Raw genomic sequence first — 57,671 nt, forward strand, 5'->3', positions numbered from 1 at the left:
GGCGACCATCCCGGTCGGTTTCCACGCCCACGACGAGCCCGTCGACCCCGCCCGCGTTCCCGGCCTGCGCAGCTCCGGCTGGGACACCTTCTGGGCCGGATTCGACGACCTGGCCGAGGCCGTCCACCCCCGCAGCGAGCGCGCCCGCCGTCAGATGGGCACCCTGGGCGGCGGCAACCACTTCCTCGAAGTGTGTCTGGACGACGACCAGACCGTGTGGCTGGTCCTGCACTCGGGGTCGCGCAACATCGGCAAGGAACTCGCCGACCACCACATCGGCCGGGCCCAGACACTGCCGCACAACCAGGACCTGCCCGACCGGGACCTGGCGGTGTTCCTGTCCGGGACCCCGGAGATGGACGCCTACCGGCGCGACCTGTTCTGGGCCCAGGACTACGCGCGTCGGAACCGCGACGTCATGATGGGCCTGGCCTGCCGGGTCCTGGCCGACCAGGTCCCCGGCACCACCTTCGAGCAGTGGATCTCCTGCCACCACAACTACGTGGCCGAGGAGACCTACGACGGGGTGGACGTGCTCGTCACCCGAAAGGGCGCCATCCGCGCCGGTTCGGGCGAGTTCGGCATCATCCCGGGCAGCATGGCGACCGGGACCTACATCGTGAAGGGGCTGGGCAACCCGGCCTCGTTCAACTCCGCCTCCCACGGGGCGGGGCGTCGGATGAGCCGCAACAAGGCGCGCAAGACCTTCACCGAGGCCGACCTGGCCGAACAGACCAAGGGCGTGGAGTGCCGCAAGGACCGGGGCGTCGTGGACGAGATCCCCGCCGCCTACAAGGACCTCGAATCGGTGATCGAGGCCCAGACCGACCTCGTCCAGGTGGCCGCCCACCTGCGCCAGGTCGTCTGCGTCAAGGGCTGAACCGTAGGGCATGCTGGGGACGTGAGCGAGTACCTGGACGCGGTGATCCTGGCCGGGGGAGCGGCGACCCGCATGGGCGGGCTCGACAAACCCGGCCTGACCATCGCCGGACGCACCCTGTTGGAACACGTCGCCGCCACCGTGCGCGCGCACGACCCCGACGCCGGCGTCACCGTGGTCGGACCCGAACGGGACCGGCCACGGGCCGCCTACGTCCGCGAGGACCCGCCGGGCGCCGGCCCGGTGCCCGCCCTGCGTGCCGGTCTGTCTACCGTGCGCGCCCCCTGGTGCGCGCTGCTCGCCGCGGACCTGCCCTACCTGCGCCCCGACCACCTCGCCGCCCTGGCGCGTGCCGCGACCTCCACGAACGGTGCCGTGCTGGTGGACGCCTCGGGACGCGAACAGTGGCTCACCGGCCTGTGGCGCACCGACGTCCTGCGCGAGGCCCTGGCCGCCTACACACGGCGATCGCTCTATGGACTGCTCGGTCCCCTGGAACCCGCGCACGTTCCGCTGCCCGGAGCCCCGGACGCCTTCGACGTGGACACACCCGAGGCCCTCACCCGAGCACGCGCGGACCTGGAGAAGCCCACCGAGGGCTGAACCCGGTCCCGGCGCCGCGAAACCTCCTTGCGACCGGTGTCGTGGCACTGCCAAGGTGATCGCCATGCCCGAGGACATCCCCGAGAACGGCCCCGCCCGGCGTCTCCTGGCCGACGTCGTTCCCCTCACCGGGAGCGAGCGCATGCGTCGGCTCGCTCTCTACGCCCGGCAACACCGACACGGTCCACTGTTGGCCGAGACCGTGTCCGGTCTCGACGCTCTGGACGAGCCGGCTCTGGGCGCGCACCTGGCCTTGGCCGCGCGCGACCCCGCCCTCATCACGCGCTACCTGAACGGTGCGGACCAAGACCTGCGCCGCTCCGTACTGTGCCGGACACCGGGGATGGCTCTGCCGGATCAGACCTTCGAGGCACTGCTGGACGACGCCTCCCACCGGCTGCGCCGCACTCTCTACGTCGTCCTGTACCGGGACCACCGGACCACGGTCGCCGACCGGATCCTGCCCTTGGTCCGAGAACGCCACGGTGAGCGCGAGGCCGCCTCGCTGCTACCCGCCTGTTCCACCCCGACGGTGGACGCGCACCTGGACGAACTGGCCCACCGGGTCGAAGGCTGGTCCCGGTTCGCCCGACGCCATCCGGACCCGTTGCTGAGACGACTGGAACGTGAGAAGGACACGTCCCCGATCACGGGACTGATCTGGGCCCACCCCTGGTACCGCGTGGCCGAAGCCCTCGCCAAGACGAGCCCCGAACTCCTCGTTCCGTTCCTGCGCGAGCGCCTCGAACCGAACGCCCCCTCCACCCACTACGTCCAGGCCCACCGGCTCCTGCACGCGGAAGGTGACGCGCTGCACTACCCGGCCCGTTACCCGGCGTACGCGCGTGACCGTCGCGACGTGGGCGGTCTGATCAAGACCATGCACGACGCCGGCCCCCGGGCCCTGCCGATCCTGCGGGTCATGCGTTACGTGGACCGGGCGCCGATCATCGACCGGTTCGTCGCCGAGGGCGGCGGGGAACGCGCCACCCTGCTCCCCTACCTCGGCCTGTTGCCGGCGGACCGGACGGTGACCGAGGCCAGGCGGATCCTGGATTACCTGGAGAGCTTCCGGGCCGTGCACCCCGACCACACCCACCGGGACGTGGAAGCCCTCGCCCACCTGCCCTTCGAGGAGGCCGAACCCGCCCTGTCCCAGGCGGCCGGAGATCCGGACCCGGACCGCCGCGAACACGCCCTGTACTGGCTGGTCGTGGCCGCCGGACGCGATGGGGCCGGCGCCTTGGCCCGGGTGCTCACCACCCGAACGGCGCGGTCCGCCGCCGACCGCGACCAGGTACGACGCTCCCTGCCCCTGGCGCTGGGGGTGCTGCCCCCGACCGTGATGGCCCCCGAAACCCTGCCCGACCTGTACCGCCTGCTCGACGACGACCTCGCCGCGCCCGACACCACCCACGCCACCCGCTGGGCCTTGGGCCACCTTGCGCTGCGGGTCCTGCGCCACCCCCTGGCCCGGGACCGGACCGATCTGACCGAATGGGCGCTCACCGTCCTCGCGCGGCTGATCGAACGCCACGGCGGGGACGGTGTCACCGGGTACGGAAGAGGCGCCTACGAGCGCTGGCATCGTCGGCCCACGTTGGGTCGGAGGTGGACCCTCGCCGAGGTGCTCACCCCTGATCGGGCGCGGGACCTGTACGACCGGCTCGCGCCCGCGCTGGACCGTGCTCGGGCCCGGGGAGACCATGACGGCACCCTGGTCCTGGCCCGCGCCCTGGGGCATCACCTGTACGGGATCCCACCGTTGCTCGACCACGACCTGCGCGAGGTCGTGGTCGCGGACCCACCCGTCGCCAGGGCGTATGAGGCGGCGGTGCTCCACCTGCGCGGCACCCGTCCGGGAGAGCGCGCCGAACGGCTGTTCCGTGCCGCTCCCGCCACCGTCCTGATCGAGCCGGTCTGGGAACGCCTGGCCCGGCTGCGTTCCGACCTGGTGGTCGAGGCACTGAGGGAGGCCGCTCGCCTGAGGACGGGCGGTGGACGGCCGCCCCACCGGATCGTCGAGATCCACCGTGACCTGATCCGGACCTGGACGTCGGTCGAACACGCCCACGCGGCCGAGTACCTGCGGGGCGTGGTCGAGGACATGGTGGACCACGACCTGATCCCCGCGCGGGCGCTCGACGGACTGAGCGCCTTGCCCGGCGCCATGGACCACCTGCTGCCCTGGGTCGAGGCGGGCGCATGGACGAAGGAGCCCGCGCTGATCCGGACGGCGCGTTCCGATGACCCCGAACGCGCGCTCGGGGTGCTGTTGGAGCACGTCGACGAGGGCACCTCCTCCCGTGCGGTCGTGGCGGTGCTCGGCTCCTGCGCTCGGCGGGTCCGGTCCTCCACCCTGGTGGCGAGCCTGGGCGAGGTCCTGGCCCGACCGGGCAAGGTGAGCGTGCGCAAGACCGCCGCTCGGATCCTGGGCCTGGTGCGGCCGACCGGTGGCCTGGAACTCCTCGTGGACCTGCTCGATCAGGAGAATCCGCACCGTGACGTGCGCGCGGCCGTACTGGAGGCGCTCATCGCCGGAAGCGACCACCCGGGGGTCCTGCCCGCACTGGAGGAACGCGTCGCTACCTTCGACGACCCCGTGGCCAGGTCCACCCTGCTGGCGCACCCGCCCTTGGACGTACGTCCGGACCTGCGCGCCAGGGTGGCCCGGTTCATGGTGTCCCTTCCCGAGAGCGGCGACCCCGCCATCGACGAGAGCGTCGACGTGTGCGCCCGGATCTCGGGTTGGGCGCTGTGGGACGAGGCCCTCGCCGAGACCCTCATCGAGGACCTGAAGGACCTCTCCCGGTCCGACCAACGTGTGCTGCGCCTCTTCGAGGGGCTGCTCCGGGAAGACCGTTACCGGAAGCGGCTGCCCGCCGTCGTGGCGGAACTGGCGGACCTGTGCCCGCCTGTCGGCCGGGAGGTCCCCGTCCGAGGACCGGAGACCGATCGTCGCCCCTCCCTGCCGCACAGGGCGGTCGCCACCGCCCGGATACTCGCCGAGCGGATCCGGGGACGGGACGACCCGTACACCGCCGTACCCGGCCTGGACCACGCCGTGGAGCGGCTGGCCGCGCACCCGGGACTGCGCGCCGAGGCGCTGCTGCTACGCCTGGCCGACCTGCCCACCCTGACCTGGAACCGGAACCGGATCCTGCCAGCGGAGGTGTTCGAGGCCCGGGTCCGAGCCTGGGCCGACCTGGCCGCCCGCCACCCCGGTGACCGGTCGGCCACACCGGAGGCGGCGGTCGCGGACCTGCTCCCGAGCGGGATCGTCCACGGGGTGGGTCCCCGACACCTCGCCGTGCTGCTGCGTCACCTCGTCGCCCCGGCTCAGCGGGACCGTGGCGAGGCGGGCCGTCTGGTAGGTCTGGTCGCCGTCGCGCTCGCCGAACGGGAGGGCCGACGGCAGGACTGGAGCGATCCGTGGGCGCGGCTCATCGCCGACCTGGGCGCTTCACCTCACGAGGACGTCCGGGTGGCGGCTTGGCGGGCCGCGTCGTTGTGACACCCTCGCGCCGTGGCCGGCCCCGTGACCTGCGGGGCTTGCCTCGGCCCGGGGGAGTGGCCCATGATGTCCGCCATGACGATCAGGAAGGGCGGATGCCGCCCGGGCCGTTGAGCCCCACCACGCCGACGTTCGGGTCGGCCATCGAACTCCTTCACCACCTGAGCCCTCTCTCCAGGCCCGACCGCATGGCCCGGCTGGCCCGGTACGCCCTGGGACACTCGGGTACGCCCCACCTCACCGCGCTCCAGCGCGAGCTCGACGAACACGGGCACGGCCGCCTCGCCCTGCACATGGCCACGGCCGCCCGAGACCTCGACCTCATCGCCCCTCACCTCGCCGGACCCGACCCGGAACTGCGCCGTGCCGCCCTGCGTGCCGTGCGCACCCTCCCGGTCCCCGACGAGGCCGTCCGACCACTGCTCACCGACGCCTCGGCCGGACTCCGCCGAGCCCTGTACCGCACCCTGTTCACCGCCCGCCGGACCACCTTGGCCGACTCCCTCCTGGACCGGGTCCGCGCGGAGTTCGGTGACCAGGACGCGGCGGCGCTCCTACCGGCGTGTACCCCCGACACGGTCACCCGACGACTGCCCGACCTCGCCCACGCGGTCTCCTCCTGGCGTCGCCTGGCCCGGCGCCACCCCGACACCCTGGCCGACCATCTCGCCGAACGGATCACCGACGAGTTCACCTGGTGGCCCCACCGAAGGGCCTTGGCCGCGCTGGACGAGATCCGCCCCGGCCGGGTCCTGGGCATGCTGGAGAACTCGTCGCTGCGGAACCGGAACCTGCGGGTGCCACGCGCCCGCCGGTTGGATCGGACCGACACCCTCGACCCGCACCACGGCGCACCCCTGGGCCCACGGCTGAACCGGGAGCTGTGGCGCGCGATGCGCCGCAACCCCGGGACGGCCCGATGCGTGCTGCGGTCACTGCCCCCGGAACGGGCCGCGGAACGCATCGAACGGGCCATCGAACGCTTGGGCGATCGATCCCCCGAACCCCTGTTCCCGTTCCTGGACCTGCTGCCACCGGCCCGGGCCGAAGAGATCGCCCGCAACGCCCTGCGCCGCTTCGCGGTTTTCCAGCGCACCAACAGCCGGTGCCTGGACGCCCATCGGGACCTGGACGCGATCGTCCACCTGCCCTACGCGGAAGCGGCCCCGCTCCTGTCCGAGGCCGCCTCCGCCGGTGACCCGGAGCGAAGGGCGCGAGGGCTGGCCCGCCTGATGGAGGCCACCGCACGCACCGGTGACCCCGAACTGCTCGCCACCGTCCTGGGTGAGCGGGTCGACCGCCACGGCGCCGACCGTGATCCGGTGCGACGGGCCCTGCTGCGCTCCCTGGTCCCGATGGAACCGACCCTGTTGTCGCCGTGCCTGGACGCCTTGCATCGATTGGTCCGGGACACGCTCCGCTCACGCGACACCTCGGCGACCACCCGTCGGGCGTTGCGTGACCTGGTCGCCCGCCTGCTGCGTCACCCCCGGACCCGCCTCGATCCGGCCGTCCAGGACTGGGGAGTGGAGACCTACGCCCGGCTCGTCGAACGGTTCGGCGCGAGGGGATGGGGGGACCCCGATCGGGCGCGCCACAATCGTCCGTGGTGGGCACGGAACCCGCGGAGCGTCTGGTGGCGCGGGACCGAACCCGCCGGCCACCACCATGGTCCCGAACCGCGTCTGGACCAGATCCTGCCGCCCGGCGCGGAGACGATGCTCCTGGAGCGACTCGCTCCGGGCCTGCGAGCGCTCCGACGCCGTGACCCCGAAGCGCTCATCGCCCTGGCCGGTGAGCTCGGCCGTCGGGGCCGGGCCCTGGCACCGCACCTGCGGGAGATCGTGCTGGACGACCCCGCCCACGGCACCGCGGCGAGGGCCGCCGCCCTGTACCTGTCCGGACCTGAGCGGGCCGACCGGGCACTGGGATTGTTCGAGGGGGATCCGCGCACCGCTCGTGTCCCGCGGGTCTGGGAGACGCTGACCCTGCACCACGGCCCGGACACACTCGACCGGGCTCTGGACGCCGTCCTCGGCCACCCGGATTCCGAGGAACCCACCGATGGACCACGATCCGCCGACGGTTCTTCCTCGCACGAGTGGGAGAACCGGTGGCGCACCGCCGGGGACGACCCGGTATGGGTGCCGCGCGTGGAACGGGTCCTGGCACGGGACTGGCCCGAATCCCTCCGCGCACGTCTGACCACCCACCTGCGGGCGGTGGTCGTCGACCCCGTATCGACCGTCGAGGAGCGCGAGGCCGCGCTGCGTTCGCTGTGCGCGCTCCCCGGCGGCGAGGCGCACCTGGCCGTCCACCTGGCCGGCGACGACGTCCTGCTGCGCGAGGCCACGATGTCGGCCCTGGGCCGCTCCGCCGACCCCGCGGGCACCCTGGAACGGGTCATATCGAACGCCGATGGTCCGCGGTCCAGGGCCGCCGGGCCGGTGATGTCCCGCTGCGCCCGCTGGACACCGCCCTCCCGACTGGGGTCGTCGCTGGCGCGGGCGCTCGAAGGGCCGGTCAAGGTGACCGTCCGTAAGAGTGCGGCCCGGCTCCTGGCCGCCCACCGGCCCGAGGAGGCCGTGCCCTCCCTGACCCGGGTGCTGCGCCGCGAAGCCGAACATCGTGACGTGACGGCCGCCGTGGCCGCCGCGCTCCTACGGTGCGCCGACGACCCCCGTGCCTTGAGTGCCCTGGCCGAACGCGTGCCCGCCCTCGCCTCGGAGGAGATCCAGGTCGCTTTGCTGGGGGTCGACCCGGACCTGCTGGCCCCCGCCGTTCGCGCGCCGGCCGCTCGGATCTTGAACACCCTCCCCGCCCCCGAACGAGGTCATTGGCGAATGGCCGGCTGGTGGGCCCGGTGGGACCTATGGGGTGAGCAGACGATCGACGACGTCGTCGACGCCCTCTGCGACCTCGATCGTCCCTTAACGCGGTCGATGGCCGCGTTGCGCCGCCACCTGGACACGGGGCGCGGTGTGGACCGGATCGCGGAAGCCCTGGGACGCCTCCTGGACCAGGTTCCGCCGGCGGCACGGGGGATCCCACCGCGCCGGACCGGCCCGGAACGGTGGGAGAGCGCCCACCGGCGCGTCCAGGAACTGGCGGGGCTGATGAACACCCTGCTGGAACGCACCGACGCGGGACACATGATCGGGGAGGACCAACGGGACCGGTGCCTGGAGTTGCTCCGGGGCAGAGTCGAGTACCGGAGCGAGACGGTCCGTCTGCTCCAGACCGACCTGAACCGGCGGCTACGGGAACAGGACGACCCGTCCGCCGCGACCGTGGTCGACCACCTGTCCGACGTCGCCGGGGTGCTCGCCCTCGGAGGGGTCGCCGGTCCCCGACACATGGATCGCCACGTCGACGGGATCGTTCCACGGTACGGAAACGGCGGGTTGCCGAACGAGACGTCGGCCGCTGTGGTGCGCGGTCTCCTGGCCGTGGCCGCCGCCGACCCGGGGGAGCATGGGCGGGTCGTGGGAGCCCTGGCGTTGGTGATGGTCGAGCGCTGTGGCGGGGAGACGGGTTGGGCGGATCCCTGGCCGGAACTGCTCACGGCGGTCGGGGCGGTCGGCCACGAGGACCTGCTGCTGCACGCTTGGCACCTGGCCATGGGCTGAGGACGGGGCGTCCGGGCATCACCGCGACGGTGGTCGGACGCCTCCCCTCAGAGGCCCGTGTCAGCCCTCGAACTCGTCCATGGGGACGGTCTCGCGCAGGAAACCGCGCATGTCCAGGAAGTTCGCCAGGTAGTCGCGGTGCTCGTCGCAGGCCACCCACACCTTGCGACGGTCGGGGGTGTGCAGCTTGGGGTTGTTCCACACCAGGGCCCAGTCGGCGGGGGCACGGCAGCCCTTCCGAGAGCAGTGTGCGTCCTTCGTGGTGTCACCCAATGCCGAACCCCAGGAGATCAAGCGGAACCGATGGTCAAGCCACGGCCACGGGCGGGTGGCCACCCGCCCGGGTGTGGACAAAAAGCGACGCCGGGTGGTTACGGGGGCAAACCACCCGGCGTCACATGCGATGTTCCAACGGGGGCTCGGAACATCGCCGCGCGCTCCGACGGGGGACCGAAGCGCTACAACCCAATGTACACCGCCGCCCCCCGGGGTACGTCAAGAGTCAGTTACGACGTTGTCTCGGGAAAGTCCCGTCGACGTAGGGTCTTCAGTCCCAGGTCAGGACTAATCTGACACTTCGCCCCCACTTGTGTCCCTGTGTTCCCCCGAGTCCACCGTGGCACTCGGGTCAATCCGGTCCCACGCGGGACCAAGGCCCCCGGAAAAGGTCGGCAAAGGTCGAGGATCCCCGGTTTCGGAAGGGGATCCGGGACGAATCGGTCATCTCTCACGGCCACGTGTGACCGTGGGGGATCGGGGGGACGCAGGGAACGGGGGCCGCGTCCGCGCCGCCCCCGCAACCGACTACGCAGGGGGTCCACCGATGACCGACCACACCTACCGCGTCACCGAGATCGTCGGCACTTCGCCGGACGGGATCGACCAGGCCATCCGCAACGGCGTCCAACGGGCCTCGGCGACGCTGCGCGGGCTCGACTGGTTCGAGGTCACCCAGGTCCGCGGGCACATCGAGGACGGCCAGGTCGCCCACTTCCAGGTGGGCCTCAAACTCGGTTTCCGGCTGGAGGACTGAACCGGCCCGGACCGGGCCGACGGGAAGGGCTCGCGACCACCGCTACGACCCGAGATCGGTTCGAGCCCTTCCCGGTGAGGGTCAGGCCTCGTCGGGGTCCGGGCCGCGCAGCACGTCCACGTGCACGTGGTCCAGGTGGCGCAGGATCTCGTTGTCGGGGTCGGCCTCGTAGTGGCGCCACCCCAACGACGGGTAGCGGGTGCTCCAGATCTTGTCGTCGAAGATGATCACGTCGACCTGGAAGTCGGGGGCGTGCGCGATGAGCCAGTGCGCCATCAACCACCCTTGGCGGCGGTTGTCCTCGGTGACCGGCCGGTAGAAGATGTCGAGCGCGCGGCCCTCGTAGTGCGCCGACCCCTCACCGTGCCCGGAGTCGTAACCACCGGCCACGTAACCGCCGATGCTGGTGTCGGAGAAGTGCTCCTCCACGCCCGCCTTGAGGGTCTCGGTGCGCGGGGTCATACCGGAGGGCCTCTCCTCCTCGAACTCGACCTCCTCGCCACCGTAACGGCAGGTCAGTGAGGGGCCGGCGTCATCTTCCGGGCCCTCGACGAGCACCCGCATCACCTCGTCCGGGATGTCCTCCACGTCGGGCTGTTCGACCGGGGCGTCGTCGCCCTGGGCGATGACCGCCGCCGCCGTGGTGGCCCGTTGCGCCTGCTCGCGGTCGAGCCGGACCTGGTCGTCGCCGACCCAGACCGAACAGTCCGTTCCCCACGGAGTCGAGACGGGAAAGACCTTCTCCTGGTTGTGCACCACCCACCGGGCGCCGAGGACCGCGACCACGGCGAGCGCGGCCAGGATCGCCGTCGACAGGATCACCCCGTGCCAGCGGCGTCCGGGTGCGGCGGCTCTGTGCGTCATGGACTCTGCCCCTCCACGCCGAGGGCGGGCGACCGGGCGGTCGCCTTCTCGTCCCTGGCGCACGTGTCTGGTGGCCTCGAAGAAGAGGCACTTCGTTTATTGGACACAGTGGCCATTCGAGTCATTCCCGACTGTGGCCTGAATCAAAGTCGGCGGCCCGGGTGAAACCGCCCATGATCACGGCCCCGACCGATCACAGCACCGACCACAGGACGAAGACCCCACCCAGGACGAGGGTGAGGGCCCAGATCCGGTCCATGGTCACACCCTTCCAGCGCAGGGCGTGCACCCCCAGGAAGTCGTAGGCGATGAGCGCCGCCACCCCCGCGGCCGCGAACATGGCCAGGGTGTGCACCCCGGTCGCCGCCAACCCGAGCAGAGTGGCGTCCCACAGGCTCCAGGAACCCTCGACCACCTCCGCCGCGCCGGCCGTCCCGGTCTCGGCCGTGGCCGATCCCGGATCCACCGGTCCGCCTCCCTCCGCCGCCGACATCGCACCGTGCCCGCCATGATCGCCGTGACCACCACCGTCCACGTGGGTGTGCGAGAGCCCGCCCGCCAACACCGGCATCAGCATCAGACCCGCGCCGTGCGCCGAGGCCATCAGGAACGACCAGGCGGTCAGCTGCCACAGCGGAAGCCGCACCTGCCGCCAGTGGAAGTGCCGCCGGGAGAGCAGCATCACCAACCCCACGAGCACGATCACCGCGCCGCCCAGCACCGGGAACAGCACCGAGGCCGTCACCGAACCGGTCACCGTGATCGCCACCGCGGCCACCGCCACACTGCCGGCGTGGCCCACCGCGATCGCCGGCAACGCGCGTAGCACTTGGGCGCGCCCGCCCTCCTGGAGGCCACGGCCGACCGCGAGCAACCAACCCATGCCGGGGTGCAGTCCGTGGAAGGCGCCGAGGGCTACGAGGGTCCAAAGCTGCGCTGCGGTCACGGGGCCAGAGTCACACGCGGTCGAGGCGGTGGCAACGCTCGGTGCGGGACCGGCCGGGACCGGCCACCGCACCGAAGCGGGTTTGGGGCCTCACATCAGGGGCACAGCGCGTCGAGGTCGCTTGCCTCCGCGCCGACCTGGCGCCCCGGGTCGGCCGGAGACTCCTCGTCCAGACCGGTGTAGTCCTGCCACTCGGTCCGCTCCTCCGCGGACTCCTGCCCCGATTCCTCCTCGTCGGAGGCCTCTTCAGAGGGCTCCTCTGAGGACTCGTCCGGCAGCTCGTCGCCCTCGGCACTGCTGTCGATGGCCTCCTGGACCAGATCCTGGATCTCCTCCCAGTCCGGAGCGGCGGTGTTGACCTGGGGTGGGGAGAGCTGGAAGGTGCTCATGGAACCCTCGTCGGTGACCAGGTCGGCCAGCTCGATGAAGGCCGGCACCTTGGACTGGGGGATGTCGGTGGTCAGGGTCCGCTTGGTGGCCCCGGCCAGGCGCCGGTAGCTGGTGAGGACCGTGGAGGGCTCCACCTGCTCGGCGACGTACTTGATCAGACAGCCCTGGCGGCCCATCCGCCCGTAGTCGTCGCTGTTGACCCGGGACCGGCCGTACCAGAGGGCGTCGTGTCCGTTCAGCCGCCGCAGACCCGGCTCCAGCACACCGCCGTGCACGCCATAGGGGATGGGCTCGTCGATGCGCACCTGGATGCCGCCCACGGCGTCGATCAGGTCCCGAAAGCCCATCATGTCGACCATGGCGTAGTAGTCCACGTCCAGGTCCAGGTTGTGCGCGATCACCTTCTTGAGGGTGTCCGCGGCCGGGTCCGGGGCGATGGGGTTCATCGCGAGCTCCTCGGGCTCCTCGGCGATCGTCTGGTAGACGTCGTTGAGCAGCAGGTCGAACCCGTAGGGCTCGGGGTAGCGCTCGGCCAAGGCGCTGTCCTCGGGGAAGTGGACGTCCTCCAGGTTGCGCGGCATGCCCACGAGCACGGTGTCACCTGTGTCGGTGTCCACGCTCGCCACCATCATCGTGTCGGTGCGCGTGCCGTAGCGGTTGTCGCCCGAGTCCGCGCCGATCAGCAGCACGTTGAGCCGCTCGGCCCCGTACCAGGGGTCGGCCGCGTCGTGTGGGGGCAGGTCCTCGCGTTCGGGCGTGCCGAACACCGACCCCAACGTCTCGTAGGCGGTGTACCCGGCGTGCAGCGCCCACGCGGAGGGCACGGCCACGGTCAGGCACAGCAGCAGCACGGTCATGGCGCCGATCATCCGCAGGCCCCGCCCCTTGCCCTCGGGGCGGGTGATCACCCAGGAGTGGACGATCACGCTCATCCACACGACGGCGACGACGAACACCGCGCCCATCGCGCCCAACAACCACATGTCCTGTACGGCCATCCCGGCCAGCACCGTCATGGCGCCGGACTCGTGCGCGCCCAATCGGTAGGCCCACAGTCCCAGGGCGACGATCCCCAGGAGGTAGAGGCCCAGGATCAGGGCGCCCGCCTTGCGTCGCCCCATGCGCAGATGAGCCGCTCCGGGGAAGGGAACCGACACGGCGGTCCACAGCAGCGCCCCACCCGTGCTCGGGCGCCCGCTCCTGGGCTCGGGTGCCTCATCTGGCCGCTCGTCCTCCGCTGCCACCGGCATTCCTCTCACACCAAGGGGCGATCGGGTCCGCCCCGTACTGGTTCATGTGCCCACACCGCGATTCCGGGTGGCGGCCACCTTCGGTTGTGCCTCTTACGGGTTTTACGCCCGTGAACGTCCCCACGGTTCCGACCGCTCACGCCGAAGTCACCGTGCCGGGATCCCATGGTCCCGTGCGTTCTGGGGGCCTTACCCGGGCCCGCCCGTTCAGTGTGGCGCTTTGCGGAGGTTGTATGCACTGCGTACCCGTCTCAAGGGATGTTCTATACAAGTCTGTTATGTGGTCGAGAGGTATCCGATGGGGTTTTGGCAACCCGGCTCGGGCCGGTCAAAGGGGTGAATGAGCCGATTTCTTTGGCGATCCGTAGTACGAGAGGCTCCACAACTGCGATGATCTGGCCGGAGGAGGGGGCGTCGTTCGGGGGAACGGACGACGACATGGGAACGAAAGGCAGGCATCGTGCTCGATGCGGTTGACGCGGCGCTCATGCGCGCGTTGCAGGGGGACGGCAGAGCGACCTTCCAGGCACTGGCCGACGGCGTCGGTCTGTCACGGACCGCGGTGCGCGCTCGCGTGCGGCAACTCGTCCAGTCAGGGGCGATCCGGATCGTCGGCGTATTGCACGCCGGTGTGGTGGGCATGGAGGTCTTGGGCCACGTGTCCTTCCGGATCGGTGGACCGGTCGAACCGGTCCTGGAGGCCCTGGAGGAACGGGAGGCGGTGACCTTCGCGGCGCAGACCGCGGGGCGCTTTCCCGCGGTGGCGCAGGTGCGCGTGGCCGATGACGCCGCGCTCACCAAGGAGATGGCCCACCTGCGCTCGCTGCCGGGTGTGGAGGGCGCGGAGGTCTTCCGGGCCAACGCGGTGTACAAGGACGCCCACAGCAGTGTGAGGGAGCTCCACGACGTCGAACTGGACGCGCTGGACTGGCGACTGGTCCGCAGACTCCTCAAGGACGGCAGGGCTTCGTACGCGGACCTGGCGCGCCAGGTGGGGCTGTCCCAGGCGGCGGCCCGCTCCCGGGTGGTGCGTCTGCTCGAATCCGGGGTGGTGCACGTGACCGCCCTGGTCGATCCCACGGCGGCGGGCTCCAACGAACAGCTCGGATTCGGTCTGCACTGTCGGGGTGACGCCGACGCGCTGGGCAGTGCCCTGGCCAACATGGCCAGGGTCTCCTTCCTGGCCAGCGGGTTCGGGCGCTACGACGTGGTCGGCAGGCTCACCGCCCCCGACCGTTGCCGTCTGGTGGAGGCACTGGAGACCATCCGCTCCACCATGGGTGTCGGTCACGTGGAGACCTGGGAGCACCTGCGGGTGCGCAAGGAACGTCGCGGCGGTGAACGCCCGGAGGCCTGGATCCCGAGCTGAGACGCCCGCCCCCGACCCTTCCGGTGCCGGTCCCGGTCGGCCACCGTGTTCGACCATGGCCCAGGATGGAGCCATGGTGACAGGTGGTCCGGCGGTGCCGGAGGGAACAGGGACACTGCGACTGCGTTCGTACACGTACGCGGGGAACCGGTACGCGGTGATGGGGGTGATCAACCGGACCCCCGACTCCTTCTACGATCAGGGCGCGACCTACGCCCTGGAGGCCGCGTTGGCCTCCGCTGACCACGCCGTGGCGGCGGGGGTGGACGTCATCGACGTGGGCGGGGTCAAGGCCGGTTACGGCGCCCCCGTGGACGAGGACGAGGAGATTCGTCGCACGGTCCCGTTCGTACGTGAGTTGCGCGAGCGCCACCCCGACGTGGTGATCTCCGTGGACACCTGGCGCGCGCGGGTGGGACGCGCGTGCGCGGAGGCCGGCGCGGACATGATCAACGACACCTGGGCCGGGGCCGACCCCGACCTGGCGCGGGTGGCCGCGGAGTACGGCACCGGGCTGGTGTGCAGCCACAGTGGTGGCCTGGCCCCGCGCACCGACCCGCACCGGGTCCACTACGACGACGTCGTCGCGGACGTGATCTCCGGCGTGTGCGCCCTGGCCGAACGAGCGGTCTCCCTGGGTGTGCGGTCCGACGGGGTGATGATCGACCCCACGCACGACTTCGGCAAGAACACCTATCAGTCGTTGGAGCTCACCCGACGGTTGGGCGAACTCGCCGCGACCGGCTGGCCGGTCCTGGTGGCGGTCTCCAACAAGGACTTCGTGGGGGAGACCCTGGGGGTCGGTCTGACCGATCGTGGAGAGGGCACGCTCGCCACGTTGGCGGTCTCGGCGCTGGAGGGCGCCCGGGTGTTCCGGGTGCACGACGTGGCGGCGGCGCGGACGGCCCTGGACACGGTGGCCGCCGTCGGTGCGACGGGTGGTGCGACCGTGTGAGAACCGGTAATGGTTCCGGCCATCCGTGTAACCACCGGTAACATTTTTACGTGTTTCCCGCCCGTATGGCTTGCGTCACGCTTAAGTTACCCGTGAGTATGGAGGAGGCCGGTTCGAGCCGGCCGCACCGGGCGCGGGTGTAATGGAGGCTGACATGGCGCTTGCGAAGACGTTGACGGCTGTGGGGACGGTGGCACTGGCCCGAAGCGGAGGCCGACCGTTCGGTACCCACCTCTTCTCCGTCTGGCCGGGAGCCGCGTTCGCCGCGACCGCCTTCCCGGTCCGCTGCGCCCCAGGGGACAACCTCGCGCTACACGTGGCCGTCGCCCAGGCCCCACCCGGTTCCGCGCTCATCGTGGACGTCTCGGGTGAACCCGAGTACGGCTACGTGGACGAGATCCTCGCCGTGGCCGCCCGTACCAAGGGCATCGTCGGGATCGTCCTTGAGGGATGCGTGCGCGACGTCGCCGCCATCGCCCACTGCGAACTCCCCGTCTTCGGCACCGGTGTCTCGGTCCGCGAGGCCGGGCACGACGCCGGTGGTTCGGTGGGCCGCCAGATCACCATGGAGGCCACCGGCCCCGTACCGCTGTCGGTCCGCCGCGGAGACTGGATCGTCGCCGACGACGACGGGGTGGTCTGCCTGCCGCGCGGCCAGGTCAGCGCCATCATCGCCGACACCATGAGCAGCATCTCCCGCGAACGCGAGATCATCGACGCCGTGAGCGAGGGGGCGAGCACCTTGGACCTGCTCGGCCTGGATCCCTCGCGGGTCACCGGATGGGAAGAGGCCCCCGACCCGCCGACCGACCTCACCACCCGCCGCGGCCGCCCCCGCGCGCTCAACCCGCGGATGCGGTCGCGTCGCGGCTCCTTCTCGGCGGTCACCGACGTCTACGGCGGGGACCACTGAGAAGACGGTGCGGTGTCAGTCCTCGGTGAGGGACAGCAACTCGTCGAGGTAACAGGTGGCCTCACGGGCGGCCCGGATCGGATCCGCGTCGCGAACGGCCTCGGTCAGCTTGCTGTGGTCTATCCCCTCGGTGGCGGAGGAGGGTTGCTCGGCGGCCTCGTCGCTCTGTTCGTAGGCGGTGTGGGCGATGCTCGCGTAGACCACCTGGGCGATGTCGTCGTACAGGTCGATGAGCAGGGTGTTGTGGGTGGCGTTGACCACCGCCCGGTGGAAGGTGAAGTCCGCCTCCACGAACGCGCCCATGTCGCGGCCGAGCCACGCCTCCTCGCGCAGGGCCATGGCCCGATCGATGTCGGCCATGTCCTCCTCGGTGTGGCGCATCGCCGCGAGACGCGCCGCCTCCACCTCCAGGGCGCGCCGGACCTCCAGGTTCTCCCGCACGCGGGAGCGCTCCAGGCGCCTGCGCAGGGCGCCACCGAGCTCGCTGGAGGCGCGTACGAAGGTGCCGGCGCCCTGGCGAATCTCCAACAGGCCCGCGTGGGCCAGGGCGCGAACCGCCTCACGGACGGTGTTGCGGCCGACTTCGAGCTGTTCTGACAACTCCGATTCGGTGGGGATACGGTCGCCCACACCCCATTCACCGGAGTCGATCTGGGCTCTTAGCTGGCTGATGACCTGGTCGACCAGACCGGTCCGGCGTGTAGAGGCGAGGGGCACGCGTAAACCTCCTAGGGGCGGGTCGCCGGATGACAGGGCCAGCGCACAGGTATGGAACGGTTAAGGAGGGAGCCTAGACCAGATGGGCATGGGAATAGGCCCTCATGGGCAATGCGTTATCCTCATGAAGTACATAGGGTCATCCTACGATTATGTGAGCCGCGTCCCATGAGCGCCACCCCTACGCGCATGACACCTCCCGAAAACACCTCCGCGGCCGGGACCGAAACCGCCTCCGCGCTTCCGCGCAAGGCCTTGGTCCTGGTCGCCGTGGCCATCGCACTGGCCGCACTCAACCTGCGCACCGCCATCACCAGCGTCGGACCCGTCCTGGACGAGGTCACGAGTGGTCTGGGCATGAGCGCGGTGGGCGCCGGCCTGCTCACGACCCTGCCCGTACTGTGTTTCGCGCTCCTGGGCGGGCTCACCCCCACCCTCGCCCGCCGGCTCGGCTCCCACCACCTGCTCGTGTACGCGCTGAGCGCGCTCACTCTCGGCCTCGTCGCCCGGGCCCTGGCACCCGAACCCTGGTTGTTCCTCGCCCTGAGCGTCGTCGCGCTGACCGGTGGCGCGATCGGCAACGTCATCCTCCCCGCCCTGGTCAAGCAGCACTTCCCCCACCGGGTCGGGCTGATGACCACCGTCTACACCACCGGCCTGGCCGTCGGTACCGCCATCGCCGCCGCCGTCACCGTGCCCCTGGAGGAGGCCACCGGTGAGTGGCGTGTGGCCATCGGGGTCTACGCGCTCTTCGGGCTGGTCGCCGTACTGCCCTGGCTGCTGGTCCTGCGCCACGAACCGGCCACGGGCGGGAGTGGCCGCGCGATCGGACCGCGCCGGGTCCTGTCCACCGGTCTGGGTTGGCAGGGGGTGGTGTACTTCGGTACCCAGTCCTCCATCGCCTACATCATGTTCGGCTGGTTCGCCCAGATGCTGCGCGACCAGGGCATGGACGCCCAGTCCGCCGGAGTCATGCTGGCCTACCTGACCGCCCTGGGCATCCCCATGTCGCTGGTGTTGCCCACGCTCATCGTGCGCGTGCGCGACCAACGCCCCTTCGTGGTGCTGTTCGTCGTCGCCTACCTGGCCGGGTTCATCGGCCTGTGGATCTCGCCGCTGTCGGGCACCTGGGTGTGGACCACCCTCATCGGCGTGGGCATGGGCAGCTTCGTCCTGGCCCTGACCATCTTCGCCGTGCGCACCCGCACCGCCGAGGGGACCGCCGCCATGTCCGCCTCCAGCCAGAGCCTCGGCTACCTGCTGGGTGGCGCCGGGCCGTTCCTCTTCGGAATGCTGCACGAGGTCTCGGGCGGCTGGCACGCCCCGATGATCATGATCACCGGCATCGTCGTCATCAACCTCGCCGTCGGCCTGCTGGTGGGACGTCCCCGCTACCTGGAGGACGTCATCGCCGAACGAGAGGCCCGCACCCGACCGACCGGCTAGAGCCAGTCGTGCTCGCGGGCGTAGCGGGCGGCCTGGTGACGCGTCCGGGTCTGCGTCTTGCCCATCGCGCTGGACAGGTAGTTGCGCACCGTGCCCTGGGCCAGGTGCAACCGTCCGGCGATCTCCGCGACCGAATAGCCATCGCCGGTCACCCGCAGCACGTCGACCTCCCGGGCGGTGAGCGGGTTGTCGTCGATGACCGCCAGTGCCGACACGTCCGGGTCGATCCACCGGCGCCCCTCGTGCAGACTTCGCACGACGGAGGCGATGTGCGCCGGTTCCGCCGACTTGCTGACGAATCCCTGTACGCCGAGCTTCAGGGCACGGCGCAGCACCCCGGGGCGGGCGTGCCGGGTGAGCATGAGGATCACCTGCTCCGGTAGCTCCCGGCGGATCCGCGCCACCGCGTCCAGACCGTCGACCCCGGGCATCTCCAGGTCGATGACGAGCACGTCGGGCCGATGCCGCAGGGTCGCCTCCACCGCCGCCCCTCCCTCCTCGGCCTCCGCGAGCACGGTGATCTCGTCCTCCATGGGCAGCAACGCCGCCAACGCCGAACGCAGTAGGGCCTCATCGTCGGCCAGGACCACGGTGGTCATCGAGCATCCTTCCAAGATCGGGCGGTGATGTCCGAAACGGTGTCCGAATCATCGGTGAGAGAAGCGCTAGGGGCGGGAAAGGTCGCCTCGGTCAGGAAGTCCTCGCCGGAGCGCTCCACGACCAACTCCCCGCCCAGATCACTTACGCGGGCGCGCAGCGCCGCCAGCCCGCGCAGTTCGGTGGCGGGTCCCGTCCGCGCACCGTCGTTGGTGATGGAGATGCCGCGTTCCGTCAACGTGATCCGGACCCGTTCCGCCTGGGCGTGTCGCAGGATGTTGGTGGTCGTCTCCCGCAGCACCTGGCCGAGTATCTCGCCCACCCGTGAATCGACCTCGTTCCGGCGTTCGACGGACACCCGGATCCCCGCGGCCTCGAAAAGGTTGCCGGCGTTCTCCAGTTCCGCGGACAGGTTGAGTCGCCGCTGCGCGTGGGCGAGTTCCTTGGTCCGGGCGATGGTGTCACCGACCAGCTCGTACACTTCACCCAGCTCCCGGTCGGCCCGTTCCCGGTCCTGCCGCCCCTGGTCGCGACCCAGCAGCTTGCGGGCCAGCGCCACCTTCAGCTTCACCACGTGCAGGGTGTGCCCCTGGATGTCGTGCAGGTCGCCGGCGAACCGCACCCTTTCACGGGACACCGCCAGGTCGGCCTCGCGTTGACGGGACCGTTCCAGCTCGTCCACGAGTCCGGACATCACCTGGACGAGGGACGTCAGGACGCTTCCCGTGACCGCGACGCACACGGTGGCCACACTGTGGGTGAGCAACTCAAAGGGAGACAGCCCCAGGGTCAGGGGCATGGCGGCGAGTACCACCACACCGAAGCCGATCAAGAGCACGGTCGCCGCACGCCGGTGCCGGGGAAGCCGTTGGACGAACAACGTCCCGACGATGGCCAGCCCGAAGGACGCCGACAGGGTCTCGGCCACCAGGACCCCGACCGCCCACACCACGGCGGTCACCACCAGGCCCGGAACCAGGACCGTCAACCGCTCGTCCGTCGCCGACCGGTTGACGGTGAACAACGCCGTGGCCAGGCCTATCGCCAGAAGGAGGGCGTGCCACCAGACCTGGGCGTCGGTGATCACCAACAACGCGCCGGTGGCGGACAGCGCCGCCGTCACGACGCTGACGTTGAGCCTGCGCAGATCACGTGGTGTCGCCTCGGTCTTTTCGGGCATGGCGGGTGACCTTTCAGGTTGCGGGACCGGCCCCAGTATTCAGGTCGCGCACGGACGCCACCAGTGACACCACGTCATGCCCCGCACTAGGGAAAGTCACGGTCGGCTCCTGACACGGTGACACTGCCCGCCGAGCGTCGCGAAGACTGTAATCGAAGCATGGCGAACACAACGGTCATCGACGTCCAACGTCTCAACGTCCGCTACGGCGACTTCCACGCCGTCAAGGACCTGTCCTTCCAGGTGAACCGAGGGGAGCTGTACGCGCTCCTGGGAACCAACGGCGCGGGCAAGACCTCCACCCTGGAGACCATCGAGGGGCACCGAGCCGCCACCTCGGGCGAGGTCCTCGTCTTCGGGCACGACCCTCGTGATCGCCGCGCCGTGCGCCCCCGCATGGGCGTCATGTTGCAGGAGAGCGGGTTCACCCCGGACCTGACGGTACGCGAATCGGTCCGGCTCATCGGGGCGCTGACCCGCCGCACCGACGACGTCGGCCGCGTCCTGGCGGTCGTCGACCTCACCCGCAAGGCCGACACCAAGGTGGCCCAGCTCTCCGGTGGTGAGAAACGGCGACTGGACTTCGCCACCGCCGTGTACGGGACACCCGAACTGGTGTTCCTGGACGAACCCACCACCGGCCTGGACATCCGTTCCCGGGACGAGCTGTGGGCCGCGGTGGAACGGATGCGCGAGGCCGGTTCCACGGTCGTGCTCACCACGCACTACCTGGAGGAGGCCCAACAGCGCGCCGACCGCATCGGCCTGATGCACCGGGGTTCGCTACAGCGGGAGGGGACGGTCGCCGAACTCACGCGGGCGTTGCCGTCCGTCATCCGCTTCTCCGTGCCCGACACCGCGCCGCGCCCACCGTCGTCGGCGGCCCACCAGGGGGACGGAACGTTCCTGGTGGAGACCCTCGACCTCCAGGGGGACATGTACGCCCTGCTCGGCTGGGCGCGGGAGCACGCGGTGGAACTGCGCGGACTGGAAGCCGGCCCGACCCGCCTGGACGACGTCTTCCGCGCCCTGGACACCGCCGACGCCTGACCCCGCCCCGAGCACCACACCCATAAAGGACCCACGCCATGCTCACCATCGCCCAAGGCGAACTGATCCAGATCTTCCGAAACCGGTTGGTCCTGGTCACCATGCTCGTACTCCCGGCGGCGTTCAGTGCCTTCTACATCTACCTGCACGACCTCATCCCCGCCCTGGACCTGGGGGCGACCGCCGCGGTGGTGACGTTCCTCGTGATCGCACTGGGTCTGTACAGCACCTCGGTGACCACGCTCGCCTCCCGCAGGCAGAACCTCTTCCTCAAGCGACTGCGCTCCACGGCCGCCGGCGACGGCGAGATCCTGGCCGGGCTGCTGCTACCCGTCACCGTCATCACCGTGCTCCAGGTGGCCGTGGTCCTGATCGCGCTGACCGTGTTCGCCGGCGGACCGGCCGACCCGCCGCTGTTGACCGTGGCGGTGCTGTCCACGGTCGTCATGATGCTGGGGCTGGGGCTGGCCACGGCCGGGGTGACCGACTCCCCGGACCACGCCCAGGTCACCACGCTGCCCCTGCTGGTGGGCACACTCGCCGTGTCCGGCTGGGTGGGGTTCACCGGAACCGAGGAACTCACCCTGCTCAAGCGGCTGCTGCCCGGCGGTTCGGCGAGCGAACTGATCGTCAACGCCTGGAACGGCGGCATGCCGCTCGGCGACTCCCTGTGGCTCCTGGCGCCCACCCTGGCCTGGGTCGCGGTCGCCCTCTTCGCCGCCACCCGACTCTTTCGCTGGGAACCACGCCGCTGACCACCGGCCCCGTCACCAGAAGTCCACGAGCCTTCGCGGGTCGACGCAGTCGATGGTCACCTGCAAGATCACGTCCATGCGCGGAGCCCGCCACACCGCTCCGACATTCCCACCAGTGACATGGCGTCATGGGCTCGCCCTCACGGAAGTCACGGGCGAGGGGTGACGTGGACGCACTGCCCGGGACCACCCCCGACGGGAGACGGTGGCCACATGACCTCGAAACCCCCGACCCGGAGCCCATCACCATGACACTCCGCCGTACCGAGACCACCTCCACCACCGCCGGATCCACCCCGGTCACCGAACGCGCCCTGGCCCCGGACCTCGCCCGGGGCGCGATGCTGCTGCTCATCGCGCTGGCCCACGTGCCCTGGTTCCTCTACGACGCCCCCGTGGGCGCGACCATGCTGCACCCCGTCGACGGAGGGATCGCCGACCGGATCGTCCAGGCCCTGACCCTGATCGTCGTGGACGCCCGTACCCACACCATGTTCGGGTTCCTGTTCGCCTACGGGGTCGGACAGATGTACGCGCGACAGACGGCGCGCGGCACGAGCCCGGATACGGCCCGCCGACTCCTGCGCCGCCGACACCTGTGGATGATCCTCTTCGGGGCGGTGCACGCCGCCCTGCTGTGGCAGGGCGACATCGTCGGTGTCTACGGACTCATCGGGCTGATCATGGTCCCGCTGTTCCTGGGCCGCACCGACCGGACCCTGCGCGTGTGGGTGGTGGTCCTGCTGACCCTGGGAGCCCTGGCCACGATCGTCTCGACCATCTCCGGGCTGCTCGTGGACTCTGCCGGTCCCATGCCCGCCGACCTGCAGCGGCTCAGCATCGCCGAGGCCGACTACGCGACCTCCGCCGCGGTCCGCTTCCCCACCTGGCTCTTCACCCTGCTCTCCAGCCTGTTCACCCTCGCCCTGCCCACGGCCTTCCTCATCGGGCTCCTCGCGGCCCGACACCGCGTCCTGGAGGAGCCCGCCCGACACCTGTCGCTGCTGCGCCGGACCGCGTTCGTGGGCATCCTGCTCGGCTGGACCACGGGTGTCGCGGCGGCCCTGGGGCACCTCGGACTCCTCGAAGCCGTCCCCGAGAGCGCCCTGGGCGGTGCGCACTTCTACACCGGGATCTTCGCCGGGGTGGGCTACGCCGCCCTCTTCGGGCTCATCGCCCACCGGCTCGACACCCGCCGGGCCCGAGAGTCGCTTCCGGTCCGCGCGATGGTCGCCCTGGGCCGCCGCTCGCTCAGCGGTTATCTCGCCCAGTCGCTGGTGTTCGCCCCGTTCCTGGCGGCGTGGGGACTGGGTCTGGGCGTGCACCTGTCGAGCTGGTCGGCGGCGCTGGTGGCCCTCGCCACCTGGCTGCTCACCATGGTGGCGGCGTATCGGATGGACCGCGCCGGGACGCGCGGCCCCGCCGAGACCCTGCTGCGTCGACTCACCTACCGACGCGCCCCGCGCCGATGACCGGAGCCGGAACGGATCACATCGGCAGCCACTCGAAGCGACCGATCAGGTACACGGCGCCCACGAACGCCACGATGTCGATCACCGTGTGGGCCACCACCAGCGGCATCACCCGCCCGTAACGCAGGTAGAACCACCCGAACACCAGCCCCATCACCAGGTTCCCGAAGAACATGCCCACGCCCTGGTACAGGTGGTAGAACGCCCGCAGCACCGAGCTCGCCAGCACCGCCTTCCACGGCGACCAACCCAACTGGCCGAGCCGGTGCAGCAGGTACCCGACCACGATCACCTCCTCCAGGACCCCGTTCTTCAGGGCCTGCAGGATCAGCACCGGCATCTCCCACCAGTGGCCCTCCAGGGTGCTGGGCACGATGGTGCGGGTCAGCCCCAGCTGCCACGACACCAGGTACACGACCAGGCCACCGGCGCCGATCGCCGCCGCGAGCAGTACCCCGCTCCAGGTGTCGAACCAGGGTCGGTGCCGGTCGAAGCCCACGGTGCGCGCCGACTCCCCGGTCCGGTGCAACAGGTAGACCACCAACGCGACCGGGGCCAGGGCGAAGACCACCGCGTACAACTGGAGCGACAGGTCCAGCCAGGGTCGGTTCTCCGCGCGCGAGCGGATCAGGTTCGCTGTCTGGTCGGCCATCGACTCGGGTGCGGTGAGCACCCCGAGGAAGGTGATGGTCGCCGAGACCGCGGCGGCGCCCAGGGACAGGGCGAGCACGCACAGGATCTCCCAACGAAGCAGGGAGCGATCGGGCAGCAGGTTCGGGATCGTGGTCTCGGCCGTTACGGGGGCGGCCGGAGAAGGGGTGGGTTCGCTCGGGTGCTGGCGGGTTCTGTCGGTCACGAGTCGAATGTACCCGCGTGGCCGATGGTGCCCGTGGGAACGTGCGGGCAGGGAGCGGGGCGAGGACACCACTCCTCGCCCCGAAGATCACATCGGGGGGAAGGGGTCAGTCGTCGTCGTTGTCGTCGTCCCCGTCATCGTCTCCGTCGTCGTCACCATCGTCACCGTCACCGTCATCGCCGTCATCGCCGTCGTCCCCGTCGCCCCCGTCCTCAAGTTCGACCCCCGAGTCGTCGTCGCCTCCGTCCTCGCACGCGGCGACGCCGAAGACGGCGACACCCGCGATCGCTCCGGCCGCCAGTACACGGCGGCCGGTGGTGAGCAGATCCTCGCAAAGGTCCTCGAACTTCACAGTGACTCCAAACGGTCGGGGCGGATACAGCCGGTTCACGCATCCTTCCCGAACGGCGGAGCCGGGACCCAGCCGTTCGGGATGAACTTCCATTGAACTCGATGCCCACTCCGGCCCTGGGCACGCGGCCCGCACACGGAGAAGCCGTCGGCCATACGCGTGTGACACGGACCGCGTATGGCCGACGGCTAGGGGGAGAGGTCGTCCCGCCCCGCCCCAGCCACGAAAGCGGGGTGGGACGACCTCTGAGGAAACGAAGACCGGACTCAGTGAGCCTCTGAGAACTGGTCTTCCTCGGTGGAACCGGTGAGGGCCGTGGTGCTGGCCTCGGGGGAGATGGTCGTGCTGATGGCGTCGAAGTAGCCGGTGCCGACCTCGCGCTGGTGACGGGTCGCGGTGTAGCCCTGGGCCTCCGCCGCGAACTCGGCCTCCTGCAGCTCGACGTACGACGTCATCCCGTTCTGGGCGTAGCCCTTGGCCAGGTTGAACATCGAGTAGTTGAGCGAGTGGAAGCCCGCCAGGGTGATGAACTGGAACTTGTAGCCCATGTGGCCCAGCTCGCGCTGGAACTTCGCGATGGTCGAGTCGTCCAGGTGACGCTTCCAGTTGAAGGACGGCGAGCAGTTGTAGGCCAGCATCTGGTCCGGGTACTCGGCCTTGATGCGCTCGGCGAAGTCGCGGGCGACCTCCAGGTCCGGGGTCGCGGTCTCCATCCAGAGCAGGTCGGAGTGCGGTGCGTAGGCCAGACCACGGGCGACGCAGGCGTCGACGCCGTTGCGGAAGCGGTAGAAGCCCTCGGCGGTGCGCTCACCGGTGATGTAGGGCTGGTCGCGCTCGTCGACGTCGCTGGTGATCAGGGTCGCGGCCTGGGCGTCGGTCCGCGCGATGACCAGGGACGGGACGCCGGCGACGTCCGCGGCGAGACGGGCCGCGTTCAGGGTCTTGACGTGCTGGCCGGTCGGGATGAGGACCTTGCCGCCCAGGTGACCGCACTTCTTTTCGGAGGCCAGCTGGTCCTCCCAGTGGACGCCGGAGGCGCCGGCGGCGATCATGCCCTTCATCAGCTCGTAGGCGTTGAGGGTGCCACCGAAGCCGGCCTCGGCGTCGGCGACGATCGGGGCGAGCCACTCGGGGGCGTTGTCGTCACCCTCGGACCAGGTGATCTGGTCGGCGCGCAGGAGCGCGTTGTTGATGCGACGGACCACGGAGGGGACCGAGTTGGCCGGGTAGAGGCTCTGGTCGGGGTAGGTGTGGCCGCCGAGGTTGGCGTCGGCCGCGACCTGCCACCCGGAGAGGTAGATGGCCTTCAGTCCGGCGCGGACCTGCTGGACGGCCTGGTTGCCGGTCAGGGCGCCGAGGCTGTTGACGTAGTCCTCGGTGTGGAGCAGGTCCCACAGGCGCTCGGCGCCTCGGCGGGCCAGGGTGTGCTCCTCGGTGACCGAACCGCGCAGCTTGACCACGTCGTCGGCGGAGTAGGTCCGCTCGATGCCCGCCCAACGGGCGTTGGTCTCCCAGTCGCGCTGGAGCGCGGCGCTGGCTTCCTGACGACGAGCGCTGGTGCTCATGTTCGTTCCCGCCTTCGTGTAGTCCCCAAGGTGTTCACACCGGTCGAGGGAGGTCCTTCCAGGGCCAGGGGCTGAGCCCTGGGCGGTAAGTTCCCCGCCGGTAACTATGATTCTTAGGGAAGATCCAAGACTTTTCCACTCGAAATCGGGTGAAGATCGTTGATTCTTTCCGTAAGATGAAGTCATGGCGTACTTTGGTGCTGAAGAAATACCGTCTTTGACAGGTGACCTAGATCTCGTCACCTTTGGTCAGCGGCTCCGTCATCTCCGCCGCGCACGCGGAATGACCCTTTCCGACCTGGGTGAACGCGTGGGGCGCGCCCCCTCGCAGCTCTCGCTGCTGGAGAACGGAAAACGTGAACCCAAGCTCTCCCTCCTCACGTCCCTGGCCGCGGCCCTCGGGGTGTCCATCGAAGAACTTCTCTCCAAGCAGCCCCCGAGCCGTCGGGCACAGCTGGAGATCTCCGTGGAGGAGGCTCAGCGCGACTCCCTCTACCAAGGCCTCAACCTCCCGCACCTGAAGGTCGGGAAGAGGGTCCCCAACGACGTCCTCGAACACATCGTCGGTCTCTACGACGAACTCAAGCGGCGCCACGCCAAGCCCACCGCCACCCCGGAGGAGGCGCGTCGGGCCAACGCCGACCTGCGTCGGCAGATGCGCGAGCGCGGCAACTACTTCGAGAACATCGAGCGCGCCGCCGCCGAGACCCTCGACGCCGTCAACTACACGGCGGGACCCATCTCCCAGGGACAGATCCTCGCGATCGCCACCCACCACGGCTTCTCCCTGAAGTACGTGCAGGACCTGCCGCGCTCGGTGCGCTCCCTCACCGACCACGTCAACCGGCGCATCTACCTCAAGCGCGAGACCAGCCTGGGCATGCACAGCCCGCGCACGATCCTCCTGCAGACCCTCGGTCACGTGATCCTCGGGCACGACCAGCCCCGCGACTTCGGCGACTTCCTGCGTCAGCGGGTGGAGGCCAACTACTTCGCCGCGGCCGTGCTCATCCCCGAGACCACAGCCGTGCCCTACCTCCAAGAGGCCAAGCAGGCCCGCGACCTGTCCGTGGAGGACCTGCGCGACGTCTACTCCGTCTCCTACGAGATGGCCGCGCACCGGTTCACCAACCTGGCCCACCGTCACCTGGACCTGGTCTGCCACTTCATCCGCAACGACGAGACCGGCATCATCTACAAGGCCTACGAGAACGACGGGCTCATCTTCCCCACCGATGACTCCGGCGCCATCGAAGGTCAGCGCATGTGCCGCCAGTGGTCGGGGAGGCAGGTCTTCCAGTCACCCGACCGGTACTCGATCTACTACCAGTACACCGACAAGCCCAACGGCACCCACTGGTGCGTGGCGCACGTCGACCCCAGCCGTGAGCGCAACTTCGCCATCACCCTGGGCGTGCCCTACAAGGAGTCGCGCTGGTTCCGCGGGCGCGAGACCACCAACCGCACCAAGTCCAACTGCCCCAGCGGCGAGTGCTGCGTGCGCCCGCCCTCGGAGCTGGCCGGCAAGTGGGAGGGGAACGTGTGGCCCTCGGCCCGCGCCCACTCCCACGTGCTGTCCGCGCTGCCCGCGGGCACCTTTCCCGGTGTGGACGAACACGACGTCTACACGTTCCTGGAGAAGCACAACGTCGAGTGATCGACCGCCTTCGGCACCCGGATGACGCCAGGGGCCGGCGCCCACGCGCCGGCCCTTCGTCATGTCCGGTGCGGAGTCAGCGCAGGTCCTTGAGCGCCGAGGGGTTCAGGTCCGCGAGCGACCCGTAGCCGTCCACCGCCATGAGCAGATCCGCCTCGGCCAGCAACGACCGCAGGACGTGGACCACCCCGTCCACCCCGCCCAACGCCAGCCCGTACACGTACGGGCGGCCCACCGCGACCGTCGTCGCGCCCAGGGCCAGGGCCTTGATCACGTCCGAACCCGAGCGCACCCCCGAGTCGAAGATGATCGGCAGATCCGTGGCGGCGGCCACGTCCGGCAGGCACTCCAGCGCCGGGATACCGCCGTTGGCCTGCCTGCCCCCATGGTTGGACACGTAGATGGCGTCCACGCCCCCGTCCGCCGCGCGCCGCGCGTCGTCGGGGTGACAGACGCCCTTGACGATCAGCGGCAGGTCCGTCAACGAACGCAGCCACTCCAGGTCGTCCCAGGTCAACGGATTGCCGAAGACGCCGGCCCAGTGCGCGACCACGGCGTCGGGCGCCGCGTCCTCGCCCACGCGCTCCCGGAAGACCGGGTCGGAGGTGTAGTTGGCCAGGCAGTGGCCGCGCAGTTGCGGGAAGTTCGAGGTGGACAGGTCGCGCGGGCGCCACCCGGTGATCCAGGTGTCCAAGGTGACCACGATCCCTCGGAAACCGGCCCGCTCCGCCCGTCGAACCAGACTCTGCGCCAACTCTCGGTCCGTCGGCGTGTAGAGCTGGAAGAACCCGGGGGTGTCCCCGAACCGGGCGGCGACCTCCTCCATCGGGTCCTGCGACAGGGTGGAGGCGATCATCGGAACACCCGTCCGGGCCGCCGCCTCCGCCGTGGCCAGGTCACCGTGCCCGTCCTGCGCGCACAGACCCACCACGCCCACCGGGGCCATCATCACGGGGGAGGGCAACTCGATCCCGCACAGGTTCACCGAGGTGTCCCGATCGGTGGCGCCCACGAACATGCGCGGGTACAGGCCCCAGCGTTCGAAGGCGGTGGCGTTGGCCTCCTGGGTGTGCTCGTCGCCCGCTCCACCCGCGACGTAGGACCAGAGCGACGGCGGCAGTGCTTCCTTCGCCCTCCGCTCCAGCTCCGCGGCGGTCATGGGATACCTCGGCAGGACCCCGGTCAGTCCGTTGAGGTAGATCTCCAGCTGGTAGTCGCCGTAACGCGGTGTCATGGACGCCTCCGAGAGGGTGGGTGTGACCCGCATCATCCAAGTTGACACATGCGTGTGTCAAGAAATCCGTCGTGCCCTCAACACCGGTACGAAGACCCCCGCCACGTCCTCCGACAACTCCTCCCGGGTGCGGGAACGGTCGCTCAGCACCCAGTCGATGACCAGTTCGTTGGCCGCGCCCACCAGGGCCAGGGCCTGCTTGCCGAAGGGACGGTCCACCGACGTGCCCACCCGGACCGAGCGCCGGTACTCCTGTGTGAACAGGTCCGCGATCCGATGCCGCACCCCTCGCCGATGCGCCTCCATGACCGGGTTCACCCCCACGCTCTCCACCGAGATCACCCGGGGCCTGCGCGGGTCCTCCATGGAGAAGGAGAGATAGGCGTCGACAGCCGCCATCACCCGCACCTCCAGCGGGCCTTCGCCACCTTGCAAGGGCTCCGAGATCCGCTGCAGCGCCTCGTGCACCAGACCGTCGTAGACCGCACGCAGGGCGGACTCCCGGTCGGTGAAGTGCTCGTAGAAGTAGCGGTTGGTCAGGCCCGCCTCCCGGCAGATCCGGCCGACCGTGGCCGCGCGGAACCCTTCGGTGCCGAACACCTCCAGACCGGCCTCCAGGAGTTGCCGCCTGCGGGTCTCCTGACGTTCCCGGGGAGATTTGCCCCGCCAGGAGCGCACGAGTTCGACACGTGGTTCGCTCATGCCCCCACGCTAGACCGCCGGAGGCGGAGACGGTGTTATGCCGGTGGGCTCGTGGAGGATGGTGCCCGGAGCCGGCGTCGATGCCGGAGCCGGAGCTGATGCTGATGCCGGAGTCGGAGCTGGAGCCGGTGTCGAAGCCGAGGTCGAGGTCGAGGAAGCGCAGACCCTCGCCGAGGGGAAGGGCCACGAGAGCGTCCTCGGTGGCCTGGCCTCGCTCCCCTCGAAGTTCGCCGCCCAGGGGCGCCTTGGGCCTTTGGGTCTTGGGGTGCTCTGAAGGGGTGTGGGGTGTGTGGGTGGGGCGCCTGGGGTCGGGAGTCTTGGGGTTGTTGGGCGTTGCTCGGGTGGGTTCTCCCTCCTTCCCCGCCGCGTGATTGTTGCCGCCCGCACCGCACGCGTCAAGGCGATGTCGGGTGCTCTGGCAGCGGTGTTGGTGGCCTTGACCCGTACGGCACGGGCGGCGGTTTGGCGGCTATCGGGGAAGGGGGGAGAGTGGTTGGGGTTCCAAGGGCCCTGTGGGCCTTCGGCCCACTCCGGCCGCAGGCGGCCGGATCCCTTCCCCTCCCTCTGGTGTCCTCGTTGGCCGCGTCGCCACTACGTGACGGGTCCGGTCACGAAGGGCCCGCTACAGGCCGGGCACGGGGCGGGGCGCGTCCCCGCGGTGGCCGGCTCTGGTCTTCTCAGCGATGATCTTGCTCCTAGCGCCCATTTGGGCGCTCAACATGGCGCTACGAGCAAGATCATCATGGTGGAGAGACAACACGGGGTTGATGGTGCCGGTGGGCCGGTACCGGGGGTGGCAGTGGCGCCGGTACCTGTGCTGGGGGTGGCACCGGTAGGGCGGGTGGCCGCAGTAGGGGCCGATCTCGCCAGGAGTGCTGCCGACACCCCCGATGGGAGCCACTCCGGCCCCGGAATGTGGCTCTGGGTGGGGGGTTCGCGGTGTTTCTGCCCCTGGGCATGCCGATATCCCCACAGGGCATAGGGCCCTTGGGGTCTGACACCCAACCGGGGGTGGTCTCGTCGGGGTGGTGTTCCACCTGGCGGAAGTACGCGGTGGTTAGGGGGCGGTGGCTGGGGCTGGCTCCCCCTCACCATCCCCTGACCCGCTGTCCTTTCCCGCTTCTTGGTGGTTTTGGGCGTGGTGGTGTTCCCAGATCTGCCGGTTCATCTTGGCCTGGAGCCGGTGCTTGAGCCTGTTGTGGGTCGAGCACAGGATCTGCATGTTGTCGGCGCTGGTGGCTCCGCCGTGGGAGAAGGGGACGATGTGGTCGTACTGCGACCAGCTACGCGGCACGTCACAGCCTTCGTACCACTCGCAGTAGGGCTTCTTGAACCCGGCAGCTTGGCGCACCGGGTCCGGAGCGCATCGCTGCTTTCGCCCCACATCCAGCAGAGTCCGACCCTGGGCGTCGGTCACGAACCGGCGCAGCCAACTGTCGGGGGTCAGGCGGGCCACCATCTGATCGGGGATGACCACCCCATCCTCGGTGGTGGCGGGCTCTGCGGTGCCGTCTCCGAGGAAGCGTTTGAGGGGGACGGTGATGTTGAGGGTCGCCAACGGTTGGCGGCTCAGGCTGGAGCAACCCCGATGCGTCAGAGCGGTCTCGAAGATGCGTATCATCGCGTCATAGGTGCGCTGATGCTTCGCCACGGCGGCGTTCTCCGGGCCGTACGGTTCGGTGTAAGCCTCCAGGGCGGCCTGGATGAGCTCGTTGTCGGCCCCCGGCCCCCACATCCGCAGCAAAAACCCGGACTCGAACGTGGGCGAGAACTGGGCGCCCCGGTTCTCGAACGTTTCGTCGTAGTCCCGGTCGGCCTTTTCCGGATCCAAGCGGGCCACGAACCATTTCGCCGCGTCCCGCAACTGGCGCACCGAAGCCTGCGGGCACTCCTTCTTATAGGCGATCAGCCCGTATTCCAACCGGGCCCGAAACCCCTCCACCGAAGGACGCTGGGCACGGAATTCCTCATCCGCTGCTTCGAGGACCTTCGCCCACTCGGTGGTGGCCTTTTCGGTGGAGGCGGCGATGGCGCAGGCTTCACCCAGCGACAGGGCGCTGGTTTGGAAGGCTTCTTCCACCAACGGCAGCTGTTGCTGGTACAACGCCCGGGCGAGGGTGGCAAGGCTCTTGGCCTCGGCCGGAGAGGTGCCCCACTGGTGGGTGATCCACGCTTGGATGCTGCGCTGGCCACCCTCTTCCAGCAGGGCGCCGGTGGCTTCCATGCGGGCCAGGGCGGGCAGCATCCCGTAGCGGATGCGGTCTGTTTCCTGGTTGAGGCGGCCGAACTGGGCGAGCACATCGGCTTCGCACCCGAACGGGATGTCCCGGCCGGAGAATTCCACCGCGATCTCCCGTGCACCCGCCATCGCCTTATCGACCGGGGTGTTCCCGGTCGGGCGCGGTGCGTGGGGAGGAAAGCTCATACTCTGATTATATGCGAACACCCCCAATAATGGTAGGCCTACTCGCCGGTTTATTGACCGAATTCTTGGGCTGGCATGTCTATCATGAAATGGCTGTTATTGTGGGTTATCCACAACCCCTTTTCCCTGTGGTCGGCACCACCTCTCATAGAAGTGCCTCCTCACGGTTTCGGTGGAGGGGCTCTGAAGAGAAACGATCTTGTCCGTAGCGCCATGTTGGGCGCCCAACATGGCGCTAGGAGCAAGATCATCGCTGAGAAGACCAGAGCCGGCCACCGCGGGGACGCGCCCCGCCCCGTGGCCCACCTGTAGCGGGCCCTTCGTGACCGGACCCGTCACGTAGTGGCGACGCGCTCAACGAAGACACCAGGCAGAAGGGAAGGGATCCGGTCGCCTGCGGCCGGACCGGGCGAAGCCCGGGGCCGTTGGGGACCTCAACCACTCTCCCCCCTTCCCCGATAGCCGCCAAACCGCCGCCCGTGCCGTACGGGTCAAGGCCACCAGCTCGATCGCTACAGGACTCAACATTGCCTTGACGCGTGCGGTGCGGGCGGCAACAATCACGCGGCGGGGAAGGAGGGAGAACCCACCTCCACCCCGCCCAACAACCCCAAGACTCCCGACCCGAGGCGCCCCACCAGCACTCCAACACTCCGGCACTTGATCGACCAGAGTGTGAGCCATGCCAGAACGCAGAAAGCCCCGAGCTCCCCATACGCCCGGGGCCGTTCCACAGTTCTACAGTCCTGCTCTCCTACTCTCCTACCTTTCTGCTCTTCTGCCCTTGCGACCTTCTGTCCTTTTTCTGTCCTTTTTCTGTCCTTTCCGCCTTCCGCCCTTCCCCGCTCGAAGGCCCTAGTTGATCAGTCCCAAGAAGGTCGGCAACCACAGGGAGAACTGCGGGACGAACACCACCAGGAACAACGCGACCAGCAGCGCCACGAAGAACGCCCACAGGCGGCTGATCACCGGTTCGATCCGCAGACGTGCCACCCTCGCACCCACGAACAGCACGTTCCCCACCGGTGGCGTGATCACCCCCAGGGACAGGTTCATCACGACCATCACGCCGAAGTGCACCGGGTCGATCCCGAACTCCTGCACGATCGGCAGGAAGATCGGCACGAAGATGAGGATCGCCGGGGTCGGGTCCATGAAGGTGCCGATGACGAGCAGGACGATCATCATCAGCAACAGGATGACCACGTCACTACCGGTGAACCCGAGGACGAAGCCGGAGATCACCTCCGGGATGCGCGCGAACGACATGACGAACGCCAGCACCGTGGACACCCCGACCAGGAGCATCACGATGGCGGTGGTCCGACCGGCGTCCATGAGGATCTGCGGCAGGTCCGTGAACTTGATCGACCGGTAGATCGCCGAGAGCACCAGGCAGTACACCACGGCGATGGAGGCCGACTCGGTGGCGGTGAAGAACCCGCTGAGGATCCCGCCCACCACGATGACGATCATCAGCAGGGATGGCACCGCGCGCCAGATCACGACCAGGCCCTGGGCTGGGCTCACCCGCTCCTCTGTGCGCAGTCGCCCGGGCCGGCGGCGCGCGTGCAGGTACACCACGACCATGCAGGCCAGGATCCACAACAACCCCGGCACCAGACCGGCCATGAACAGCGCGGCGATGGAACTGCCCGAGACCAGCGCGTATACGATGAAGGTGTTGGACGGGGGGATCAGCATCCCCGCGGGCGCCGAGGCGATGTTCACGGCGGCGCCGAACCGGCGGTCGTAACCCTCCTGGGCCATGCGCGGGCCCATCACCGTGCCCACGGCGGCGGCGGAGGCGACGGCCGCGCCGGACACCGACCCGAACAGGCCGTTGGCCACGACGTTGGTCTGGGCCATGGAGGCCGGCATGCGCCCCGTCACGACCTTGGCGGCGTCCACCAACCTTCCGGCGATCCCCCCGTTGTTCATGATGACGCCCGCCAGGACGAACAACGGGATCGCCAGGAGTGGGAACGAGTTGATGCCGGAGAACACCTGTTGAGCGCTGACCAGGGCCGCCTGTTCGAGTCCGACGAGCGGGATGGCGGCCAGGAACGCCGACAGACCGATGGCCACGGCGATCGGTACGGACGAGGCGATACCGATGATGATGCCGACCAGGAGAATGAGTCCGGCCAGGGCTGCGGGATCCATCAGGTGTCCTTTCCGGTGCTGTTCTCGGACCCGTCCACGCCCTCGTCCTCGGGGGAACCGGGCGAACCGGGGGACCGGTCGACCTCCGTCAGCAGCACGCTGTCGGGGACGTACTTCTCTTGCCGGATCTCGGGGTCGTCCTCGGCGACGTCGGTGTACGGTTCCTCCGCACCCGTCAACAGGCCTCGGACGTGGTGCAGGGCGTAGAACGTCACCAGCACACCGGTGATCGGCATCGCCAGGTACATGTGCCCGTAGGTGAAGGGCAGCGCGCTCAGCTGTTGACTCCACGCGTTCTGCGCCGCGGCCCAACCGCCCCAGACGAGGATGATCAGGGCGAAGGCCAAGACGACGAGCTGTACTCCGACGGCGACGGACCTTTCGATCCCCGCCGGGGTCCTACGGGCGAGGTACTCGACGGCGATGTGACCGCGTTCGCCGAACACGTACGCCGAGGCGAACAGACCCAGCCACACGAAGGACATTCGAGCGCCCTCGTCGGTCCAGGTCGCGGGGTCGCTCAGGACCTGGCGGCTGAACACCTGCCACACGACGATCACCGTCAGCAGTGCGAAGAGCACGACGACGATCCAGTAGAGACAGGTGTCGAGGAACTTCTTCAACGACTCCACGGAAACCTCCGATCGGGGGTGCGGGAACTGCTGCGACGCTTCACTGCGCGGCCTCGCGCGCGGCGTCGTGGAGTTCTCGCTGGGTGTCGGTGACGACGAACTCCTCGACGAGGCCGTCCAGCGCCTCGGCGAACGAGGCCTCGTCCACCTGGTGGAACTCGGCGCCGTCGGCCTCGGCGCCCGCGATGGCCTCCTCCGTGGCCTCGGCCCACAGCACGGCGTGCTCTTCGTAGGCGGCCGTCCACCCCTCGTCGAAGGCGGCGCGCTGTTCGTCGTTCAATCCGGCCAGCGCGTCGGAGTTGATGATCAGGTAGTCCAGACCGATCAGGTGTTCGGTGTAGGACCAGTACGGAGCCACCTCGTAGTGGCGTTGGGTGAAGTAGGAGACCTCGTTGTTCTCCGCCGCGTCCACGACCCCCGCCTGGAGACCGGTGTAGAGCTCGCCGTATACCATCGGTGCGGCCGAACCTCCGAGCGCTTCGGCGATGGCCACGTTGAGCGGGGACTCCTGCACCCGGATGTTGGCGCCGGCCAGGTCGTCGGGCGTCTGGACGGGGCCGTCCGCCGTGTACACGCTGCGGGCGCCCTGGGTGAAGCCGCCCACCACCGTCAGGTCGTGGTCCTCGTCCAGGGAGGAGTACAACTCACCGGTGATCTCCGGGTCGTGGACGACGTCCATCTGGTGGTCGATGTCGTCGAAGACCCTGGGCACGTTGAACGCGATGAAGTCCTTGTTCAGGTTCTCCAGCTGGGCGCCGGAGACGATGGCCATGTCGACGGCCCCGCTCGCCACGAGTTGCAGCACCTCGGCCTGCCCGCCCAACGTCTCGTTGGGGTAGATGTCGAGGTTCAGTCCGTCGGTGTTCTCCCGCAGGTGGTCGCCGAAGTGGTCCAGCGCGGTGAACGAGGGGTGTTCCTCCGACTGGTTCAGGGCCAGCCGCAGGGACCGTTCACCTCCGGGGCCACTGGATTCGGCGCCGCCCCCGCAGGAGGCCAGCACCAGGGTCGTCGCCACGGAGGCGGCGGCGACCAGGCACGTTCTGCCATGTGTGCGCACTGTCGGTTTCCCGTCCTTGGTCGCTTCGTGCCGGTGGCGTTCGAAGATCTCAGTCATGGTCGGTCACCCTCGAACCGCGCAGCAGGAGCAGGATCCCACCGGCCAGGACCAGGGCCACGGTCCCCCAGAGGAACCAGGGCGACGACAGGCCGGCCTTCTCCTCGTAGGTCAGACCGAAGCCGTATTCGTAGAGGGCGCCGTCGTCGGTCTCGGCGTAACCGGGCGCGTCGCTGTCCTGCTGCGTGATGGCCTCGGGGGTGCCGGCCAGGGCGAAGGGCATCCGTCCCTGGGGCGCGTGGTCCCCGGACAGCACGTCCATCAACGCGGTGTCGCCCACCCCGAACCCGGCGACGATGGCACCGGCGTCACGGAGTCCGCTCTCCTCGTCCAGGACGTAGGGCTGGCGGAAGTACACGTGAAGGATCACCCTGCTCGGGCCCTCGACCTCGGCCATGACCTCGCGCACCGACTCCAGGGACGGTTCGACCACCCAGGAGTCGGCTTCGGACATGCCGGTGAAGTCCAGTACGGACGACTCCCAGGGGTAGGAGCCCCCGAACCCGAGACCGTCGTCGGTGCACTCCGGGGCCCCCGACGTCACGCAGGCGTCGGCGGCGCCGTAGGGGCTCTGGCCGTCCAATCCCTCGATACCGTCGATCACGCCGGGGTTGACGTGGTCCTCGTCGAGACCGAGTTCCTCGTCGTCGCTGACGTAGTCCTCGGCTTCGGTGCGGGCGGTCAGCGAGATGATCGCGTAGTCGCTGTCGGCCGCACTGGGCCGCTCCTCGTCCTCCTCGACGTTTCCACTGGTCACGTCGTGTCCGTAGGAGGCGACGACGTCCTCGTCGAAGTCTCCCAGCAGGTACAGGCTCGACCCGTCCGCCAACGGCAGGGTGGGGCCGTCATCGGTGGTCTCGTTCTGGAGCAGGACCAGGGAGTCGCGTTGCGTCTCCAGGCCGATCTCGCGGTTCTCCTCGGAGCCGATCGTGGCCGTGGCGACCTCCGGGTCGACGTAGGGGTTCTCGAACAGACCCATCAGGAACATGGGGGTGAGCAGCCGTTCGGCCGCCAGTTCGACCCGTTGCTGCGTGACGAGTCCTTCGTCGACCAGGTCGAGGATGACCTGGACCTCGTTGAACCCCGAAAGCGTGTCCGTGCCGGAGTTGATGGCGGCGGCGACCCTTTCCGGAACGGTCGCCTCCTCCAGCCCCCAAGCGCGGTCGTTGATGATCCCGGTGTCGGAGTTGACGTATCCGGAGAATCCCATTCGTTCGCGCAGGAGTTCGTCGACGATGTCGTCCGAGAAGGCGAAGCCCACCTCGTCGAATTCCTGTCCCTCGTGTGAGACGTCGACCGGAACCCCGTAATAGGGCATGATCGAGGAGACGCCCGCGTCGATGGCGGTCTCGAACGGCAGAAGGTGCTCGGCGAAACCGTCGGAGGGGTACACCTGGGACTTGCCGAAGGAATAGTGCGGGTCCAGTCCCAATTGCTGCGGGCCGCCCCCGGGGAAGTGTTTGAGGGTGAGCGCCACGGAACTGTCCGGGCTCAGCGAGACACCGTCCTGGACCGGTCCCTGAAGCGATTCCACGAGCGTGCCCATGACCGCGGAGGCGTGTTCGGCGTCCTCGGTGAAGGTCTCGTGCGTGCGGTACCAGCGCGGTTCCGTGGACAGGTCGGCCATGTAGCCGTACATCCCACGCAGACCGATCGAACGCCACTCCTGGCCCATCACGTGGGAGAAGTCCTCCACCATGGCCATGTCGCCGGTGGTCGGCTCCTCCCCGGTGGTGGCGGCCTCGGCGCCGAGCGAGGCGGCCGAGATCCCGGCCTCCTTGGGGAAGGAGGTGAACGTACCGACGGACTCGTTGATGCCCGCACGCGCGTCGGGGTCGATGTGGTTGCGGGCGTTGGACTTGAACAACGCGGGGATGCCCAGGCGCGTGGACTCGCTCATCTCCTGGACGGAATTGGTGAAATCGGCGGCCTCTTCCGGGGTGACGCTGGTCGAGGCGTTGAATCCGGCTTCGGATTCACCGCATTCGGCTTCATCGGGGCTGGTCACGGTATTTCGGAAGACGAATCTGTGCATGTGCTGGTGATCGACGTAATCGTCGGCGAGAGGGGGCACGGTCCCGCGTTCTCCGTCGACGCATTCGGCGTTGAGGGTGTCGATGAGCATGAGCCCGGCCATCTCTTCCAGGTCCATTTTCCCGACGAGGTCGTCGACCCTTTCCTCGACCGGCAGGCGCCAGTCCTCATAGGGGTCGAGTTCTCCGTCGTCGTCCAGGTCCCGGAAGTCGGCGCCGTCGACATCGATCACGTCCTTGACGCGTGACTCCACCTGGGGGTTCTCGTCCGCGGCGGCGACGTCCGGCACGGTGGCCGGCCCGAGGGCGACCGCCAGGGCGAGTGGGATCGCCAGGGCGGTAACGCGTGGGCCGGAAGTGCGCTGACGAGGGGATTCGGTCATGTCGTGAACTTCCAATCGGGGTGGTGTGCTCAGAGTCACACCGGCCTACGGGCCCGGCAAGAAGTTGCCATATGTTGGCGTGCGCTCCACCTCGACGCCCCTCGGCGGCCCATCGTCGGGGGCTCGATCGGCGCACCGATCGAGTGCCACGGCGACCGCGATAGGTTGTGCGCATGTCAGGTGAGGTCTGCGGGAACGACGACCCGGTCGAGCGGCGCCCACCCACGATCTACGACGTCGCCGAGGCCGCCGGGGTCTCGCCGTCCACGGTCTCCCGCGCCTTCTCCCGACCGGGCAGGGTCAACGCCGAGACCGCCGAACGCATCAGGCGCGTGGCCCACGACCTGGGCTACCGGGTCAACCCCCTGGCGCGGTCGCTGCCCGTCGAACGCACCTCGATGTTGGCCCTGGTGGTCGCCGACGCCACCAATCCGTTCCACTTCGACATCATCCGGGGCGCGCAGGACGCCGCCACCAAGGCCGGATACACCGTGCTGCTCACCGACACCCGAGAGTCGGACCTGCTGGAACGCCAGGCGCTGGAACGCACCCTGCCGATGGTCGAGGGCATCGTCCTGGCCAGTTCTCGCATGTCGGACTCCACGATCCGGGTGACCGCCAAACAACGACCGATGGTCGTGCTCAACCGGGTGGTGACCGGGGTGCCGAGCGTGGTGACCGACATCAGTAGCGGGGCCCGCCGCGCCATCGACCACCTGCGCGGACTCGGACACGACAGGTTCACCTACGTCGCCGGCCCGGAGGCGTCCTGGACCGACGGGATGCGCTGGCGGGAACTGCGCGAGGCCGCCCGGGGCGCGGGCCCGAAGGTGCGCCGGATCGGGCCCTTCCCCCCGACCCTCGAAGGGGGAGTGGAAGCGGGGCGTGCGCTGCGCCGCGAACCCACCAGCGCCGTGATCGCCTACAACGACCTGCTCGCCATCGGCCTCATGGGCGAACTGCTCGGGCACGGCCACCGGGTCCCGGAGGACTTCAGCGTCATCGGGTTCGACGACATCTTCGGCGCCCAGCTGGTCACACCGGGGCTGACCACCGTCGCCGCCCCGCTCTACCAGATCGGTTCCACGGCGGTGGGCCACCTGTTGGCGGTGCTCAACGGCGCCCGACCCCAGACCGAGACCCCGCTGGTGGTGCCCACCTCGCTGATCCGTCGCCGCTCCACGGGACCCCACGGAGCCGACCCGGTGGCGTGACGCCGGCCGTCCAGGGCAACTCACGGCAACTCGTTGCCGTCCGTGTGAGGTGGGCCTCAGCATGTGGCCATGACATCAACCGCGCCACTGGCACCGCACCCGGATCGTCTGCTGCCCACGGATCCGTCGGTCCGGTCGATCGCGCGACGGCTCTACCGGCACGTGCGCGAACTCCCGATCCTCTCCCCGCACGGGCACGTCGATCCACGGCTGTTCGTCGAGGACGCGGCCTTTTCCGATCCCGCGACGCTGCTGGTCACCAAGGACCACTACGTCACCCGGATCCTGCACGCCGCCGGGTTCTCCCTCGACGAGCTCGGCGTGGGGCGGGACGATCTGACCGAAGCCGAGTCGCGGTCGATCTGGCGCGCCCTGTGCTCACGGTGGGACGTCCTGCGGGGCACACCGTCCCGGTACTGGCTGGAGTCCGAGCTGTCGGAGATCTTCGGGGTCGAGCAACGGCCCTCGGCGGCCACCGCCGACGCGATCCACGACCGGATCGCGGAGTGCCTGGCCAGGGACGAGTTCCGGCCTCGGGCGCTCTTCCGGAGCTTCGGCGTGGAGGTGCTCGCCACCACCGACGACCCCGCCGACGACCTGCTCGCGCACCGCTCGCTGCGCGAGGACCCCACGTGGAACGGGCGCGTCATCCCCACCTTCCGGCCCGACCGTTACCTGGAGGCCGGCCGACCCGGATGGGTCGAGGACGTGGACCGGCTCGGCGAGGTCGCCGGGATCGACACGGGCGACCACACCGGATACGTCAGGGCCTTGGAGGAGCGCCGCCGCCGCTTCGTCGAGCTCGGGGCGACCTCGGCCGACCACAGCCACTTCGACGTGCGCACCGACCCGCTCGACGCGGGCGAGGCCGAACGGATCTACCGCGCCGCCCGCACCGGTACGGCCACACCGGAGGAGACCACGGCCTTCCGGCGTCACATGCTGCTGGAGATGGCCCGCATGTCCACCGAGGACGGTCTGGTCATGACCCTCCACCCGGGGGTGCGGCGCAACCACCACACACCCACCTTCCGGGCCCACGGACCCGACACCGGCCACGACATCCCCGTCCGGGCGGAGTTCACCGAGGCGCTGCGCCCCCTGCTGGAGCGCTACGGAACCCACCCGAACCTCCACCTGGTCCTGTTCACCCTGGACGAGACCACGTTCTCTCGTGAGATCGCCCCGCTGGCGGGCTTCTACCCGTCCGTGTACGCGGGCGCCCCCTGGTGGTTCCTGGACGCGCCCGAAGCGGTGCGCCGGTTCCGCGGTGCCGTGACCGAGACGGCCGGGTTCACGCGCACGTCCGGGTTCATCGACGACACCAGGGCCTTCTGCTCGATCCCGGCCCGGCACGACATGTCCCGCCGCCTGGACAGCGGATACCTGGCGGGGCTGGTCGCCGAACACCGGTTGGCGGAGGACGAGGCCGCCGAGGTCGCGGTGGAGCTGTGCACCACCATCCCTCGGGGGGTGTTCAAGCTGTGAACCCGTCCAAGGAAGGGGCGGACACGACCGCACGCACCCTCACCCGCGCCGGCCGGCCCGACCTCGAACCCGCACCGGTCCGCATCGTGCACCTGGGCCTGGGCAACTTCTTCCGCGCGCACCTGGCCTGGTACACCCACCACGCCCCGGGGCGCTGGGGCATCGCCGCCTTCACCGGACGCCGGGACGGACCCGCCGACGCGCTGCGGCCACAGGAGGGGCTGTACACACTCGTCACCCGACACGAGGACGGCGACCGCTTCGAGGTCGTGGGCAGCGTCTCCGCCGTCCACTCGGCCGCGGACCACGCCTCGTGGCTGGGCTACTTCCGCTCACCCGACCTGGCCGTGGTCACCTCCACGGTCACCGAGGCCGCCTACCTGCACGTCCCCGGCATCGGACTCGACGTCGACCACCCCGGAGTACGCGAGGACGTCGAGACCCTGCGGCGCGACCCGACGGCCCCGGTCTCCACCGTGCCCGCACGGCTTCTGGCCGGGCTCGCCGCCCGCGCACGCGCCGGGCTGGGGCCGATCACCCTCGTGCCCTGCGACAACCTGCCCCACAACGGCTCCGTTGTCCGCACCGTCGTCCGCGACATGGCCGCGCTCGTGGACCCCGATCTGCTCCCCCTGGTGGAGCGGACCGCCGTCTACGCCACCACCGTGGTCGACCGCATCACCCCGCGCACCACCGACGAGGACCGCGACGCGGTCCTGGCCCGGACCGGGGCGCGCGACGCCTCCCCGGTGGTCACCGAACCGTTCACCCAGTGGGTGATCGGCGGTGAATTCCCGGCCGGACGCCCGGACTGGGAGTCCACCGGAGCGGTGATCACCGACGACGTCACCCCCTACGAACAGTGCAAACTCACCCTGCTCAACGGCGGACACTCCCTGCTGGCCTACGCCGGGAGCGCTCGCGGACACACCACGGTCGCCGACGCCGTGGACGACCCGGTCTGCCTCGGTTGGCTGCGGGAGTGGTGGGAGGAGGCCCGCCCCCACCTCGACCTGCCCGAGGAAGAGATCGGGGACTACCTGGACGCGCTCCTGCGGCGCTGGTCCAACCCGAGGATGCGCCACCTGCTGGCGCAGATCGCCGCGGACGGGTCGGTGAAGCTCCCGGTCCGGATCCTGCCGACGGTGCGGGCCGAACGCGCGCGGGGACGCATACCTCGGGCGGCGTCTCGGGTCCTGGCCGCCTGGGTATGCCATCTGCGCGGCTTGGGCGCACCGGTCTCCGACCCCCGCTCCCAGCCGGCACGAAAGGCGGCCGCCGGCCCGGTCGACGAAGCCGTCCCCCGTGTCCTGGCCCTCCTGGACCCCTCCCTGGCACACGACACCACCCTGGCCGCCGAGGTCGCGCGCCGCGTCGAGGAACTCGACGCCGCTTCGTGAGCGCACACCGCCCCGGTCGCCCACACCACCCCGAACCGAACGAGGAACCGACCATGAAGATCGCCTCAGCGGACGTCATCGTGACGTGCCCCGGACGCAACTACGTCACCCTGAAGATCACCACCGAGGACGGGGTCACCGGCATCGGCGACGCCACGCTCAACGGGCGTGAGCTGTCGGTGGTGTCCTACCTGCGCGACCACGTGTGCCCGCTCCTGGTGGGCCGTGACGCCGGTCGGATCAACGACATCTGGCAGTACCTGTACCGGGGCGCCTACTGGCGGCGCGGACCGGTGACCATGACCGCCATCGCCGCGGTCGACTGCGCCCTGTGGGACATCCTCGGCAAGGTCACCGGACAACCCGTCCACCGGCTGCTCGGCGGGGCCGCGCGCGAGGGCGTCATGATCTACGGTCACGCCAGCGGGGGCACCATCGACGAACTCCTCGACGACGTGGCGGGCTACCTCGACCAGGGCTACAAGGCCGTGCGGGTCCAGGCCGCCGTCCCCGGACTGGACAGCACCTACGGGCTGCACCACCCGGGCACCGGCCACACCTACGAACCCGCCGACGCCGCGATGCCCTCCGACAACGCCTGGCACACGCCCTACTACCTGGACTTCGCGCCGAAGATGATGAAGGCGGTCCGGGACCGGTTCGGCTACGACTTCCACCTGCTGCACGACGTGCACCACCGGCTCTCCCCGCTGGAGGCCGCCCAGTTGGGCAAGTCCCTGGAGCCCTACCGGATGTTCTGGATCGAGGACGCGACACCGGCCGAGGACCAGGAGGCCTTCCGGACCATCCGGCAGCACACCACCACCCCGTTGGCGGTGGGCGAGGTCTTCAACTCCATCTGGGACTGCCGGTACCTGATCGAAAACCGGCTCATCGACTACATCAGGACGTCGGTCTCCCACACCGGCGGCATCACCCACCTGCGCAAGATCTTCGATCTGGCCGACCTGCACGGGGTGCGCACCGGTTCGCACGGTGCCGGGGACCTGTCCCCGGTGTCGTTCGCCGCCGCGCTGCAGCTGGACCTGACCGTGCCCAACTTCGGCATCCAGGAGTACATGGGCCACCTGGAGCCGGCCTCCGAGGTGTTCAAGACCTCCTACACGTTCGAGGACGGCTACATGTACCCCGGCGACGCCCCCGGCCTGGGCGTGGAGATCGACGAGGAGGCCGCGGCCCGTTACCCCTACGAACCCAGGTACCTGCCGGTGAACCGCCGCCTGGACGGCTCCATGCACGACTGGTGAGGGGAACCGACATGACGGTCTCGAACGAGGACGTCCTCGAAGCGTTGGGCGCGGCCGGGATCCTGCCCGTGCTGCGCACCCGCGACCCGTCGCGGCTGAGGGACCAGGTCCACCGGCTGCGCGACTGCGGTGCGAAGGCGGTGGAACTGACCACCTCCATCCCCGGCTGGGACGAGCGGCTCGCGGAATTCACCGAGACGATGCCGGACCTGGTCTGGGGAATGGGCACCGTCACCGAACCGGCCGTGGCCGAACGGGCGCTGGGGCACGGCGCGACCTTCCTGGTCAGCCCCTACCCGGTGCCCGAGGTGCGGCGTGCCGTGTCCGGCTCCGGGACGTTGCTGATCGAGGGCGGCCACACACCGGGGGAGCTCGCGTCGGTCGCCGCCGCGGGGGTCGCCAAGGTGTTCCCCGCACACGTGGGCGGGACCCGATACCTCCGTTCCCTGGCCCCGGTGTTGCCGGGATGCCGGCTGATACCCTCCGGCGGGATCGGCCCGCGAGAGGTGCCGGACTGGACGGCGGCCGGGGCGTTCGCGGTCGCGGTCGGCTCCGCGCTCTTGGAGGTCGACGACCTCGCCGGGCACTTCGCCGCGGCGCGCGAGAAGAGAGCAGAGGTGGAGCGGTGACGCGGTTCCTGGCCATCGGTGAGTGCATGCTCGAACTCACCCACCGCACCGAACGCGACCTACGCCTGAGCGTGGCCGGTGACACCTACAACACCGCCGTCTACCTGGCCCGGAGCACCATGCTCCAGGAGGTGGGCGTGGACTACCTGACACTGCTGGGCGACGACCACTACAGCGACCTCGTGCTGGAGACCATGCGCGGGGAAGGCGTGGGAACACACCTGGTGGGGCGGGTGAGCGGCGCCCAACCGGGGCTGTACCTGGTGCGCACCGACGACGAGGGCGAGCGTTCGTTCACCTACTACCGGTCGCGCTCGCCCGCGCGCGGACTCTTCGGCGAGGGGCACGACCTCGCCGATGGGCTGGGCGGCCACGACGTGCTCTACCTGTCCGCGGTGACCTTGCAACTGCTGACGGACAAGGCGAGGCGGCGCCTGTGGGAGCTCTTGGCGCGGGCGCGTGAACAGGGCGCGCGTGTGGTGTTCGACAGCAACTACCGGCCCGCCGGCTGGCCGAACCGGGAGGCCGCGCGCGAGGCGGTGAGCACGGCCTATGGCCTGGCCGACACGGCGCTGTCGACCTTCGACGACGAGAGGGCGCTGTTCGGCGACGAATCACCCGAGGCGGCGGCCCGGCGTCTGCGTGGCCAGGGGCCGCGGGAGGTCGTGGTCAAGGACGGTGCCCGCGGGTGCGTGGTCCTGGTCGAGGAGGAGACCGGCTCGGAACCGGTGCACGTGCCGGCCGAGGTGGTGGACGAGGTCGTCGACACCACGGCGGCGGGGGACTCCTTCAACGCCGGCTACCTCGCGGCGCGGCTGCGGGGGGAGGGCGCCGTGGAGTCCGCTCGCCGGGCGCACGCGCTGGCCGCCAGGGTCGTGGCCCGGCCCGGCGCGGTGGTCGAGGATCTGGAACTGCCGCCGCGCGGCGCCCGGCCGTAGGCGGTTCGGGGCGGGGTCCCGGTCGAGTCCCAGGCTCGACCGGGACCTTCCTGTTTCCCGAGCCCCGCACTGGTCATTCGGGTGGAGATCGCCCTGGCGTGGGGGAATTCGTGCGTGTTACCGTTGGTAACACACGTAGGCCGTCCCTCCACCCCCGGAGGGTCCGACGAAGGACGTAAGCGCATGAGCGAGGACACCGCCCCCACCTTCAGCCTGGAACCGAGTCAGGACGTCCGCGACGTCCGGGACTGGGCCCACGGGTTCGCCAAGGACGTCATCCGCCCCGCCGGGGCCGAATGGGACGAGCGTGAGGAGACGCCCTGGCCGATCATCCAGGAGGCCGCCAAGATCGGCCTGTACTCCCTGGACTTCTTCGCGAACCAGTGGCTCGAACCCAGTGGACTGGGCATCCCCGTCGCCTTCGAGGAGCTCTACTGGGGCGACCCCGGCATCGCCCTGTCCATCACCGGCACCGGTCTGGCCGCGGTCTCCGTCGCCTCCAACGGAACCCAGGACCAGCTCTTCGAATGGGTGCCGCAGATGTTCGGCACCGCCGACGACGTCAAGCTCGGCGCGTTCTGTTCCTCCGAGCCCGACGCCGGCTCCGACGTCTCCGCCATCAAGACCCGCGCCGTCTACGACCAGGCCAAGGACGAGTGGGTCCTCAACGGCGTCAAGACCTGGGCGACCAACGGCGGCATCGCCGACGTCCACGTCATCGTGGCCAGTGTGGAACCCGAACTGGGCTCGCGCGGCCAGGCGTCGTTCATCGTTCCGCCGAACACCCCGGGGCTGTCGCAGGGTCAGAAGTTCCAAAAGCACGGCATCCGCGCCTCGCACACCGCCGAGGTGGTCCTGGACGACGTGCGCGTACCCGGCTCCTGCCTGCTGGGCGGTAAGGACAAGCTCGACGAGCGTCTGGCCCGCGCCAAGGAGGGAAAGCGCTCCAAGGGACAAGCCGCCATGAAGACCTTCGAGGCCTCTCGCCCGAGTGTCGGCGTCATGGCGGTCGGCACCGCGCGCGCCGCCTACGAGTACGCCCGTGACTACTCCGTCCAGCGCGAGCAGTTCGGCAGACCCATCGGCGACAACCAGGGCGTGGCCTTCCTGCTCGCCGACATGGCCACCCGCATCGACGCCGCGCGCCTGCTGGTCTGGCGCGCGGCCTGGATGGCCCGCAACGGCAAGGACTTCGACAACGCCGAAGGTTCCATGAGCAAGCTCTACGCCTCCGAGACGGGCACCTTCGTCACCCAGAACGCTCTGCGCATCCTGGGCGGCAACGGCTACACCCGCGAGTACCCGGTGGAGCGCTGGCACCGCGACGCCACCATCTTCACCATCTTCGAGGGCGCCAGCGAGATCCAGAAGCTCATCATCGGCCGCACCATCACCGGCCTGCCCGTTCGGTAGAGACGATCTGATCGGGGGGACCCCTCTCGGGAGTGGAAGGGGGTGGGCGCGGACAATCCGGACACGCCCACTACCCTTTGGCGCATGAAACCCGGCAGCGGCACCCCCACGATCACCATCCCCGGCGGATTCAACGGTCCCGACGGGTCCGGCAACGGTGGTTACAGCGCCGGCCTGCTCGCCGAACGGCTCACCCGCGTCGGCGGCACGGCCGTACAGGTCACCCTGCGCACCCCGCCGCCGCTGGACCGGCCGCTGACCGTCGAACCCGATGGAGAGGACGCCCTGCTCCTGACCGGCGACGAGACCGAGGAGTCCGGCGAGACCACCCCGATCGCCGAGGCGGTACGCGTGGCCCCCTTCGACCGCGGCGTGATCCCCGGTGGTCCCGTCTCCGTCGCCGAGGCCGAGAACGCGAGCCGGCTCTACCCCGGGTTCGACGACCACCCCTTCCCGCGCTGTTACAGCTGTGGCCCCGAGCGCCAGGAGGGTGACGGGCTGCGCCTGTTCCCCGGCCAGGTCCTACCGGGCGACGGTCGCGCCAACGTCGGCAACACCGTCGCCTGCACGTGGGAGGTCGACGAAGCGGTCGACGACGGCACCGGCTCCGCCGCGTTCGCCCAGGTGTGGGCGGCACTGGACTGTCCCGGTGGCTGGTCCCACGACATCACCGGACGCCCCATCCTGCTGGGCCGCTTCACCGCCCAGGTGCTCAGCGTCCCGAAGGTGGGCCAGACCACCGTGGTCATGGGCCGGCTGGCGTCGGTGGACGGCCGCAAGATCCACACCGGAAGCGCTCTGTACGACGCCGAGGGCGGTCTCCTCGCCCAGGCCGGTGCGACCTGGATCGCGCTGAGGACCTGAACCCGCCCGGTGGCCCCGCGCCGCCCCGAAACCGCTACGGTGAACCCTTGTGGCCTTCGAAGACATCCGACAGACGGTGCCCGGTGAGAACGACGCCCCCGCCCCCCACCGTGGACGCAACGTGCGTGGACGCGACCCCCAACGGCGCAAGGCCATCCTGGACGCCGCCGATCGGGTGATCCAACGGGAGGGCCACGAGGCCTCCATGCTCGCCATCGCCACCGAGGCGGGCATCAGCAAACCCATCCTGTACCGGCACTTCGGTGACAAGGGCGGCCTCTACCAGGCGCTGGCCCGGCGCCACGTGGACCCGCTCATCGAGCGCATCCGCGCCGAGTTGCACCAGCACACCGACTTCGAGATCCGGGCCCGGGCCACCGTCGGCGCGTACCTGTCGATGATCTCCCAGAACCTCAACCTGTACCGGTTCCTCATGGACCGGGCCACCTCCGAGGACGTGCGCACCCGCAGCGACCTGGGCCTCATGGTCCGTCGTCTGGGCGAGGAACTCGCCGACCTGCTCCTCATCGAGAACCGTATCCAGGGTCGATTGCGCGCCCAGATCGCCGCGCACGCCGTGGTCGGCATGGTCCAGGCGGCGGGGGAGTGGTGGCTCGAACACCCCGAGGTCGGCGAGGACGAGATCATCGAGGACCTCACCGCGGCCGTGGTGGGCGCCATCCGCGGCAGCGTCGACTGACGACGGAGGACCCGGGTCCACCTCATCCGCCGAATCCACCACATGCCGCCCCACCAGTGGTGTTCGGGGTTCATCGACGTTTTCCGGTCGAGGACTTGACCTGGAGCGCGCTCCAGGTCCCATGCTTTGTCCCATGAAGGACTACTTCACCCCGGGCGAGATCGCCGAACGCTTCGAACTCACCCTGGACACCCTCCGCTACTACGAGAAGGCCGGACTGCTGCGCCGCGTCGACCGCGCGCCCAGCGGACACCGCCGCTACCGCGCCGACGACGTCGAACTCCTCCACCTGGTGCGCTGCCTACGCGACACCGACATGCCCATCTCCCGACTGCGCGAATTCGCCGAACTCGTGCGCGAGGGCGACCACACCATCCCCGAACGGGTCGAGGTGTTGCAGAGCCACCAGCACCGACTGAACGCGCACATCGAACAGCTGCGCGAACGCCAGGAGGCCATCCGCCACAAGATCGACTACTACCTCGGGGTGCTCTCGGAGCGTCCCGAACTCGCTCGGCGCCCCGAAGGTTCCATGGACACCCCCGTGAAGGAGACCGGTTGATGCGCTACACCACCATCGGCGACCGCACCGTCAGCGCCCTGTGCCTGGGCGCGATGCAGTTCGGCTCGACCACCGACCCCGACACCTCCCTGGCCCTGCTCGACCGGTTCGTCGACGCCGGCGGCACGTTCATCGACACCGCCGACTGCTACCAGTTCTGGGTCGAGGACGGCCGGGGGCACGAGAGCGAGACCTTACTGGGGCGGTGGCGGCGCGAGCGCGGTATCACCGACGAGGTCTTCATCGCGACCAAGGTCGGCGCCCAGCCCACCATCCCCGGCGCCGGGCTGGAGGCCCAGGAAGGGCTGTCGGCCCAGGCCGTCACCGCCGCGGTCGAACGCAGCAGGCGACGACTGGGCGTGGACACCCTGGACCTGCTCTACGCCCACAGGGAGGACCCCCTCACCCCGATCGAGGAGACCATGGGCGTCTTCGCCGACCTGGTCGAGCGCGGACACGTACGTGAGCTCGGGATGAGCAACCACCGCACGTGGCGGCTGGAACGCGCCCGCGCCGCGACCGAGAACCACGGATGGCCGCGCCCACGCGTCCTGCAGTACCGCTACACCTACCTGCAGGCGCGCGACGAGGTGCCCCTTCAGTCATCCGGGCACAGGTTCGTCACCCCGGAGCTGTTCGACTTCATCCGCTCCGAGGCGTCGCAGGGGCGCGATCACACCCTGTTGGTGTACAACTCGCTGCTGTCGGGCGCCTACACCCGGCCCGACCGGCCGTTCGAGTACGCCTACGATCACCCGGGCACCCCGGCGCGCCTGGCGGTGCTCGACGAGGTCGCCAAGGAGACCGGCGGTAGTCGCAACCAGGTGGTGCTCGCCTGGTTGCTGGATCACGACCCGGCCATCGTGCCGCTGGTGGGGGTCAGCTCGACCGGCCAGCTCGACGAGGTCCTGGAAGGCGTTGACCTGCGCCTGAGCGCCGAACAGCACGAGCGCCTCACCGCCGCGCACTGAGGGTCCGCGCGCAGAACGGGGGAGGGGCCGTGGCCGGAGGGGTTGGAAAGCGCTTTCGGTCACGGCCTCGCGCGGAGCCCGTCCAGACGCTCGCGTCCGGAATCGTGGGAAGCGCTTTCAGCCGCGGGCTCGAAGCAGGGGGCGGCTTCGTCGGGAGGAGAGTGCCCGGTGAAGCCGCCCTCTTCAGGCGAAGCCCTCAACCCTCACAATCGGTGCAAACGTCGCAAAGATGCACGTAGCTCTGCTTTTGCGGTTTCTTGACGCTTGCGACGGATACCTTCCCTAGGGAAGCGCGCGACCGGCCGGGTCGCCAACCCGTGGGAGGGGCCACTTGCCCGAAAGCACAGAGTCGTCCGACCGGCGTTCGGGCGCCGACGACAAGGCCTATGAGCAGATCCACTTCGCCTGGGCCGAACCCACCCTCCTCGGCCGTGTCGGACCCGGACCCGCCGCCACCTCACTGCCCGAACGCGACCAACCGGTCCTGCGCTCCTGGCGTGACCGGCTACTGCCGGCACTCACCGCCGACTACCGGTCCGCCCTGCCGGGCGTCGACCCCGGCGACTACCCCGAGACCCTGTGGGCGCACCACTACCCCGACGGGCAGAGCGCCCTCGTCTACCGATGGCCCGGCGACGTCCGCGAGGCCCACGCCTGGGCCATCGTCGGACCCACCGGCGGGCTCACCCTCTCGCGCATCCTGTCCCTGCACGAGAACCCCAACACCCGACCCGCGCAGAGCCGCCCACCCACACCCGGTTGGGCCACCATGCGCCCCCTGGCCACACCCGACCCCTGGGAACTGACCGCCGCGCCCGGTGCCCTGCGTACCCGCGACCGCCGCGCCGCCGAGACCCGCATCGGCGACGAACCACTCCTCGTCGGCGCGATCGCCCGCGCCCTGGCCCACCCCGACCGGCCCATCCACATCACCCTGGACCCGGAACGCGCCGACCTGTGGCAGGCCACCCAGCTGCGATTCCTCTGGGGCATGCACCGAATCCTGCACGAGGTCCTGACGCCACGGGCCGCGATCCCCGCCGCCGGCTGGAGCTGGTCCTTCTCCACCTACGACCCGGTCCTGGGCGTGGAGGACGGTCCGCACCTGGCCTTCGGGCCACCCGATGGCCCCGCCTCCGCCAAGGGCCCCTTCCGGGACCCGGCCCCGGCCGAGTACCTCAAGGTCGCCGACGGCCTGGTCACGGTCCTGCGAGAGGAGGGCGGCGACGCCCTGGCCCAACACCTGCGTTCCCGGGGTGTTCCCGAGGGGGCCACCTTCGCGGGCCGGCTCGACCGGCTCCACGACTGGCTCGACCCGCGCCCGACGGCGCCCGCCCGGACCGTCGAGCCGCCGGAAGCGGAGGAAGAGCTCCAGGAGGCCCCCGACCCGTTCTCCGACACCGAGGAAGGCCCCGAGGAGCGCGAGTTCCCCGACACCGTGGACCCCCTCGAACCCGAACCGCTCCCCGAGCCTCGGGATGACCTCGAAACGGGCCCGCCCGAATCACCGGAGCCGCCCGAGCCGGAGCACCACCACGAACCGGTCCCGGAATCGAAACCGGCCTGGACCATCGGCGCCTCCTCGGGCTCCACGGCCGCCGAGATCCCCGACCCGGCCCCGGACCCCGAACCCGACCACCCCGAACCCCCCGCCCCCGATCGCCCCGAAGGTCGCACCCCCGCCGACGCCCCACCCCTGCCGGTCCTCGACGAGGCCACCGAAACGGCCGTGGGGGAGGGCGACGAACCCCTCGACTACGCCTCCGAGACCGAACCGGAGGCCGGTGAGGGATACTCCGACTCCGACGACAACTGGCCCACCCACTACGTCGACCTGCCACTGGCCCGCCTGGAACGTTGGCACCGGCGACGCGGCCCCGAAGGCGCCCGCACCGACGTGGCCGACGTACGCGCCGCCATCCGGGCCGAACGCGCCGAACTCGGACGGGTACGCGGTGAACGCGACCATTACCACTCCGAGGTCCAGGAACTACGCAGGGAGATCGCTCGCTTGGACCAGTCCTGGATCGACGCCGACCCCGCCGCCGCGAACAGACGGGGGCGCCGTTGGCCCCGCCATCTGCTCCTGTTCCTCGTCCTGCTGGTGGCCTTCGCCGCCGGCCTGGAGACGGGGGCGCGGGCCGACACCGGCGTCCTCGACCTGCTGCGCGCCATCCCCGGCCTCCCTCTTGGCTAACGTGCTGGTATGACACCCGATGAACCCCGATCGGTCGAGCCCGCCGGCCTCTTCGACCTCGAACCGTGGAAGCCGATCCACCAGCTCGACCTGCCCCAGGAGATCCTCGACGATCTCGACACGAGCGCTCCCGAGGAGACCGGAGAGATCCTCCTGATGGCGAGCGAACTCCTCCTCGCCAACGAGCGTCCGGATCAGGCCCGGCTCCTGCTCCAGACGCTTCATGCCCATCCGCCCACCCCGGAGGACGGCCAGTACGCCCTGTTCGACCTGGTCTGCCTGTATGAGGACGAGGGGAACGAGAAGGAGGCGAACCGGCTTGTGAACGAGGCCGTGAACCCGGACGAGCTGACACCGGGCCCCGCGGCGCTCTTCGCCGAACGGTTCGAGAGCCGGGGTGAGGCGGACAAGGCGCTGCGCTGCTTCAACATCGGAGCACGCGACCACCTGGCGCTCCCGGCCGACGCGATCGCCGACCTGAGCGCCTACGACCTGCTTCCGCTCCAGGGGCGGGCACGGGTGCGGAAGGCGCTCGGGATGCCCGCCGACGAACACGACACGCACACCCTCGCCGCGCAGGAACTACTCCCGGCCGACCCCCTGGGAGTGGGTGACCCGCTCGACGGGCCCCTCGGATACGACGAGGAGGAGCCGCCCGCACAGATCGTCGCCGTTCAGGTGGTCTTCTCCCGCAAGGCGCTGCCCGAGGTCCTCGAACGTGGATGGGTCCGGCTCGAACGGACCGAGGCGACCTACTTCCTCGACGCCGAGCGGGAGCTGCGCGCCGAGGCCAAGGAACGACCGGACGTGCACTTCGTCGTGCTCACCGCGGAGGTGGGTGAGGTGGCGGACTTCGTCGCCCACACCGGACTCGACCCGTGCGACCCGAGAACCCTGATGGCGTGGAGCGAAGCCGAGGTCCCCGACGAGTCGGACCGTCGCCTGCCCTGGCCGCCCGAACGCAACCACACCTGCTGGTGCGCTTCGGGGCGCAAGTACAAGAAGTGCTGTGGATCCCCCTCCCTGCGCTGACCTGCCAGAGCGAGCGCCAAGGGCCGATGACGGGATAATCCGAACCGAATGCCCGTGACGGGAGTCGTACCCCGTTGCGTGAGAGTCCCCAGGTGGGACTCCGTGAGGAAATGGGAGCGGTCGTGTTCGGAATCCTGCGGCCCTGTCGGCACACTCTGCCCGGCGGGTTGGCCACGGAGTGGATGTCCCATCTGTGCGGGCTCTGCCTGGCCCTGCGCGATGGGCACGGTCAGGCCTCGCGCCTGGCCACCAACCACGACGGTCTGGTCATCTCGGTGCTGACCGCCGCACAGTCCCGGGCCGAGGCCGGAACCCGGGCCGTCGGCCCCTGCCTGTTGCGCGGCATGCGCTCCGCGCGGGTCGCCGACGGCACCGGTGCGAACCTGGCCGCCACGGTGTCGCTGATGCTGGCCTCCGGCAAGATCAGCGACCACATCGAGGACGGCGACGGGCGCCTCGCCCGGCCCGGAGTGCGCGCTGTCGCCGGGAGGATGGCGCGACGCTGGCAGCAGGACGCGAGGGAGGCGGGCACCGGTCTGGGCTTCGACACCTCCGCGCTCACCGCCGTCATGGATCGCCAAAGCGAGGTCGAGGCGGTCGCCGGTCCGGGCACCGACGTCCTCACCGTGACGGCACCCACCGAGGAGGCCACCGCCGAGGCGTTCGCGTACACCGCGGTGCTGGCCGAGCGCCCCGCCAACGCCGAACCGCTCCACGAGGCCGGTCGGCTCTTCGGTCGGATCGCCCACCTGCTGGACGCCGTGGAGGACCAGAAGGACGACCTCGCCAACGGTTCCTGGAACCCCCTGACCGCCACCGAGACCGGAGCCGACCGGGCCCGTGAGCTCTGCGACGACGCCGTTCTGGGCGTGCGTTTGGCCTTGGACGCCACCGAGTTCGCCGATGACCGCCTGGTCCGCGCCCTGCTCGTCACCGAACTGCGCCGAGCCGTCTCACGTACCTTCTCTCACGCCGGCCACCCGGGGCAGCCCGGATACGGTGCGGGCCATCCCGGATACGGGCCCGTCTCAGGCGGACACCACCACCCCGGGTACGGGGCCGGTGATCACTTCCACGGTGGTCACGGCGACCACGGTGGAGGTTCGGGGTCGGGACATGGACACGGCGGGGGTGGCTCCGGTGACGATGGCGGCCACCGGAGCAAGGGCGGCTGCTGCACCGCTTGCAACTGTGAGACCCCGGCCCTGGAGACACCACCCCGCTCTCGTGGCTTCTTCGCCGGTTGCGCCGCCGCTCTGTTCATGTGCTGTACCTGCCAGCTCTGCTGCCGTGGTCCACACCCCGGCCCCTGGACGGGCAAACCCCGGGAGGCCTGGTGCGACATCTGCGAATGCGTGGGGGACACCTGCGGTAACTGCTGCGGCTGTTGCGGTCGCTGCAAGGACTGCGACTGTAATTGCTGTGACTGACCCCGACCCGGTTCACCTCGGATGGATCGGGCGCCCTGGCCCGGAGCCCGCTCGGCCACCGCGGGAAATCTCGCGGAGAGCCTGTGGAAAACCCGGTCCGAAACGTCGGGAGGCCTGGTCAGGGCTTCTAGCATGGGAACCATGAACGAACTGTCACCAGAGCAGGTCGACCGGGTGATCACCCTGGCCATGGACATGGCCCGAGAGGGACGGACCACCGAACTCCTGGAGTTCCTCGACCACGGGCTCGCCGTCGACGTCCGCGACAACGACGGCAACACCCTGCTGATGCTCGCCGCCTACCACGGCAACGGGGAGACCGTCCGGGAACTCATCGGACGCGGAGCCGACGTGGACCTGCGCAACGGCCGCGATCAGTCACCGTTGGCCGGAGCGCTCTTCAAGGGTGAGGACGAGGTCGTCAAGGCTCTCGTCGAGGCCGGGGCGGACCTGGACGCCGGCACACCCAGCGCCCGCGCCACCGCACAGATGTTCGGCCGTACCGAACTGCTTTCCTGATCCCCACCATCGGCACGAAACACCGAAGAGCCGGCACGGTCGCCCGTGCCGGCTCTTCTCGCTAGTGCCGCGAAGCGTTACAGACTGCCGGCCTTGTGGGCCTCGATGGCCTTGCGCACGCCCTCACCGTAGGCCGGGTCGGCCTTGGTGCAGTTGGCGATGTGGCGCTCGATGGTGGCGTCGGAGGCCCCGTCGATCGCACGCGCGGTGTTGGCGAACAGACGCTGCTGCTCCTCGGAGTTCATCAGACGGAACAGGTCGCCCGGCTGCTGGAAGTAGTTGTCGTCGTCCTCGCGGTAGTTGAACCGGTCGGCGTTGGCACCCACGCCCAGCGCCGGCTCGGCGTAGGCGGGCTGCTCCTGCCAGCGGCCGTAGGAGTTCGGCTCGATACCGGGAACGCTGCCCTGGTTGCCGTCCACGCGCATGGCACCGTCACGGTGGTAGGTGTTGACCATCTTGGCGCCGCGCGGGTAGTTCACCGGGATCTGGTGGTGGTTGACGCCCAGGCGGTAGCGGGCGGCGTCACCGTAGGAGAACAGGCGACCCTGGAGCATGCGGTCCGGGGAGACACCGATGCCGGGGACCAGGTTGGCCGGGGTGAAGGCGACCTGCTCCACGTCGGCGAAGTAGTTCTCCGGGTTGCGGTTGAGCTCGTACTCGCCGACCTCGATGAGCGGGAAGTCCTTCTTCGACCAGACCTTGGTGAGGTCGAAGGGGTGGAAGCGGTACTCCTCGGCCTCGGCCTCGGTCATGACCTGGATGTACATGGTCCACTTGGGGAAGTCGCCCCGCTCGATGGCCTCGTACAGGTCACGCTGGGAGGACTCGCGGTCGTCGGCGACGACCTCACGGGCCTCTCCGTCGGTGTAGTTCTTGATGCCCTGCTGGGTGCGGAAGTGGAACTTGACCCAGACGCGCTCGTTCTCCTCGTTGATGAAGGAGTAGGTGTGCGAACCGAAGCCGTGCATGTTGCGGTAGCCGACGGGGAGGCCGCGGTCCGACATGACGATGGTGACCTGGTGCAGGGACTCGGGGAGGTTGGTCCAAAAGTCCCAGTTGTTCTCGGCCGAGCGCATGTTGGTGCGCGGGTCGCGCTTGACGGCGCGGTTCAGGTCGGGGAACTTCAGCGGGTCACGGAAGAAGAAGACCGGGGTGTTGTTACCGACGATGTCCCAGTTGCCCTCCTCGGTGTAGAAGCGCAGGGCGAAGCCGCGGATGTCGCGCTCGGCGTCGGCGCCACCACGCTCACCGGCGACGGTGGAGAAGCGGTTGAAGACCTCGGTCTTCTTGCCGACCTCGGAGAAGATCGCGGCCTTGGTGTACTGGGAGACGTCCTTGGTGACGGTGAAGGTACCGAAGGCGCCGGAGCCCTTGGCGTGCATCCGCCGCTCGGGGATCACCTCGCGGTCGAAGTGGGCGAGCTTCTCCAGGAACCACAGGTCCTGCAGCAGCATGGGGCCGCGCGGACCGGCCGTGAGGCTGTCCTGGTTGTTGGCGACGGGGGCACCGTTCGCCGTGGTCAGCGGCTTGGTGTTGTCCTGGTACGACATGTGTTCCTTGTACCTCCACGGAAGGCGGTGGGATCACCGACAGGTGTCGGGCCTCGTGACACCCACGCGAGTGGTCTTCGCGGCGGAGTTCGTCGTGCCACGCTCGACGCCTCGGGCCGGGACCGCTCTGGTGCTTTCTCGTATTGAATCAGTTTTCTGGATTGATTCCAAACTAGGAGCCGATCCGTTTTGGGGCAAGGTGCGTGTCACGACCCGGATCGGACGCGGGAATGTGTTGTGCCTCACACGTAGGCCGCCCTCGGATGAGGTCGAGAGGCGTGCCGGTACGGGTCCCGGTCCGTGGCACGAGGAACGGGAGCGGCCGGCGGGGATGGGATGGCCCTTGTTCTCCGGGCGTGAGCCTTCCGGCGCACGGCTCTGGCGTCAGCCCGGGGTGGAGTCCGGCTCGGAGGTGTCACGCACCGGGGTGTCCTCCACCCGTGAACCGGGAGCGCCCCGATCGGGGGCGGCCGGATTGTGCGCGTGCTGGGGTGGCGCCATGTCGTCCCCGACGCCCTCACCCGCCTCCGGAATCCGCAGCGCCAACAGGGCCACGTCGTCCCCACTGGGATTGATGCGCACCAGGAGTTCGTCGAGGAAGTCCTCCAACCCCAGGTGGGTCAGGTCCATGGCGTGCCCGCGCAGCTTCTCCAACCCCGTGTCGAGATGCTCATCGCGGTTCTCGACCAGACCATCGGTGTAGAAAAGCACCGTGGATCGCTCCGGAAGCTCCTCCCACGCGTCGGGCCACTCCAACCCCAGGTGTAGGGCGGAGCTCATACCGATGAGGGGACCGTGCCCCTCCTCCAGGTAT

General features: G+C 69.7%; 48 protein-coding genes (2 of these 48 cut by a window edge). 29 read left to right on the plus strand and 19 right to left on the minus strand.

All coding sequences use genetic code 11. The features are described from left to right. The 4 genes from ABZ717_RS06150 to ABZ717_RS06165 form a co-directional block, all read left to right on the plus strand. A protein-coding gene (locus ABZ717_RS06150) for an RtcB family protein (RefSeq protein WP_358506374.1) crosses the window boundary here: on the plus strand, positions 1-880 show its 3' portion. Its footprint begins 308 nt before the window's first position; 880 of the gene's 1,188 nt are visible here — the last part of the coding sequence; the start codon falls outside the window, past its left edge; the stop codon is at positions 878-880. Positions 881-901: 21 nt separating this feature from the next. After that, on the plus strand, positions 902-1,483 hold the full coding sequence (locus ABZ717_RS06155; RefSeq protein ID WP_358506376.1) for a molybdenum cofactor guanylyltransferase: 582 nt from the start codon (positions 902-904) through the stop codon (positions 1,481-1,483). Between the two features lie 64 nt (positions 1,484-1,547). Next, positions 1,548-4,997 (plus strand): HEAT repeat domain-containing protein, encoded by a 3,450-nt coding sequence (locus ABZ717_RS06160; RefSeq protein ID WP_358506379.1) that lies wholly within the window; start codon positions 1,548-1,550, stop codon positions 4,995-4,997. Between the two features lie 95 nt (positions 4,998-5,092). Then, complete coding sequence (locus ABZ717_RS06165; RefSeq protein ID WP_358506382.1) at positions 5,093-8,626, plus strand: hypothetical protein; 3,534 nt, start codon at positions 5,093-5,095, stop codon at positions 8,624-8,626. A 60-nt stretch (positions 8,627-8,686) separates the two neighbouring features. On the opposite strand, the gene ABZ717_RS06170 is transcribed toward ABZ717_RS06165, so the two are convergent. Beyond that, a complete protein-coding gene (locus ABZ717_RS06170; RefSeq protein ID WP_358506385.1) occupies positions 8,687-8,899 on the minus strand; it encodes a hypothetical protein in 213 nt (70 codons plus the stop codon). A 550-nt stretch (positions 8,900-9,449) separates the two neighbouring features. On the opposite strand from ABZ717_RS06170, the gene ABZ717_RS06175 reads away from it, so the two are divergent. Continuing rightward, on the plus strand, positions 9,450-9,659 hold the full coding sequence (locus ABZ717_RS06175; RefSeq protein ID WP_358506388.1) for a dodecin: 210 nt from the start codon (positions 9,450-9,452) through the stop codon (positions 9,657-9,659). A gap of 81 nt (positions 9,660-9,740) precedes the next feature. On the opposite strand, the gene ABZ717_RS06180 is transcribed toward ABZ717_RS06175, so the two are convergent. The 3 genes from ABZ717_RS06180 to ABZ717_RS06190 form a co-directional block, all read right to left on the minus strand. Beyond that, entirely contained in the window at positions 9,741-10,523 is a 783-nt protein-coding gene (locus ABZ717_RS06180; RefSeq protein WP_358506391.1) for a hypothetical protein, read from the minus strand. A gap of 193 nt (positions 10,524-10,716) precedes the next feature. Then, positions 10,717-11,469 (minus strand): cell wall anchor protein, encoded by a 753-nt coding sequence (locus ABZ717_RS06185; protein WP_358506394.1) that lies wholly within the window; start codon positions 11,467-11,469, stop codon positions 10,717-10,719. 95 nt (positions 11,470-11,564) lie between these two features. Next, the gene (locus tag ABZ717_RS06190; RefSeq protein ID WP_358506397.1) at positions 11,565-13,103 is read right to left on the minus strand and encodes an LCP family protein; all 1,539 of its coding nucleotides are present in this window, start codon (positions 13,101-13,103) and stop codon (positions 11,565-11,567) included. Between the two features lie 466 nt (positions 13,104-13,569). On the opposite strand from ABZ717_RS06190, the gene ABZ717_RS06195 reads away from it, so the two are divergent. The 3 genes from ABZ717_RS06195 (at position 13,570) to ABZ717_RS06205 (ending at position 16,346) form a co-directional block, all read left to right on the plus strand. Then, positions 13,570-14,478, plus strand: a complete 909-nt coding sequence (locus ABZ717_RS06195; protein WP_358506400.1) for an Lrp/AsnC family transcriptional regulator — start codon at positions 13,570-13,572, stop codon at positions 14,476-14,478. Between the two features lie 73 nt (positions 14,479-14,551). Next, the gene (folP, locus tag ABZ717_RS06200) at positions 14,552-15,433 is read left to right on the plus strand and encodes a dihydropteroate synthase (RefSeq protein ID WP_358506571.1); all 882 of its coding nucleotides are present in this window, start codon (positions 14,552-14,554) and stop codon (positions 15,431-15,433) included. A gap of 181 nt (positions 15,434-15,614) precedes the next feature. Next, positions 15,615-16,346 (plus strand): RraA family protein, encoded by a 732-nt coding sequence (locus ABZ717_RS06205; protein ID WP_358506574.1) that lies wholly within the window; start codon positions 15,615-15,617, stop codon positions 16,344-16,346. Between the two features lie 15 nt (positions 16,347-16,361). Here the strand turns inward: ABZ717_RS06205 and ABZ717_RS06210 are convergent, their stop codons facing one another. Then, entirely contained in the window at positions 16,362-17,063 is a 702-nt protein-coding gene (locus ABZ717_RS06210) for a FadR/GntR family transcriptional regulator (RefSeq protein WP_358506403.1), read from the minus strand. Positions 17,064-17,252: 189 nt separating this feature from the next. Here ABZ717_RS06210 and ABZ717_RS06215 point away from each other — a divergent pair, with 189 nt between their 5' ends. Then, complete coding sequence (locus ABZ717_RS06215) at positions 17,253-18,509, plus strand: MFS transporter (protein ID WP_358506406.1); 1,257 nt, start codon at positions 17,253-17,255, stop codon at positions 18,507-18,509. Here the strand turns inward: ABZ717_RS06215 and ABZ717_RS06220 are convergent. Both ABZ717_RS06220 and ABZ717_RS06225 read right to left on the minus strand, forming a co-directional pair. Then, positions 18,506-19,108 (minus strand): response regulator transcription factor, encoded by a 603-nt coding sequence (locus tag ABZ717_RS06220; protein ID WP_358506409.1) that lies wholly within the window; start codon positions 19,106-19,108, stop codon positions 18,506-18,508. The two genes, ABZ717_RS06215 and ABZ717_RS06220, sit on opposite strands and share 4 nt — an antisense overlap. Next, positions 19,105-20,286, minus strand: a complete 1,182-nt coding sequence (locus ABZ717_RS06225) for a histidine kinase (RefSeq protein WP_358506411.1) — start codon at positions 20,284-20,286, stop codon at positions 19,105-19,107. The genes ABZ717_RS06220 and ABZ717_RS06225 overlap by 4 nt, the downstream gene beginning before the upstream one ends. A gap of 159 nt (positions 20,287-20,445) precedes the next feature. Here ABZ717_RS06225 and ABZ717_RS06230 point away from each other — a divergent pair, with 159 nt between their 5' ends. The 3 genes from ABZ717_RS06230 to ABZ717_RS06240 all read left to right on the plus strand — a co-directional run bounded on the left by ABZ717_RS06230 (position 20,446) and on the right by ABZ717_RS06240 (position 23,563). Then, a complete protein-coding gene (locus ABZ717_RS06230) occupies positions 20,446-21,336 on the plus strand; it encodes an ABC transporter ATP-binding protein (protein WP_358506414.1) in 891 nt (296 codons plus the stop codon). Positions 21,337-21,374: 38 nt separating this feature from the next. Further along, positions 21,375-22,091 (plus strand): ABC transporter permease, encoded by a 717-nt coding sequence (locus tag ABZ717_RS06235; RefSeq protein ID WP_358506417.1) that lies wholly within the window; start codon positions 21,375-21,377, stop codon positions 22,089-22,091. 167 nt (positions 22,092-22,258) lie between these two features. Beyond that, positions 22,259-23,563, plus strand: coding sequence for a DUF418 domain-containing protein (locus tag ABZ717_RS06240; RefSeq protein ID WP_358506420.1), 1,305 nt, complete (start codon positions 22,259-22,261; stop codon positions 23,561-23,563). Positions 23,564-23,579: 16 nt separating this feature from the next. Here the strand turns inward: ABZ717_RS06240 and ABZ717_RS06245 are convergent, their stop codons facing one another. The 3 genes from ABZ717_RS06245 to aceA all read right to left on the minus strand — a co-directional run bounded on the left by ABZ717_RS06245 (position 23,580) and on the right by aceA (position 26,336). Next, entirely contained in the window at positions 23,580-24,419 is an 840-nt protein-coding gene (locus ABZ717_RS06245; protein ID WP_358506423.1) for a type II CAAX endopeptidase family protein, read from the minus strand. A 106-nt stretch (positions 24,420-24,525) separates the two neighbouring features. Next, entirely contained in the window at positions 24,526-24,771 is a 246-nt protein-coding gene (locus tag ABZ717_RS06250; RefSeq protein ID WP_358506426.1) for a hypothetical protein, read from the minus strand. Between the two features lie 266 nt (positions 24,772-25,037). Beyond that, the gene (gene aceA, locus ABZ717_RS06255) at positions 25,038-26,336 is read right to left on the minus strand and encodes an isocitrate lyase (protein WP_358506429.1); all 1,299 of its coding nucleotides are present in this window, start codon (positions 26,334-26,336) and stop codon (positions 25,038-25,040) included. A 217-nt stretch (positions 26,337-26,553) separates the two neighbouring features. On the opposite strand from aceA, the gene ABZ717_RS06260 reads away from it, so the two are divergent. Continuing rightward, a complete protein-coding gene (locus ABZ717_RS06260; protein ID WP_358506431.1) occupies positions 26,554-27,993 on the plus strand; it encodes a helix-turn-helix domain-containing protein in 1,440 nt (479 codons plus the stop codon). Between the two features lie 76 nt (positions 27,994-28,069). Here the strand turns inward: ABZ717_RS06260 and ABZ717_RS06265 are convergent, their stop codons facing one another. After that, positions 28,070-29,227 carry a lactate 2-monooxygenase gene (locus ABZ717_RS06265; RefSeq protein ID WP_358506434.1) on the minus strand — a complete coding sequence of 386 codons (1,158 nt, stop codon included), beginning with the start codon at positions 29,225-29,227 and terminating at the stop codon, positions 28,070-28,072. Positions 29,228-29,284: 57 nt separating this feature from the next. Beyond that, entirely contained in the window at positions 29,285-29,929 is a 645-nt protein-coding gene (locus ABZ717_RS06270; protein WP_358506437.1) for a TetR/AcrR family transcriptional regulator, read from the minus strand. Between the two features lie 37 nt (positions 29,930-29,966). Here ABZ717_RS06270 and ABZ717_RS06275 point away from each other — a divergent pair, with 37 nt between their 5' ends. Continuing rightward, positions 29,967-30,203, plus strand: a complete 237-nt coding sequence (locus ABZ717_RS06275) for a hypothetical protein (protein ID WP_358506440.1) — start codon at positions 29,967-29,969, stop codon at positions 30,201-30,203. A 783-nt stretch (positions 30,204-30,986) separates the two neighbouring features. On the opposite strand, the gene ABZ717_RS06280 is transcribed toward ABZ717_RS06275, so the two are convergent. The 5 genes from ABZ717_RS06280 to ABZ717_RS06300 form a co-directional block, all read right to left on the minus strand. Further along, on the minus strand, positions 30,987-32,354 hold the full coding sequence (locus ABZ717_RS06280) for a DUF222 domain-containing protein (RefSeq protein WP_358506443.1): 1,368 nt from the start codon (positions 32,352-32,354) through the stop codon (positions 30,987-30,989). Between the two features lie 855 nt (positions 32,355-33,209). Next, a complete protein-coding gene (locus ABZ717_RS06285; protein ID WP_358506446.1) occupies positions 33,210-34,520 on the minus strand; it encodes a TRAP transporter large permease in 1,311 nt (436 codons plus the stop codon). Beyond that, positions 34,520-35,152: a TRAP transporter small permease gene (locus ABZ717_RS06290; protein WP_358506449.1), complete on the minus strand. Its 633-nt coding sequence runs from the start codon at positions 35,150-35,152 to the stop codon at positions 34,520-34,522. Before ABZ717_RS06290 ends, ABZ717_RS06285 begins: the two co-directional genes overlap by 1 nt. Before the next feature lie 40 nt (positions 35,153-35,192). Next, positions 35,193-36,266, minus strand: coding sequence for a TRAP transporter substrate-binding protein (locus tag ABZ717_RS06295; protein ID WP_358506452.1), 1,074 nt, complete (start codon positions 36,264-36,266; stop codon positions 35,193-35,195). Then, the gene (locus ABZ717_RS06300) at positions 36,259-38,682 is read right to left on the minus strand and encodes a glycoside hydrolase family 3 N-terminal domain-containing protein (protein ID WP_358506454.1); all 2,424 of its coding nucleotides are present in this window, start codon (positions 38,680-38,682) and stop codon (positions 36,259-36,261) included. The genes ABZ717_RS06295 and ABZ717_RS06300 overlap by 8 nt, the downstream gene beginning before the upstream one ends. A 173-nt stretch (positions 38,683-38,855) precedes the next feature. Here ABZ717_RS06300 and ABZ717_RS06305 point away from each other — a divergent pair, with 173 nt between their 5' ends. The 15 genes from ABZ717_RS06305 (at position 38,856) to ABZ717_RS06375 (ending at position 55,307) form a co-directional block, all read left to right on the plus strand. Next, complete coding sequence (locus tag ABZ717_RS06305) at positions 38,856-39,896, plus strand: LacI family DNA-binding transcriptional regulator (protein ID WP_358506457.1); 1,041 nt, start codon at positions 38,856-38,858, stop codon at positions 39,894-39,896. A 69-nt stretch (positions 39,897-39,965) separates the two neighbouring features. After that, entirely contained in the window at positions 39,966-41,384 is a 1,419-nt protein-coding gene (gene uxaC, locus ABZ717_RS06310; protein ID WP_358506459.1) for a glucuronate isomerase, read from the plus strand. Next, entirely contained in the window at positions 41,381-42,784 is a 1,404-nt protein-coding gene (locus ABZ717_RS06315) for a mannitol dehydrogenase family protein (protein ID WP_358506462.1), read from the plus strand. The genes uxaC and ABZ717_RS06315 overlap by 4 nt, the downstream gene beginning before the upstream one ends. 53 nt (positions 42,785-42,837) lie before the next feature. After that, positions 42,838-44,052 (plus strand): D-mannonate dehydratase ManD, encoded by a 1,215-nt coding sequence (manD, locus tag ABZ717_RS06320; RefSeq protein ID WP_358506465.1) that lies wholly within the window; start codon positions 42,838-42,840, stop codon positions 44,050-44,052. 11 nt (positions 44,053-44,063) lie between these two features. Continuing rightward, positions 44,064-44,681, plus strand: a complete 618-nt coding sequence (locus ABZ717_RS06325; protein ID WP_358506468.1) for a bifunctional 4-hydroxy-2-oxoglutarate aldolase/2-dehydro-3-deoxy-phosphogluconate aldolase — start codon at positions 44,064-44,066, stop codon at positions 44,679-44,681. After that, the gene (locus ABZ717_RS06330; protein WP_358506470.1) at positions 44,678-45,619 is read left to right on the plus strand and encodes a sugar kinase; all 942 of its coding nucleotides are present in this window, start codon (positions 44,678-44,680) and stop codon (positions 45,617-45,619) included. The genes ABZ717_RS06325 and ABZ717_RS06330 overlap by 4 nt, the downstream gene beginning before the upstream one ends. 183 nt (positions 45,620-45,802) lie before the next feature. Continuing rightward, a complete protein-coding gene (locus tag ABZ717_RS06335) occupies positions 45,803-47,032 on the plus strand; it encodes an acyl-CoA dehydrogenase family protein (RefSeq protein WP_358506473.1) in 1,230 nt (409 codons plus the stop codon). A gap of 84 nt (positions 47,033-47,116) precedes the next feature. Beyond that, positions 47,117-47,896 carry a hypothetical protein gene (locus ABZ717_RS06340; protein ID WP_358506475.1) on the plus strand — a complete coding sequence of 260 codons (780 nt, stop codon included), beginning with the start codon at positions 47,117-47,119 and terminating at the stop codon, positions 47,894-47,896. Positions 47,897-47,945: 49 nt separating this feature from the next. Then, on the plus strand, positions 47,946-48,596 hold the full coding sequence (locus ABZ717_RS06345; protein WP_358506478.1) for a TetR/AcrR family transcriptional regulator: 651 nt from the start codon (positions 47,946-47,948) through the stop codon (positions 48,594-48,596). A 133-nt stretch (positions 48,597-48,729) separates the two neighbouring features. Then, entirely contained in the window at positions 48,730-49,158 is a 429-nt protein-coding gene (locus tag ABZ717_RS06350) for a MerR family transcriptional regulator (protein WP_358506481.1), read from the plus strand. Further along, on the plus strand, positions 49,158-50,129 hold the full coding sequence (locus tag ABZ717_RS06355; protein WP_358506484.1) for an aldo/keto reductase: 972 nt from the start codon (positions 49,158-49,160) through the stop codon (positions 50,127-50,129). The genes ABZ717_RS06350 and ABZ717_RS06355 overlap by 1 nt, the downstream gene beginning before the upstream one ends. Before the next feature lie 331 nt (positions 50,130-50,460). Beyond that, on the plus strand, positions 50,461-52,326 hold the full coding sequence (locus tag ABZ717_RS06360) for a hypothetical protein (RefSeq protein WP_358506487.1): 1,866 nt from the start codon (positions 50,461-50,463) through the stop codon (positions 52,324-52,326). Between the two features lie 9 nt (positions 52,327-52,335). Next, on the plus strand, positions 52,336-53,358 hold the full coding sequence (locus tag ABZ717_RS06365) for an SEC-C domain-containing protein (RefSeq protein ID WP_358506491.1): 1,023 nt from the start codon (positions 52,336-52,338) through the stop codon (positions 53,356-53,358). A gap of 122 nt (positions 53,359-53,480) precedes the next feature. Beyond that, positions 53,481-54,788, plus strand: coding sequence for a DUF5685 family protein (locus ABZ717_RS06370; RefSeq protein WP_358506577.1), 1,308 nt, complete (start codon positions 53,481-53,483; stop codon positions 54,786-54,788). Between the two features lie 141 nt (positions 54,789-54,929). After that, complete coding sequence (locus ABZ717_RS06375) at positions 54,930-55,307, plus strand: ankyrin repeat domain-containing protein (protein ID WP_358506494.1); 378 nt, start codon at positions 54,930-54,932, stop codon at positions 55,305-55,307. A 77-nt stretch (positions 55,308-55,384) separates the two neighbouring features. Here ABZ717_RS06375 and ABZ717_RS06380 read toward each other — a convergent pair whose 3' ends face one another. Together ABZ717_RS06380 and ABZ717_RS06385 are read right to left on the minus strand one after the other, a co-directional pair. Then, positions 55,385-56,857: a catalase gene (locus ABZ717_RS06380; protein WP_358506497.1), complete on the minus strand. Its 1,473-nt coding sequence runs from the start codon at positions 56,855-56,857 to the stop codon at positions 55,385-55,387. A gap of 384 nt (positions 56,858-57,241) precedes the next feature. Further along, positions 57,242-57,671: the final stretch of a SpoIIE family protein phosphatase gene (locus ABZ717_RS06385; protein WP_358506500.1), read on the minus strand. It continues 1,409 nt past the right edge of the window; 430 of the gene's 1,839 nt are visible here — the last part of the coding sequence; its start codon lies off the right edge, out of view — the gene reads right to left on this strand; it ends in the stop codon at positions 57,242-57,244.

This window comes from Nocardiopsis sp. NPDC006832, assembly GCF_040635885.1.
In the GTDB taxonomy this organism is placed as follows: Bacteria; Actinomycetota; Actinomycetes; order Streptosporangiales; family Streptosporangiaceae; genus Nocardiopsis.

Coding starts and splice junctions, on each gene's coding strand:
- uxaC (WP_358506459.1), top strand. CDS start 39,966: ATGACATCAACCGCGCCACTGGCACCGCACCCGGATCGTCTGCTGCCC.
- ABZ717_RS06270 (WP_358506437.1), bottom strand. CDS start 29,929: ATGAGCGAACCACGTGTCGAACTCGTGCGCTCCTGGCGGGGCAAATCT.
- ABZ717_RS06365 (WP_358506491.1), top strand. CDS start 52,336: ATGACACCCGATGAACCCCGATCGGTCGAGCCCGCCGGCCTCTTCGAC.
- ABZ717_RS06160 (WP_358506379.1), top strand. CDS start 1,548: ATGCCCGAGGACATCCCCGAGAACGGCCCCGCCCGGCGTCTCCTGGCC.
- ABZ717_RS06215 (WP_358506406.1), top strand. CDS start 17,253: ATGACACCTCCCGAAAACACCTCCGCGGCCGGGACCGAAACCGCCTCC.
- ABZ717_RS06300 (WP_358506454.1), bottom strand. CDS start 38,682: ATGACCGAATCCCCTCGTCAGCGCACTTCCGGCCCACGCGTTACCGCC.
- ABZ717_RS06235 (WP_358506417.1), top strand. CDS start 21,375: ATGCTCACCATCGCCCAAGGCGAACTGATCCAGATCTTCCGAAACCGG.
- ABZ717_RS06285 (WP_358506446.1), bottom strand. CDS start 34,520: ATGGATCCCGCAGCCCTGGCCGGACTCATTCTCCTGGTCGGCATCATC.
- aceA (WP_358506429.1), bottom strand. CDS start 26,336: ATGAGCACCAGCGCTCGTCGTCAGGAAGCCAGCGCCGCGCTCCAGCGC.
- ABZ717_RS06355 (WP_358506484.1), top strand. CDS start 49,158: ATGCGCTACACCACCATCGGCGACCGCACCGTCAGCGCCCTGTGCCTG.
- ABZ717_RS06375 (WP_358506494.1), top strand. CDS start 54,930: ATGAACGAACTGTCACCAGAGCAGGTCGACCGGGTGATCACCCTGGCC.
- ABZ717_RS06335 (WP_358506473.1), top strand. CDS start 45,803: ATGAGCGAGGACACCGCCCCCACCTTCAGCCTGGAACCGAGTCAGGAC.
- ABZ717_RS06295 (WP_358506452.1), bottom strand. CDS start 36,266: ATGACTGAGATCTTCGAACGCCACCGGCACGAAGCGACCAAGGACGGG.
- ABZ717_RS06305 (WP_358506457.1), top strand. CDS start 38,856: ATGTCAGGTGAGGTCTGCGGGAACGACGACCCGGTCGAGCGGCGCCCA.
- folP (WP_358506571.1), top strand. CDS start 14,552: ATGGTGACAGGTGGTCCGGCGGTGCCGGAGGGAACAGGGACACTGCGA.
- ABZ717_RS06350 (WP_358506481.1), top strand. CDS start 48,730: ATGAAGGACTACTTCACCCCGGGCGAGATCGCCGAACGCTTCGAACTC.
- ABZ717_RS06180 (WP_358506391.1), bottom strand. CDS start 10,523: ATGACGCACAGAGCCGCCGCACCCGGACGCCGCTGGCACGGGGTGATC.
- ABZ717_RS06325 (WP_358506468.1), top strand. CDS start 44,064: ATGACGGTCTCGAACGAGGACGTCCTCGAAGCGTTGGGCGCGGCCGGG.
- ABZ717_RS06230 (WP_358506414.1), top strand. CDS start 20,446: ATGGCGAACACAACGGTCATCGACGTCCAACGTCTCAACGTCCGCTAC.
- ABZ717_RS06265 (WP_358506434.1), bottom strand. CDS start 29,227: ATGACACCGCGTTACGGCGACTACCAGCTGGAGATCTACCTCAACGGA.
- ABZ717_RS06280 (WP_358506443.1), bottom strand. CDS start 32,354: ATGAGCTTTCCTCCCCACGCACCGCGCCCGACCGGGAACACCCCGGTC.
- ABZ717_RS06225 (WP_358506411.1), bottom strand. CDS start 20,286: ATGCCCGAAAAGACCGAGGCGACACCACGTGATCTGCGCAGGCTCAAC.
- manD (WP_358506465.1), top strand. CDS start 42,838: ATGAAGATCGCCTCAGCGGACGTCATCGTGACGTGCCCCGGACGCAAC.
- ABZ717_RS06175 (WP_358506388.1), top strand. CDS start 9,450: ATGACCGACCACACCTACCGCGTCACCGAGATCGTCGGCACTTCGCCG.
- ABZ717_RS06380 (WP_358506497.1), bottom strand. CDS start 56,857: ATGTCGTACCAGGACAACACCAAGCCGCTGACCACGGCGAACGGTGCC.
- ABZ717_RS06220 (WP_358506409.1), bottom strand. CDS start 19,108: ATGACCACCGTGGTCCTGGCCGACGATGAGGCCCTACTGCGTTCGGCG.
- ABZ717_RS06340 (WP_358506475.1), top strand. CDS start 47,117: ATGAAACCCGGCAGCGGCACCCCCACGATCACCATCCCCGGCGGATTC.
- ABZ717_RS06165 (WP_358506382.1), top strand. CDS start 5,093: ATGCCGCCCGGGCCGTTGAGCCCCACCACGCCGACGTTCGGGTCGGCC.
- ABZ717_RS06275 (WP_358506440.1), top strand. CDS start 29,967: ATGCCGGTGGGCTCGTGGAGGATGGTGCCCGGAGCCGGCGTCGATGCC.